We start from the raw sequence: 57287 nt of genomic DNA, 5'->3' as shown, positions 1-57287 counted from the left end.
AGGCGATCGCGGCGGGCAGGATGTTGACCTCCGCACCCAGGGACCATCGGTCGCCAACCTTCTCGGAGGTCGTGACGAGGACGACGTCCGGCACGAAGTGGGTGGTGAACATGTGCGGGACGTGCGACAGGCGTGCCGGAAGGTACGACAGTCCCGGCGTGGCTCGCATCCCCGGTCCGACGAACGGCGTCACGTGCGCCACTCCGGGACGGAAGGGTATGCCGTGTGGAGCGTTGAGGATGAACAGCTCGTAGCGGGACACGGAGGCGTCGAGGAGCTCGAGCAGGGCCCAGGGGACCGCGGCGTTGCCGCTCGCCACGACGCGCAGCGGTCGGTCGCGCCGTGCAGCCAGACCCCGCAGGGCGCGGGAGAGCGAGTCGGAGGTCGTCACGGACGACGCGCGCCTCCGCGGACGCGGAACCGCCGCGCGGTGAGCGTGCCGGGGGTGATCCGCAGGAAGTGCGGCTTGGCCCCGCCCTGCCAGGGGTCGAGCGGCAGGGCCATCACCTCGATGACCTCGTCGACGCCCCGGATCTCGGTCACCCGGCCCTTGAGCACGGCGCTCCAGGCCTCGCCGGCGTCGACGTCGTAGCCGTCCACCTCGAAGGCCACGACCTGGTTGCGAGCCGCCTGGTGCTTGGTGCCGCCGTTGGTGCGGATGACGACCGTCCCGTGGTCGACGACGTAGTTGACGGGGAAGATGTCCGGCGCTCCCTCGAGGATCACGGCCAGACGGCCGATGATCCCCCCGCGCAACAGCTCCCACGCCTCCTGGTGCGAGCACTCCCGTGTCCCCTCCTGCGTGGCTGCGGCCGGGGACGGGTGCGATGTTGTCGTTTCCATGTCCCCATGCTGCTTCTTGGGCCGGCGACCGGGGAGGGCCAAAGGTCCTGACTCGAGGACACGACGAAGCGGCCCGCTCCTCCCGAGGAAGGTGCAGGCCGCTCTGGTGTGAGGACTACTTGAGGATGGGGTGCTGCTGGACGATGGTGAGACGCTCCCACCATCCGCCGAGACCGAGGAACCGGCCGGCGCCCACTGCGGCCAGCATGACCAGGACCAGGGCGTAGACGATGTGGTCGTCCATGAAGGGGTTGTTCTCGGGGGCCAGGACCGCGCTCCACATCATGACGAGCATGAGGACGCCGGCTCCGGTCGCGAGGCGGGTGGCCACGCCGAGCATGAGGGCGGTGCCGATGGCCGCGAGGCCGAGCATGAAGAGCCAGTTGGCCCACGACGCCCCGGCGAAGCCTTGGTAGAACTCCGCGAGGGGGCCCTTGGTCCCGAACTTGAGGAAGCCCAGGGTGGGGGAGCCGTCGTGGATCCAGGCCTGGGGGCCGAAGGTGTCGACGACACCGGTCTTGGGGTCGCGGCCGGTGGAGAAGCCCAGGGCGAACAGCTTGTCGAGGAACGCCCAGAGGAAGATCCAGCCCAGCGCGAGGCGCGTTGCGCCGGCCGCGTAGCGGAAGACCTTGTTGCCGGTCGTGTCCGTGGCCACGGGGGTGGCCGGGGTGGCTCCGGCGGTGGGTCGGGGGTGGGTGATGGTGCTCATCGAAGTGCCTCCTTGGTGTGGCCAGCGGATTGGCTGACAACACCACTGTGGCGCTGCGGATGCCTCGCTCACAGGGACCAAGGGCCTGACTTCGTGGGCTATCTCGGCGGTGCTGCCTCGCGACCCAGGTGCGCCCGGACGACGAGCGGGACCACCAGCCAGTTCGCCGTGAAGATGACCACCGCGACGACCGCAGCGGTCACTGCGGCTCCGCGTCCCAGGACGACGTCGAAGATCAGGAACGTCGCCGACGCGACGCTGACCGCAAGGGTGGCCAGGCCCGCTCGGGCGGAGAGGTCCGCCAGCCCCACCAGCTGCGCCTTGGCGTGCCGGCGGAAGAGCAACCGGTGGGCACTCACCGGCGCGACCAGCAGGGTTGTCGCGACGATCGCCGACCCGAGGGCGATGAGGTAGGCGACCCGCTGCTGCTGGGTGATCTCGCCGAAGCGCTGCTGGAAGGGCAGGGTCAACAGGAAGCCGGCGAGGAGCTGGACGCCGGTCTGGGTCACCCGCAGCTCCTGCAGGAGCTCGTCCCAGTTGCGGTCGAGGCGCTCGGTGGCGGTCTCGTGTCGGTCGTTGCCGGGCTGGTCGTGCTCCATCACCTGACATTACCCAGTGGCCGGCAGCGGGGTCGGGATGCCTGTGCTGTCGAGTTCGGAACCGCCCTGGCGCACGTGGCTTCCAGGCCGGTGGTTTAGGGGGAAGGAGCGGGGGTACCGATCCAGCAACGCGGCATGGGCAGAGCGATGATTCCCTCAAGGAGACGGTCACGTGCGTGTAGTAGTCACCGGCGGCGCCGGCTTCCTCGGCAGTCACCTGTGCGAGGCCATGCTGGCAGAGGGCGCCGAGGTGCTCTGCCTGGACAACTTCCTCACCGGGTCGCCGGCCAACGTGGCCCACCTGCGCACAGACCGTTCCTTCCGCCTGGTGCACTGCGACATCACCGAGTTCGTCCACGTGCCCGGAAGTGTCGACCTCGTCCTGCACTTCGCTTCACCGGCATCGCCCTCGGACTACCTGCGCTTCCCCATCGACACCCTCAAGGTGGGTGCCATCGGCACCTGGCACGCCCTCGGTCTGGCGAAGGAGAAGGGGGCACGGTTGGTGCTCGCCTCGACGTCCGAGGTCTATGGCGACCCCCAGGTCCACCCGCAGCCCGAGAGCTACTGGGGTCACGTCAACCCCGTGGGTCCACGGGGGGTCTACGACGAGGGCAAGCGCTACGGCGAAGCGATGGTGACGGCATACCGCAACAGCGAGGGCGTCGACGCCGCGATCGTGCGGATCTTCAACACCTATGGGCCACGGATGCGACCGCACGACGGCCGCGCCATCCCGACGTTCATCCGCCAAGCGCTGCTCGGGGAGCCGCTCACGGTGGCCGGCAACGGCACGCAGACCCGCTCCGTCTGCCACGTCGACGACCTCGTCGCCGGGATCGTGGCCTTTGCCGGCTCGAATCACCCTGGCCCGATGAACCTCGGCAACCCGGATGAGATGTCCGTGCGGTCCATCGCCGAGGACGTCATCACCGCCACCGGCTCGAGCTCGCAGCTCACGTTCGTCGATCTCCCCGTGGACGACCCGCAGGTGCGACGGCCGGACACGACGCTGGCCCGTGAGGTCCTGGGCTGGCAGCCCCGGATGTCCTGGCATGAGGGGCTGGACCGGACGGTCGCCTGGTTCAGGCAGGTTGAGCTCGAGGCCGGCTGAGCAGCAGGCTCGCGGCATCCACGACCTCATCCACCTGCACGCGGGCCAGGCGCAGGTCGAGGTCCGTGCCGTGCGGGTCGCCCCTCGGATCACCATTGCTGGGGTGCCAGATCACGATGTGGCGTTCGTGGTCGATGGCCGGCCCCCACAACGCGGGTGGCGTGGGACCGAAGAGCACGACCGACGGCGTGCCGTGGGCGGTGGCGAGGTGGGCCACTCCGGTGTCGCCGCTGACGACGAGAGCGGCGGTGGCGACCAGCTGTGAGAGCTCGGGCAGTTCAAGGCGTCCGCAGGCGTCGATGACCTGGGGTTGCGCCGCCGCCACGGTGGAGCACAGGCCCGACTCACCGGACGTGCCGGTGACCACCACACGGTGCCCGGCCGATGACAACGAGGCGGCGACCGCACGCCACCGTGCGACCGGCCAGCGACGCGCGCCCGAGGCCGCCCCGGGGTGCAGGACCACGTGCGACCGGCGCGGCCCGGCCGTGGGAAGTCTGAGGTCCTCGGCGTCACAGGGGCCACCGTCTCGCCGCACGAGCGAGCACCAGCGCTCCACCTCGTGGACGTCCGCCGGCCACGGCGGAGCCTGCCGGCCCTCCTCGGGTCGGGCGTGGGGTTCGGCAAAGGCGAGAAGGCGACCGGGCTCCACGTCCCGGAGCACGGCATGGCTCTGGGGGCCGGAACCGTGCAGGTTCACCGCGACGTCCGGTGCGTCGCCCGGCCATGAGAGGGGGGCCAACCCCCGGGTCGCCAGCACCTCGTCCACGATCCCCAGACCCTGGAGCCATGAGGCCAGCGGCGCAGGTGCAGCGAGGACGAGCTTCGCTCCGGGATGGCCGCGACGCAGCCCCCGGAGCGCCGGCACCCCGGTGAGGAGGTCCCCCAGCCCGAGGGCGCGCAGCACGAGGATGGTGGGTGCGCTCACGGCCAGGAGGGCTCCGTCGAGGTGGCCACGACGAGCTCGCGCAGCTCGACGCCGCGAGGGCTGCACAGGGCAGTGATGACGGCGTTGGCGACGTCGGCCGGATCGCTGAGGTCGGCGTCGGGACCCGGCCGGTACTGCTCGGTGCGTCCGTCGAAGAACCGCGTGCGCATGCCTCCCGGCACGAGCAGCGTGACACCCACCCGGCCCGCCAGCTCCATGGCGAGAGCCCTCGTGAACCCGACGACGCCGAACTTCGAGGCGCAGTATGCCGTGGCGTCACCGGCCGGACGCAGGCCGAGGGTCGAGGCGACGGTCACCACGGTGCCGTGGACCGCCACGAGGTGCGGCAGGCACGCCCGGACCACCGAGACCGTGCCCAGCAGGTTGACGCGTACCACGTTCTCCCAGTCGGCCACCGACACCTGGTCCAGCGGACCACAGGCGTCGGTTCCGGCCGCCGTGACGAGCGCCTGGGGAGGCCCCACCGTGGAGACGAGCTCGGACACGGCCGCCGCGGCAGCCTGGCTGTCGGCCAGGTCGACGACGGTGTGGGGCGTGCTCGGGTCCGGTGGCGGCACGCGATCGATCACGGCGGGCACGCCACCGGCCTTGGCGACGGCGTCGACGAGGGCCGCACCGAGACCACTGGAGCCTCCCGTGACATAGGTGACGCCAAGCTCGCGGGGACGGTTGTCGTAGGTCATGACTCTCCTTCGGTGATGCGTTCTCGGGACGGCAGCGGGCAGGGGTGACGGCGGCTCACGGCTCGGCGCCCACGCCGACCCGGTTGGACGTGCCGTCCGTGTCCGCCGTGTCGGCCAGGATCGCCGTGGTCGAGTAGCCCGGCTGGTAGGGAATGAGGACGACCCGTCCACCCCAGCTGCGCACGAGTGCCGCCTCGGGCAGCTCCGTGCCCTCGTAGTCGCCCCCCTTGACCCACACGTCCGGACGCAGCACCTCGAGGGCCGCGTCCGGACCCTGCTCGCCGAAGGTCATGACCGCGTCGACGCACGACAGACCCAGGAGCACCCGGGCCCGGTCGGCTGCGTTCTGCGCGGGGCGCCCGGCTCCCTTGAGCCTGCGCACGGACTCGTCAGAGTTGAGGAGCACCACGAGGGCGTCCCCGAGCCCGCGAGCGGCCTCGAGCGAGGCGATGTGGCCAGCGTGGAGGATGTCGAAGCACCCGCCGGTCGCCACGAGGGTGCCGGACTGAGCCGCCACCCGTCGGGCCACGTCCAGTGCAGAAGGCTTCTCCGGGCCGGCAGCCACCATGCGGCCAGCCGCGGCCGCGCCCGCGGCCGCGCCCGTGGCCGCTCCTGCACCGGCCGCGCGATCCCGGTAGCCGGAGGTGCCACCGCCGACGACCCACTCGCGCGCCGCCGACACGGCATGGGCAACGGACTCGCTCGTGGTGCACCCTCGTGCCATGGCCGTCGCCGCGGCGGCGACGAACGCGTCCCCGGCGCCACAGCTGTCACCCGGGACTGCGGTGGTCGGGAAGTGCACCGGCTCACCGGTGCTCGTCGCCAACCACGCGCCGGATCGACCCGCCGTCACACAGACTCCGCGCGCGGACCAGGCCGAGACGAGATGGCGGGCCAGGTCGTCGCCGTGAGCACCCGGCATACCGGAAGCAGCGTGCGCCTCGGCGAGGTTCGGTGTCACCAGGGTGCATCCGGGGACGGGGTCGGCGCCGCGCGGGTGGGGGTCCCAGACCACCGGGCCACGGGTTGCCCGCTGCGCCAGCAGTTCTCGCAGCTCGGGGAGACTGCTCGTGCCTGCCCCGTAGCAGGAGACGACGACCACGTCGGCCTCCTCGAGGGCACGTGCAGCCTCACGGGGGAGGGGCCCGTCCGGAGCGCTCGGGCCCCCGTCGTCGATCCTCAGCAGTGACTGCCCCTGGCTGCGCACCCTGGTCTTGCGACGTGTCGGCCCGGACTGCTGCAGCGCCACGAGGCGGACGGCACCACGCTCCAGCGACTCTCGAACCAGTGCGCCAGCGGAGTCCCGTCCCACCGGGGCCACCAGGGTCACCTCGACGCCCGGTCCCGCGCACAGCAACGCCGTGAGTGCCGCTGCGCCCGGACCGTAGGACTCGGCGACGACGTCCACCACCGGCACGGGGGCGTCGGGGCACACCCTCTCGACCCGGCCCACGAGGTCACGGTCGAGGACGACGTCACCGACCACGACGACCGTGCGGCGCCGCGCCCTCATGCGCTGACCGCCGCGTGTGACCGCACGAGCAGCTCGCCGCGCCGACGCAGGGTGTGGTCGAGTGCCGCGCACATCGCGTGGACGGCCGTGAGGTGCAGCTCCTGCACCGCCGCCGTCGACCCCGCCGAGATGGTGAGAGCGTGGTCCGAGAGCGCCGCCAGGGGGTTCGGCCCGGGCCCCGTCAGCGCCCACACCTGCAGGCCCAGCTCGCGTCCGCGCTTGGCGGCGTGCACGATGTTGCTGCTCGTGCCGCTCGTGGACAGCAGGACCAGGATGTCGCCCGCCCGGCCGTGCGCCTCCACCTGTCGGGCGAAGACCTCGTCGGGACCGTAGTCGTTGAGGATCGCCGTCACGCTCGAGCTCTCGGCACACAGCGAGATCGCCGACAGCGGCCGGCGCTCCCCACGGAAGCGGCCGACGAGCTCGGCCGTCAGGTGCTGGGCCTCGGCCGCGCTCCCGCCGTTCCCGGCCGCGAGCAGCCGGGCGCCACCGACGAGCGACGTGGCCAGCTGCTCACCCCACTGGCGGATGAGGGCGTACTGCTCCATGAGCGAGGCGGCCCCCTCCTCGACCTCGGCCGCGTGGTCCTGCAGCCAGCTCAGCGTTGCGTCTTCGTCCGCGGCGCTCCTTGCGAGAGCGGCTCCCACCGTCGACGCGTGTCGGCTCACCGCCTCGACCAGCGCCTGCTCGGTCCTCTCCGTCACGATGCTCCAGTCATAGAGCGTGACCGCGCGCGCGCGAGCGGCCGTGCCCCAGCGTTCAGAGGTCGCAGGGTCGGCCAGCAGGTCCTCCACGGCACGGGCCAGGGCCAGCGGGTCGCGCGGCGGCACGAGCCGGCCGGTCTCCCCGTCGACAACGCTGTCGAGCAGACCTCCCACAGCACTGCCGACGACCGGTCGACCGCAGGCGGCTGCCTCGAGCGGGGTGATGCCGAAGGGTTCGTACCATGGCGTGGCCAGGACGACGTCGGCCGAGCGGTAGAGCGACGGCATCTCGGAGTGGGTGAGCTGGCCCAGCATCCTCACCCTGTCGAAGACCCCCACCTCACGGGCCACCCGTCGCAGGCGCATGACCTCCGGCTCCGCGTCGAGCTGGTCGGCGGCCGGACCGCCGGCGATGACCAGCTCGACGGACTCGGGGAGATCCGCCAGAGCCCGGATCGCCACGTCGAAGCCCTTGCGCTCCACCATGCGGCCGACGAGGAGCAGTCGCTGGCGACCGGGAGCCCGCTGCGCCGGGCCGGCCCCCGCCTCGTCCGCCGCCGGCACCGGGGTGAAGTGGGTGGTGTCGACGCCGCACGGCACCACTCGCACGTGCGCCGTGTCGACGCCGGTGCGCGCGAGCTCGGCCACCTCGTCGGCACACGTCGCCACCACCACGTCCACCTCGGCGGCGAGCTCGTGCTCGCGGGCGAGCCGCTCCGGGGGACTGGTGTCGGCGGCACCCTGGAAGCGCCGCTTGACGCTGCCGAGGGCATGGAAGGTCTGCACCACGGGCACGCCTCGAGCCCGTCCTGCGCGGACGGCAGCGAGTCCGGACATCCAGAAGTGCGCGTGCACCACGTCGGGGTCACCATGCCGGCTCCAGTGGTCCTGGACCCAGTCAGCGAACTGGTCCATCAGGGGGTACAGGTCGTCCTTGGGCACGGCTCTCGCCGGGCCGACCGGCACGTGGACGACCGTGACGCCCGGCGCGAGCGGCACGCACTCCGGCTGGTGGAGGTCGTCCCGTCTCGTGAACACCTCGACGACGTGGCCCCGACGGGCGAGCCCGCGGGCCAGGGCGTCGACGTGGACGTTCTGCCCGCCGGCATCCACACCGCCCAGGACGGCCAGTGGACTGGCGTGCTCCGAGATCATCGCGATCTTCACCGTGCTACCTCCTTGAGGATGCTGTCCCAGTCGGTCAGGAACCGGGGGAGCCCGTAGTGGGCAAGAGCGTGCTCTCTCGCGGCGACGCCGCACTCGCGCGCACCGGCTGGGTCTGCCAGCCACCGCATCGCGGCCTGCCGCAGCTCGCCGAGGTCGTTGCTCACCAGGCCCGCGGATGCCGGCACGGCATAGGGCGCCTCGGTCGTGGACAACGCCAGCACCGGCATCCCGAGAGTCATCGCCTCGAGCAGTGACAGCCCCAGGCTGGTCCACCGGTAGGGGTGGAAGTACAGGCGGTGATGGCCGAGGGCACGGTGCAGCTCCGACTGCGGCAGGTCGTGCAGGCGCCCGGTCAGGTCGGGCCCGCCGACCTCCCTGCTCGCGGCCTGGAGAAGCGCCGTGTCGATGCCGTAGACGTGCACCGGCACACGCCGGGCCAGGTCGATCACCAGGTCGGTGCCGGCCACCCGCCAGCGTCGGACCGGCTCGTTGACCACCACGGCGGCGCTCGGGTCCTCTCCGGTGTAGTGCGCACCCGGGTCCGGTATGCCGTGTTCCACGACCGTGGTGCGCGCGGCTCCGCAGTCCCACGCCATCGCGTTGAACCGGGTGACGTGGACGACGCTCAGGCCGACGAGCTCCTCGCAGTCGGCCACGGGGTGCCGGGTCGACACGGCGTGGCCGGTGGGCGCGTTGTGCTCGACGTAGACCGCTGCGACGTCGACCCCGACCCGGAGGCCGGTGAGCTCACGGAGGAGCCGCGACTCGTGGGGCCGTTGGAGGACCACGACGTCGATGTCCTCGTCACCGAGTCGCGACAGGGCCACCTCGCGCGCCGACGCAGGCCAGTCCCAGGACTGCGCCCGTCCGCGCCCGTCCGCGTCGCGCTCGTCGTTGACGGGCAGCACGTACTGGTGCTCGCCCGCGACGAAGCTCGTCGTCCAGGAGCCGTGGACGTGCCACAGGAGCACCTTCATCCCACACCTCCCCTTGCCGTCCCGTCAGCAGCAACCGCCCTGGGTATGCCGGCCAGCTGGCCGACCGCGCCCGTCACCACTGTCGGGTCGACACCGTTGAGGCACGGGTGGCCCGGGACGGGGCATGCAGTCGCCCGGGTGCCACGGCATGCCGCAGCCCGGTCCCCCAGCACGACGTGGGGGACGCCCCACGGTCGCCACCGCTCGACGGGGACCACCGGCGAGAAGAGGCTCACCACAGGTGTGCCCACGGCGGCGGCCAGGTGCGCCGGGCCGGTGTTGCCGACGACCACGCAGGAGGCGCCGGCGAGCACTCCGGCGAGCCGGGCGAACGTGGTGGTCCCCATGAGGTCGTGTGCCCCGGCTGCGGACAGGGCACGGCCGGCGTGCGCCTGTGCACGTGTGCCCGTCACGACGACCTCCCAGCCGACCTCTCGCAGTGCCATCGTGATCTCGGCTGCGTGCGCGAGGTCGATGGACCGGCTCGCCACACTCGCGAGGGGATGGATGACGACATAGGGATGTGCTGATGGCAGCCGGTAGGCAGCGACCGGTCGGATTCGCAGCCGTCGGTCGTCGTCGGCCGGCAGGTGGAAGCCCGCAGCGGCGGCCAACCGGAGGGCAGCCTCCACCTCGTGCCCGCCCGCGGGACCACCGTCGTCGTCACGACCGGGGACCCGGCGGGCCCGCACGTCGAGCAGCGAACCGGGGTGCTCCTCGCTGAACGCGCAGACCTGTCGCACACCGGCAAGACGCGCCAGGAGAGCGGCGGGCAGGGAGCTCTGGTGGTACGACGTGAAGATCACGGCGTCGTCGTACTCCCGATCGGTGAGGCTCTGGAGGACTTCGGCGAGGGCCAGCGCGTCGACCGGCGGTGCCGGGTTGCCGCTCCATGGGGCAGCCAGGACGTGCAGGTCAGCGATCCCGGGCAGCAACCGTGCCGCGGCCGCACCGGAGGGCGAGACGAGGAGGTCCACGGCGCTGCTGCCCGCAGCCAGCGCTCGAAGCGCAGGTCCCGTCAGCAGGACGTCGCCGTCGGAGTCCAGGCGGACGGCGAGAACCCGTCGCCTCGTCGTGCTGCTCATGGCCGCACCGCCTGTCGCTCACCCAGGACCAGGTCGATGGCTGACGGCAGGTCCGGCGCGACCTGTGGTGCAGCGTGAACCTCCTCCGCCCGGGTCGCCGGTGTGGGGACGAGGACGGAGCGCGCGCCCGCTGACCGAGCGGCCACCAGGTCTGCGCCGATGTCCCCGATGACGAGACAGTCCTCGGGACGCACACGCAGCGCACGGGCCGCTGCCCGGACGAGACCAGGCTGCGGCTTCCGGCAGCTGCACCCGTCCTCGGGCCCGTGCGGGCAGACGTGCCAGGAGTCGACGGCACCGATCCGCTGCTCGACCTCTCTGTTGACCGCTGCGACCTGTGCCGGCGTCACGAGGCCCCGGGCGATCCCGGACTGGTTGCTGATGACCGCCACGCGAATGCCGTGGGAACGCAGTCGTTGCAGCGACTCACGTGCCCCCGTCATCGGAGCGACCCTTCCCGGGTCGCCGTTGTAGGGGACGTCGTGGACCAGGGTGCCGTCACGGTCGAAGAGGACGGCCTTGGGTCGTGGCGGCCACGGCTCTGCCCGGCGGTGGAGCCACCAACCCCGAGCACGGTGGGCGACAGCTGCAGGAGGGATCGCGACGCTGGTCCACAACATCCGGGCGATCTCCCGCGGGTCGGCCGGTCCGGGCCTGATGCGGCGACCAGCGAAGTCCGCCGTCAGCCCCAACCAGCCGACCAGTCCGGTCACCGCGACCACCCGGGCCCTGCCCGCCAGCGCCGCCCCGCCGCGTGCTGGGACGAGTCGGGCGATGGAGTCACCGACGGAGGCGGCGCCCCCGAGTAGACCGACCACGCCGAGCGCGAGGGTGCCGACGTGCCATGGCAGACGGCCCCGCCCCGTGCCGGCACGCTCCCTCCAGCGGGAGCCGTGGAGCCGTCGCATGAGGGCGTCGTCGGTATTGCCCCGCTGGACCCGCAGGCTCACGTCGCCCGGGGCCGGTCGCACGGGGTGCACGGTCGAGCGAGCACCGCGCACGAGCTCCCATCCCGCCTCTCGCACCCTCAGTGCCAGGTCGGCGTCCTCCCGGTACGCCCTGGGGAAGCGCTCGTCGAACCCGTGGACCGCGAGCAGTGCCTCACGGCGGTAGGCCATGTCGGCGGTCGCCCACAGGGCCTGTTCCAGGCCGGCTGTCGACCGCTCCCAGTCGGTCGGGCGCCGGGTCGTCGGCAGCGGAACCTGCAGGCGCCCCTGGCTGCCGCCCACGCCCGGGCCGACGGCGAGGTCGCCCTCCAGAGCGGTGGCCCACGTCTCCGGCAGCACGACGTCGTCGTCGAGGAGGACCACCCACGGTGCGGTCGTCAGCTGCCATCCGAGGTTGCGCGCCGCTGCTGGACCCCGACCACAGCTGGCCACCACCCGCACAGGAAGACGCGACACGAGCTCCTCGGGCAGCGTCAGCTCGTCGTTCGGCGCCCGGCGGTCGTCCACGACGACGACCTGCTCGGGGAGCGGCCCGCTCTGCTCGGCCAGTGAACGCAGGAGCACGGCGAGACTCGGCCGCCCCACGGTCGGCACGACCACGGCATACCCGGCTTCGGGTGCACGAGGGCTCATCGGTCACCGCCGAACAGGGCCGAGCGCCGCACGAGGTGCGGTCCCATGACCATCGCATCCACGGGAGCCGACCCGCACAGCTCCAGCGCATCGCGCGGGTCGTCGACCATCGGCCGCCCGGCTGTGTTGAGGCTGGTGTTCACGACGACGGGCAGGCCGGTGCGGGCCTCGAAGGCTCGCAGGAGCGCGGCGACCCGGGGATGGGTCTGGGCGTCGACGGTCTGGATGCGGGCCGTGCCGTCGACGTGGACGACGGCGGGGATGCGGTCGCGCCACTCCTGCGCGACGTCGTGGACGAAGAGCATGTAGGGACTGGGAATCGGACCGTTTCCGAAGATCTCGCTGGCGCGCTCGGCCAGCACCATCGGCGCCACCGGGCGGAACTGCTCGCGACCCTTGACGTCGTTGAGGCGCTCGAGGTTCGCGGCCCGGCCCGGGTGGGCCATGAGTGAGCGCTGGCCCAGGGCGCGCGGGCCGAACTCACTGCGCCCGTCCAACCACGCGAGGATCCCGTCGCGGGCCAGCACCTCGGCGGCGGCGTCGGCGATGTCGTGCGGGGTGGTGAAGGGCACGGCGGCCGCCCTCAGCCAGGCGGCGAGCTCGTCATCCGACCACCCTCGGCCCAGAGCTGCTGTCCTCATCGGCGCGGCCGGCTCACCGCCGTCGGCGCACAGCTGGAGCGCTGCTCCCAAGGAGGTGCCCGCGTCACCGGCCGCAGGCTGCACCCAGACCTCCTCGAACGGCGTCTCGCGCCAGATGCGGCTGTTGGCAACACAGTTGAGCGCGGTGCCACCAGCCATGGACAGGACGCGGTCTCCTGTCTCTGCGTGCAGCCAGCGCGCGAGGTCCACCAGGACGTCCTCCAGCACCAGCTGCACCGAAGCCGCGAGATCCGCGTACTGGGACGGCCAGTCGGTCTCCCCACCGTGGCGTCGAGGAGCGAACTGTGACCAGTCGGGGATGGGTGCCGCGAAGCCGCCGTCTCCGGTGGGGTGGATCGTGGCCCGGAGCTCGTCCGCGTGGACCGGCCGGCCGTAGGACGCCAGAGCCATGACCTTGAACTCGTCGCTGGACCGCAGGAAGCCGAGATGCTCGGTGAGCGACTCGTACAACAGACCGAGGGAGTCCGGAAGGGCCTGGGCCGCCAACGTGGTGAGCCGCCCGCCGCGGTAGGCCCCGGCAAGGTGGGACGCCTGCTCTCCTCGTCCGTCGAGCACGAGCACGCTGCAGTCCCGTGAACCGGCGACCGGAGCGGCGAGGCCCGCAGACGCGGCGTGGGCGACGTGGTGGGGGACGAACCGAACCTGCTCCGGGTCCAGGCCCGGAAGGGCGGTGGCGAGGAACTTTGGAGCCGACTGGGCGTACGTGAGCCGGACGTGGTCCCACGGGTCGTCGAGACCCATGTCGAGGGCGGGTTTGGCCAGGGCGGGGTCGAAGGAGTAGCCCACGGCGTCCAGGTCCTGTGGTGCCAGACCCGCCTCGGCGAGGCACCAGTGCATCGCCTGCTCGGGCAGCTCCCACGCCGAGAAGGGGACAGGACGCTTGCCGTGCTTGCGCCGGCTGAACCGCTCCTCCTCGGCAGCGGCCACGACCTGCCCGTCGACGACCAGTGCAGCCGATGGGTCGTGGAACAGCGCGTTGACACCAAGAACTCGCATGGCTGGGCACTACCCCCGAGAAGCGCTTCTATTCAGAACCGCGTGCAGGGCGGGCCTGCCGGCCGCCTCCTGCAGCGTCGTCGACGGTTTGTCAGGGCTTGCTCGGGGCAGGGTTCGAGGGTGAGCATCCGCAACCAGACCCCGACCCAGACCCAGGCCCCGAGTGAGGCCACCGAGGCGGCGGACATCGCGTTCGCCCGGTGGCGGCGCACCGCGCCGTCCGAAAGGGCGGACGCTCTGCGGTCGGCTGCGGCGTCTGTGCGCGACCGCGCGGACGAGCTCGCTGACCTGCTCTGTGACACCACCGGTCGTCTCCTGCAGGAGGCGCGCGCCTCCGCAGTGGTGGCGGCCGATCTGCTCGAGGAAGCAGCGGTTGCGGGGCTCGCCGTCCCGGGCAGGGTGCTCGCGGGGGGTCCCGGAGCGGCTGACTGGGTCCGCGCCGAGCCGCACGGCGTCGTCGCCGTCCTCACCCCGTGGAACGACCCCTATCCGGCAGCGGCCGGGCTGGTGGCTGCGGCACTGGTGACGGGAAACACCGTGGTGCACAAGCCTTCGGAGCGAAGTCTCGCACCGGGGCTGATGCTGGCGAGCCTGATCGCCGAGGCGATGCCCGAGGGGGTGATGACGGTGGTGGCCGGGGACGGTGAGGTGGGCGCTGGCATCGTCGGTGACGACCGAGTGCGGCTCGTCGCCCACATCGGCAGCACGACCACGGGTCAGGAGATCCTGCGGCGTTGCGCCCACAGGGGCGCGCGAGCGGTCGTCGAGAACGGTGGCAAGGACGCGCTCGTCGTCGACGACGGCGTCGACGCCCGATGGGCCGCCGAGCAGATCGCGGTCGGCGCCTTCACGAACGCCGGTCAGCTGTGCACCTCGGTGGAGCGGGTGTACCTGCACGCCTCCGTGGCTGACGACGTCCTGCACGAGCTGGGAAGGACGGCCAAGCGGTGGCACGCCGGGGATCCTCGATCGCCGGACACCACGCTGTGCCGACTCGTGGACGAGGCCCAGCTCGACGTCGTCGAGGCCCACGTGAGCGAGGCGCTGGACCAGGGAGCTCGCGCCCTGGTCGGCGGTCGACGGCTCGACCTGCAGGGACCGTGGTACTCGCCGACGGTCCTCACCGGGTGCACGTCCGAGATGCAGGTGATGAGGGAGGAGACGTTCGGACCGGTCGCACCGGTGCAGGTGGTCGCCTCGTGGGAGGACGGTCTGCGTGAGGCGGACTCCGGCAGCTTCGGCCTCGCAGCCACGGTCCTGACGTCCGACCCGGCCCACGCGATGCAGGCGATCGAGGAGCTGGACGTCGGCACGGTCAAGGTCAACGCGGTGTTCGGTGGGGCGCCACGAGGCTCCGCCGACCCTCGACGTGGCAGTGGCCGAGGACGAGGGTACGGTCCCGACCTGCTGGGGGAGATGACCCTGCTCAAGGCGGTCCACTGGACCACCGGAGCGGGCTGAGGAGCCGCGCTCATGGCAGCTGTCACGACCGTGGTCGCCACCCGCAACCGGTGGCCCGACCTGGAGCGGTCCCTGCCGCGACACCGGGCTCCGGTCATCCTGGTGGACAACGGCTCCCAGGACGGCACGCCGGAGCGGGTTCGCCGTGAGTTCCCGCACGTCGAGGTGGTGGCCCTGGGTCGCAACCTGGGGGCCGTCGCCAGGAACGTCGGAGTGGAGCGGGCCCGCACGCCGCTGGTGGCCTTCGCCGACGACGACTCCTGGTGGGAGCCAGGGGCCCTCGACCGTGCGGCACGGCTCTTCGCGGAGCATCCGCGCATGGCGCTCCTGGCAGCCCGGCTCCTCGTGGGGGACGAGGAGTCACTCGACCCGACCTGCGCCGCGATGGCGCGCTCACCACTGCGGCGCGCGCCGGACCTACCCGGACCGTCGATCCTGGGCTTCCTCGCGTGCGGGGCGGTCGTGCGCACGTCGGCGTTCCTGGAAGCGGGCGGCTTCGACCCTGCGGTGTTCTTCTTCGGTGAGGAGCAGCGGCTGGCTGCTGACCTCGCCGCCCTCGGTGGCGGCCTGTGCTATGTGGAGTCCGTTGTGGCACACCACCATCCATCGGCCGACCGGGACGAGGGGAGCCGCCGGCGGCGCCAGGTGCTGAGTTCGCGCAACGCTGTCCTGACCGCCGTCATGAGGCGTCCATGGCGACAGGTCGCCCGGACCGTGGTGCACGAGGGCCGTCGGGGTGCCGCGGGACGCAAGGGTGTGGCGAACGCAGTCCTGCGCAGTGGGATGGCCCTCAGGCGGCGTCGCCTCCTGCCGCCCGAGGTCGAGTCCGACCTGAGGCAGCTCGAGCTGTCGACCGGCCCCTGACCCAAACTGCCCGGCCCATGACCTCGTCATGCCGCGGGCATGGCGTGGGGACCACGATCACGTGCGTCGGGCGTAGGCGATGCGGGGGAGACGGTGGGCGAGGTCGATGGCTGTCTCCACCGCCTCGTCCTCGGGGAGCCGGTGCTCGGCGACCAGCCGGGCGAGGTAGCCGGCGTCGATCCGCCGGGACAGGTCGTGACGTGCCGGGATCGACGCGAAGGCGCGGGTGTCATCGACGAATCCCGAGGTGTTGTGGAAGCCCGCCGTCTCCGTGGCCAGCTCCCGGAAGCGGCGCATGCCGTCGGGGCTGTCGAGGAACCACCAGGGAGCACCGAGTCGCACGGAGGGGTAGGCGCCCGCTATTGGTGCGAGCTCGCGGCTGTAGGTGGTCTCGTCGACGGTGAACAGGATCATCCGGAAGCCCGGGTCCCGGCCGAAGTCGTCGAGGAGCGGCCTCAGTCCGCGGGTGAACTCGGTGGAGACCGGGATGTCGAAGCCGCGATCAGGACCCGACGCCCCGAACGTCGCGGAGTGGTGGTTGCGGAAGACCCCCGGGTGCAGCTGCATCACGAGCCCGTCGTCCCGGGCCATGCCGGCCAGGGTGTGCAGCATGTGTCCGGCAAACGCAGCGGTGGACTCCGGGCTCACCTCGCCGGCTCGCGCCCGACGGTAGAGCTCGCGTGCCTCGTCAGCGTCGAGCGGGGTGCTGTCGGTGGTGAGGTGACCGTGGTCCGTGGCGAGTCCGCCAGCGGCGATGAAGGCCTCCCGACGCTTTCGCAGCGCTGCGAGGTAGCCGTCGTAGTCCGTGGTGTCGACCCCGGCCAGCACGCCCATCCGGTCAACGTCTGCCAACCAGCTGGGGCTGTCGAGGTGCACGACCGCGTCGGGGCGCAGGGTGGGGATGATGCGCTTCCCCAAGCCGTCGTCGGTGAGTCGCTGGTGGTCGGCGAGGTCGGCGGTGGCCGGGTCGGTCGTCGAGATCAGCTCGATGTTGAAGCGGTCGAGCAGCTGCTGGGGCCGGAAGTCGTCCTCGGCGATCCGGGCGCTGACGAGGTCATAGAGCCGGTCCGCGCTCTCGGCGCTGGGCTGCTCCTCGACCCCGAAGAGGTCGACGAGCTCGTGCTCGAGCCAGTAGCGGGATGGCGTGCCCCTGAAGAGGTGCCACCCTTCGCAGAACCGTCGCCAGATGGCGCGAGGGTCCCTCTCCACTGGTCCACCGTCGGCGCGCGGAACGCCGAGCTCCTCGAGCTGGACGCCCTGTGACACAAGCATTCTGGTGACGTAGTGGTCGGGGGTGATGAGCAGCTGGGCGGGATCGCCGAACGCCGCGTTGTCGGCGAACGTCTGCGCCTCGACGTGCCCGTGCATGCACACCAGCGGAAGGTCACGCACCTCCGCGAAGATGGTCCGGGCGATGGCGCGCACCGTGGGGTCGACCGGCAGCGCGCGGTCGTCATGGAGGGACAGAGGTGTGGTCATCGAGCTCCTTTGGGCGCAGGCCGTTCGACGTGGCGATGGACCGTCGAGGTTCTGCAAAGGGTTGCATGCGCGGGTCGACGTCGCAAGAGATTGCGAAACCCCACTGTCGCGAATCAAGGACTGAACGCGCCTGTACTGCACTCAGATCGAAGGGTCATGAGCGCCGAGATGTCGACTCAAGATCACCGCGAGATGACTATTGACATTTGCTGCAACCGTTTGCAAACTCTTCCCCAATCACTGGATCTCGACGATGAGGAGTGCCCGTGGCTGTCACCATCCGTGACGTCGCCAAGGCTGCAGGCGTGTCCGCCTCCACGGTCTCCCGGGCGCTGTCGATCCCCGACATGGTGGATCCCGAGACCCGTCGACGTGTCACACGCGTGGCCGAGCACTTGGGCTACCGACCCAACCGTGCCGCCCGTGGCCTGTCGACAGGGCGAACGGGCAACCTCGGGCTCATCCTCCCGGACCTGGCCAACCCCTTCTTCCCGTCGGTCGTCAAGGGGATCCAGCTGGCGGCGCACCAAGCCGACTACCAGGTCTTCGTCGCGGACTCGGACGAGGACGCCTCCACCGAGCTGGGGCTCGTGCGCGTGCTGGCCAAGCAGGTCGACGGCATCATCCTGTGCTCGCCCCGCATGAAGCCGGCGGAGCTGAGGGAGGCGGCCACCCTGGCCCCCGTCGTGCTCGTCAACCGCAAGGAGAGGTCGATCCCCTCCGTGTCGGTGGACAACGTCGGCGGAATGCGGCAGATCATCGAGCACCTGAGTGCGCAAGGACACCGTTCGGTCGGGTACGTGGGCGGTCCACGAAGCAGCTGGTCCAACCGCGAGCGAGTGCGCGGGCTGCGCGTGGCGGCGAACCAGAACGGCGTCGAGCTTGTCGAGCTCGGCCACTTCGCGCCCACCTTCGACGGCGGCACCGACGCGGCGGAGGGCGCGGTGATCTCGGGGGTCAGCGCCGTGGTCGCCTACAACGACCTCGTGGCCCTCGGCCTGCTCAACGGGCTGCGCGACAGGGGGGTCGACGTCCCGGGCGAGATGAGCGTCGTCGGCATCGACAACATCCCGATGTCCGCCATGGTCCAACCCTCGCTCACCACGCTCGACATCCCCAAAGACCTGGCCGGCCGCACCTCGGTCGACCTGCTCCTCCGACTGCTCACGGAGGAGTCAGCTCACGTCGCTCGTGCCCGGGAGCTGGCCACCGAGCTGCTTGCGCGGCACACCACCGCACCCGCACCCACCACGTCGACCCGGCCCACCGGTCGCAGCCGCACCCCGCGGCTCTGAAGAAGGGAAACATGCCCATGCGCATCACTCGGCGCACCACCGTCCTCGCCACAGGGGCTCTCCTCGCCGGAGTCCTCGGCGCCTGCGGAGCACCCGCGTCCCCCAACAGCGGTGGCGACACAGCGAAGGCGGGTGCAGACGCTCCCGACAAGCCCTCGAAGGCGGTGGTGCTCAACGTCCTCGACGTCGCGGGCAACCTCCAGCTCACCCAGGGCATGATCGACGACTTCGTCAAGCAGCACCCGGACGTCATCTCCAAGGTGACCTACTCCAAGGCGCCCGCGCCGGACCTCGTCGGCAAGATCAAGGCCCAGCAGGGTGCTGGTCGCGTCGACATCGGCCTCGTGCTCACCGGCACGGACGGCCTCTCGGCCGGCTCGGAGCAGGGGCTGTGGCAGGACCTGCTCCCGAAGTACAAGGACCGCCTCAGCAACATGGACACCTACCAGGAGCCCGCCGCCAAGATGCAGGAGCTCGCGGGCAACGTCGGGGTCACCGTCACCTACTACCCCTCCGGCCCCCTCCTCGAGTACATGCCGGACAAGGTGGCGAACCCGCCGACCTCTGCCGAGGAGCTGCTTGCCTACGCCAAGGCCAACCCGGGCAAGTTCGAGTACGCGCGTCCGGCGAACTCGGGACCGGGCCGCACCTTCATGATGGGTCTGCCCTACATCCTGGGCGACACCGACCCCATGGACCCGATCAAGGGCTGGGACAAGACCTGGGCCTACCTCAAGGACCTCGGCCAGTACATCGACACCTACCAGAGCGGCACGACCGCAACGATGAAGGACCTGGGCAACGGGACGGTCAACATGGTGGCCTCCACCACCGGGTGGGACATCAACCCGCGCGTGCTCGGCACGGTGCCGGAGAGCGCCAAGGTGACGACGATGAAGGGCTTCCACTGGGTCACCGACGCGCACTATGCCGTCGTGCCCAAGGGTGCGTCGGCCGACCAGCAGTCGGCGGTCCTCCAGCTCATCCAGTTCATGCTCACCAAGGAGCAGCAGGCCAAGGCCTACGACGACGGCTACTTCTACCCGGGCCCGGCCGTGAAGGACGTCGACATCTCCATGGCACCGCAGAAGAGCCAGGACGCCATCAAGAAGTTCGGGCGCCCCGAGTACGACGCTCTCATCGAGAGCAACCCGAAGGAGGTTCCTCTGGACAACAAGGCCATGGTGGCGGCGTTCGACAAGTGGGACCGTGAGATCGGCGGCTCGAAGGTCAAGAAGTGACCCAGACCAGCACGTTCTCCGAGCTCCGTCTCGACGGGGTGAGCCGGCAGTTCGCCGGCACCGACGCCCTCAAGGACCTCGACCTGACGATCCGAGCAGGGGAGTTCATCGCCCTGCTCGGCCCGTCGGGCTGCGGCAAGTCGACCGCGCTGAACTGCCTTGCCGGACTGCTGCCGCTCACGGGCGGCAGCATCTGGCAGGACGAGAAGCGGATCGACACCCTCCCGCCGGAGCGCCGCGGCTTCGGCATGGTCTTCCAGAACTACGCGCTGTTCCCGCACATGACCGTGCGCAGCAACATCGCCTTCGGACTGCAGATGCGACGTCTGCCCAAGCAGGAGGTCGCGCAGCGCACCGACGAGGCGATCCGGCTGGTGCAGCTGGAGGAGCATGCCGGCAAGCTGCCGGGCCAGCTCTCCGGTGGGCAGCAGCAGCGTGTCGCCATCGCTCGAGCGGTCGTCCTGGAGCCCTCTCTCGTGCTCATGGACGAGCCCCTGAGCAACCTCGACGCCAAGCTCCGGCTGGAGATGCGGACCGAGATCCGCCGTCTCCACCAGAGCCTGGGCCTCACGACGGTCTACGTCACCCACGACCAGGAGGAGGCCCTGTCCATGGCCGACCGTCTCGTCGTGCTGCGCAAGGGCAAGGTGCAACAGATCGGCACGCCCGAGGACCTGCACACCCGTCCCGCGAACTGGCACGTGGCGGACTTCATGGGCTTCCGCAACCTGGTCGAGCTCACGGTGTCGGGCGCCGACGGTGACCTGGTGGTCGTCGAGGACAAGGGCCTCAAGCTCGCTGCCACACCCGTGGAGCCCCTCAGCACCGGCGACGCAGTCGTCGTGGCCGTGCGCCCCGAGGATCTCGTGGTACGCACAGGCGCCGGCGGTCACAGCTCACCCTCGTCGTCGGTCGACGCGGTCGTCGAGGTGGTCGAGTACCAGGGCCGCGAGCTCGCCGTGGAGGTGCGCACCCGTGAGGGCCAACGCCTGCACGTGAGGACCGGCGAGCGACTGGCTCCCGGGGACGCGGTCACGCTCGACGTGGACCCGGTCCGCCTGCTGGCCTTCCCGCGGGGCGACGAGCCCTTGGCCGGGCGAGCCACCCTCGGCGCCGACGCGGAGCCGCGGGACAAGGACGTCGCCCCCGCACTGTCGGGGAGCGGTCCCTCATGACGGTCCGCACCGAGACGCCCCCGCAGGCGCCCCGACAGGCTCCACGCAACGCGCCGAGCCTGCGGCACCGTCTCGCCGAACGAGGCATCGACAGCCAGCTGTTGCTCCTCGTGCCTGCCATGGTCTTCGTCATCGGGCTGTTCATCTACCCGTTCCTCTACGGGTTGGGACTGTCGTTCCAGCCGACGAACGGCGGAGGCCCCCTCACCGAGTACAAGCGGTTCTTCGAGGACACCTTCCAGCGCGACACCATCTGGAAGACGCTGCGGCTCGCGATTCCCGCCGCCTTGTTCAACGTGCTCGCGGCCGTGCCGATCGCCTACCGGATGCGGGGTCGGTTTCGTGGCAAGCGACTCATCACCACGCTGCTCGTCATCCCGATCACCTTGGGGACCGTGCTCACGGCCGAGGGTCTGCTCAACTTCCTGGGCCCAGCCGGGTGGTTCAACCGCGTCCTGATCTCGGCCGGGATCCTCGACGAGCCGCTCCGTCTGGTCAACAACTACTGGGGCGTCTTCTTCAGCCTCGTCATCACCGGGTTCCCGTTCGCGTTCCTGCTCATCCTGTCCTACCTCTCGGGCATCGACCCGAGCCTGGAACGAGCAGCCGCGACGCTCGGCGCTGACTGGCGTGCACGCTTCCGGCGCATCACCCTGCCGTTGCTGGCGCCGGGGCTCGCCACGACGTTCTGCCTCACCTTCGTGCTGGCGTTCAGCGTGTTCCCGTCCGCCATCCTCGTCGGCAACCCGACGGGGGAGACCCGGGTCATCTCGATCGCGGCCTACCAGGCGGCGTACGAGCAGTACGACTACCCGTTCGCGTCGGCGATCGCCATGATCATGGGCGCCATCGAGATCGTCATCATCGGGGTCGTCCTGCTGTGGCGCAGCCAGTTCTATGTCGGTTCGACCGGAGGCAAGGGCTGATGAGCATCCTGCAGGCACCCGCACCCACGACGTCCGAGACCGGCACCCCGCGCAGGATCGTCGCCAGTCCCGCCGCCTGGGCGGTCTGGGGCAGCGTCGTCCTGTTCATGATCTTCCTGGTCGGCATCGTGGGCTCGGTTCTCGTGAACTCGTTCGGCACCCGATGGTTCGGCACCTGGCTGCCGCAGGGTTGGACCACGCAGTGGTACAGCCAGGCGTGGACCGAGTTCGACCTCCTGCACGTCATCATCGTGACCCTGCAGGTCGCGGTCGCGGTGGTCGTCCTGTCCGTGCTCGTGGGCGTGCCCGCGTCGTACGTCCTCGCACGACGGGACTTCCCGGGCAAGAAGATCGCCTACCTGGCCTTCCTCCTGCCCATCATGATGCCGCCGATCACCTACGGCATCCCGCTGGCGACGGTGCTCTACAAGTTCAACCTGGCCGGCAACCTCTCAGGCGTGATCCTCGCGAACCTCGTGCCGTGCGTGCCGTTCGTCATCCTCACCATGACGCCCTTCATCGAGCAGATCGACCCCGCGATCGAGCGGGCTGCCCGCATGTCGGGCGCGCGCACGATGGCGGTCTTCACGCGCATCCTCGCGCCGCTTCTCGTGCCGGGAATCCTCGCGTCGTGCATCCTCGTGCTGGTGCGCACCGTGGGCATGTTCGAGCTGACCTTCCTCACGGCGGGCCCGGACTCGAACACCCTGGTCGTCGCGCTGTTCAACTCGATGAACGCCGCCGGCATCCGGGCGCAGCAGTCGGTCGACTCGATGGCCGTCATCTATGTGAGCGTGATGATGGTCCTGCTCGTGGTGGCGCTGCGGTTCGTCAACCCGACGCAGCTGGTGGCCCAGGTCAAGGAGGATCAGGACTCGTGAGCGGACCCGACAAGCCTGCGGGTATGCCGCGTGGTCCCGGTGGCGTGGTCGTCCTCGGCGAGGTGTTGGTCGAGCTGTCAGCCCTCTCTCCGTGGAAGGACGGTGGCAGCCTGCGGCTGGCCTTCTCGGGCGACGCGCTCAACGCGGCAGCGGCCTCCGCGGCGGCCGGTGCGCACACCGTCCTCGTCGCGCGGGTCCCGGACGACGAGCTCGGCGACGCCCTGGTGCAACGCGTGGCCGAGCTCGGCATCGACACCAGGCACCTCATCCGGACGGGCGGACAGCACGGCGTATACCTCTCCCACGCGGACCCCGAGGGCTTGCGTCAGTTCGCCTATGCCCGCAAGGGCAGCGCAGGCTCGGAGCTCTCGCCCGAGGATCTCGACGAGGACCTGCTCCGGGGCGCCGGGGTCGTGCTGGGCAGCGGCGTGGCGTGCGCGATCTCGCCGTCGGCCGCCGCGGCGGTGCACCGTGCTGCCGAGATCGCGCCACGGTTCGTCTACGACCCGAACTTCCGCCCGCGGCTCACGTCGGCCCGAGATGCGGCCGAGCACCTGCGGCGCCTGGCGCCTCTGGCCGAGGTCGTGACGCCCTCGTGGCCGGGCGAGGTGGGCGACCTGCTCGGGCTCCCCGCACAGAGCGCAGCAGAAGCCGTGCAGGGCATCCTCGCGCTGGGTGCTCGCGACGTCGTCCTCACCTGCGGCAGTGCCGGCGTGCTGCTGTGGCACGCGGGCACCCTCGAGCACATCCCCGGCGTGCACGCACCACTCGTGGTCGACCAGACGGGTGCCGGGGACTGCCTCACCGGCACCCTCGTGGCGCGGCTGGCCGTGGGCGACGACCTCGCCGAGGCCGCCCGGCTGGCCGTCGCGGCCGCTGCCCTCTCGGTGCAGGGCCAGGGCGGCACAGGGCACATTCCCACTCTCGACGAGACCCGCAGCGCCCGCGCGGCGGCCTCACTGCAAGGAGCTGACCAACCGTGACCGACCAGCTGCTCCGACTCTCGGAGGGCGACGACGTCGCCATCAGCCGCAGTGCCATCGCCCCGGGAGCCGCCCTCACGCTTCCCGACTACGTGACGATCACGGCACCACACGGCATACCGGCCGGTCACAAGGTCGCCCTGAGAGACCTGTCGGCGGGCACCCTGGTGCGCAAGTACGGTCACGTCATCGGCGCTGCGACGCAGGACATCCGGCTCGGGGAGCACGTGCACGTGCACAACCTCGAGATGCCCGCGGGCGCGAGCACCCTCGCCTCCGGAGGTGCTGTCGCAGCGAGCCGCATGGACCTCGCTGGTGTGCGGCGGTCGTTCAACGGCTACCGGCGACGTGACGGATCCGTGGGGACCCGCAACTTCGTCGGTGTCCTCACCACCGTCAACTGCTCGGCCACCGTGGCGCGCCAGGTGGCGCGGCGCACCGAGGACGAGGTCGCCGCCCTGCACGGGGAGGGTGTCGACGGTGTCGTCGCGCTCACCCACGGCACCGGGTGTGGCATGGCCAACCGCGGTGAGGGGTGGGACATCCTGCGGCGCACCCTCCAAGGCTACGCGCGGCACCCCAACATCGGCGCGCTCGTCGTGCTCGGGCTCGGCTGCGAGGTCAACGCGGTCAGCGGGCTCATGGACGACCTCGGGCTCTCGGAGGAGATCCCCGTCGAGGCGTTCACCATCCAGGAGGCTGGCGGGACCGCGGCGGCCATTGCCAGGGGCGAGCAGCTGGTGCGTGGCATGGCCTCGGACCTGCGCGGGAGCAAGCGCGAGGAGGTCGGCGTCGAGCACCTCGTGCTCGGACTGCAGTGTGGCGGGAGTGATGCCTGGTCCGGTCTCACGGCCAACCCCTCCCTCGGCGTCGCCAGCGACCTGCTCGTGGCGGTCGGCGGGACGAGCGTGCTGGGGGAGACGCCCGAGGTCTACGGCGCCGAGCAGATGCTGGCCGAGCGCGCCGTCGACCGCGAGGTGGGTGAGGCCCTGCTCGAACGCATCGCCTGGTGGGAGCGCTACACCGAGTCGCAGGGGACCACCCTCGACGGCAACCCCTCGCCGGGCAACAAGGAGGGTGGCATCACCACCATCCTCGAGAAGTCGCTCGGCGCCGTCGCCAAGGGTGGCCACGCCCCGCTCTCGGCCGTCGTGGGCTACGCCGAGCGCATCCCGCACGACGGCTTCGTCTTCATGGACACCCCGGGCTACGACCCCGTGTCCGTCACCGGCATGGTTGCCGGAGGCGCCAACCTCATCTGCTTCACCACCGGGCGGGGCTCGGTGTTCGGCAGTCGACCGGTGCCCACCGTCAAGCTCGCGACGAACTCGAGCATGGCCCTGCGGATGGCCGGCGACATGGACCTCGACTGCTCCGGCGTCGTCGAGTCCGGCGTCACCCTCGACGAGATGGGTCGCCGGGTCTACGACCTGCTCCTCGACACCGCCTCGGGTCGGCGCACCTTCAGCGAGGAGCTCGGGCTCGGTGGCGAAGAGATGGTGCCGTGGCAGATGGGGGCGGTGCTGTGACCCGGTTGTCGATGGACAGCCTGGCCACCCACTCGCCCTCGGGGGTGCAGCTGCCACCAGCCCGGGAGCTCGCCGCCGAGACCGGCATCCTGCACCTGGGGATCGGTGCGTTCCACCGCGCCCACCAGGCCGTCTTCACCGAGGACGCCGCGGTCCTCGCGCAGGAGCCCGGCTGGGGCATCTGCGGTGTCACCCAGCGGTCCTCGACGGTCGCCGACCACCTGCGACCGCAGGACGGCCTCTACGGCGTCCTCGAGCGTGGGCTGGACGACCCCGCCCTGCGGGTCGTGGGCCAGGTGCGGGAGGCGATCGTCGCCGCGGAGGAGACGCACCGGCTCATGGAGCGCTTCGCCGAGCCTGCTGTGCGCGTCGTGACCTTGACCGTCACCGAGAAGGGCTACCGCCGCGGGCTCGGTGGCGGCCTCAACCTCACGGATCCCGTGGTGCAGGCCGACCTCGCCGGCTCGACCGGCGCAGGTGGGGCGGCGCGCAGCACGGTGGGGCAGCTGGTCCGTGGCATCCAGGCCCGCTCCCACCTCTCGGGCGCGCCGCTGAGCATCCTGTGCTGCGACAACCTCACCGACAACGGTGAGGTGCTGCGCGCGCTGGTGACGGACTTCTGCGCGGCGCTGCCGTCCGCGGAGGGCGACCCGCTCGGCCAGTGGATCGAGGCGAACGTCTCGTTCCCGTCCTCCATGGTCGACCGGATCGTGCCGGCCACGACGGACGCCGACCGCGCGGATGCCCGGCGCCTGCTCGGACTGACCGATGAGGCCCTCGTCGTCGCCGAGCCGTTCCGTCAGTGGGTCATCGAGGACGACTTCCGCGCAGGCCGGCCAAGCTGGGAACGTGCGGGTGCCGACCTGGTGGACTCCGTGCGTCCGTTCGAGCAGGCCAAGCTGCGGGTCCTCAACTGCACCCACTCGTTGCTCGCCTACCTCGGAGCCCTGCGTGGGCACGAGTCGATTGCAGACGCGGTCGCCGACCCAGACCTCGAGCACGCGGCCCGGCAGCTCATCGCCGTCGACGTGCTGCCCACCCTGACGCAGCCCCCGGGGCTCGACCTCACGGCATACGGGCAGGAGGTCATGCAGCGGTTCGCCAACCCTGCGCTTCGCCACCGCACCCTGCAGGTGGCCATGGACGGCTCGCAGAAGCTGCCGATGCGACTCCTGGGGACGATCCGCGACCGGCTCGCGGCGGGGGAGACGCCCCATTGGGCAGGGTTGACGCTCGCTGGCTGGATGGTTTTCGTCGCGACCGGACGTGACCGTTCCGGTCGCACGCTGCCGCTGGAGGACCCACTGGCCGACCGGCTCCGGGCGGCCGTCGCCGGGGCGGAGTCGGCCGACGGCATCGTCGACGGCCTGCTCGGCGTCGAGGAGGTGTTCGGTCCGGACCTGCGGGACTCGGCTGAGCTCAGGGCCGCTCTCGTCGACAGCGTCTCGCGACTCCTGACCGAGCAGCGTTCAGCCGAGGGGGGATCCGCGTGAGGATCACGGCGGCGGACGTCATCGTCTCCAGCCCGGACCGCAACTTCGTCACCCTGCAGATCACGACGGACGAGGGGATCACGGGCCTCGGGGACGGCACGCTCAACGGGCGCGAGCTCGCCGTCGCGTCCTATCTCCAGGACCACGTGGTCCCCCTGCTCATCGGTCGCGATGCGCATCGGATCGAGGATGCGTGGCAGTTCCTGTACCGGTCCGCGTACTGGCGTCGTGGTCCTGTGACCATGACGGCCATCGCCGCGGTGGACGTCGCGCTCTGGGACATCAAGGCCAAGGCGGCCGGTATGCCGCTCTACCAGCTGCTCGGAGGAGCGTCCCGGGACGGGATCATGGCCTACGGGCATGCCTCCGGGCGTGACCTCGAGGAGCTCTTCGACTCCATCCGCCACCACCAGGAGGCCGGGTTCCGCTCGATCCGGGTGCAGACCTCCGTGCCGGGGATAGACGCGGTCTACGGGGTGCCGAGCCAGCCCGGTGCCGGTGAGAAGCGCTATGACTACGAGCCGGCGCAGCGCACAGCCCTCCCGGTGGAGGAGGACTGGGACACGGCGGCCTACCTGCGACACATCCCCTCGGTGTTCGAGGCAGTGCGCTCAGAGTTCGGCGCCGAGGTGCCGTTGCTGCACGACGGCCACCACCGCATGACGCCCATCCAGGCGGCCAGGCTGGGCAAGTCGCTGGAGCCCTACGACCTCTTCTGGCTGGAGGACTGCACTCCTGCCGAGAACCAGGAGGCGCTGCGGCTGGTGCGACAGCACACCACCACCCCGTTGGCGATCGGAGAGGTCTTCAACAGCGTGTGGGACTACCAGACGTTGATCCGGGAGCAGCTCATCGACTACGTGAGGTCGTCGGTGACCCACACGGGCGGGATCTCGGGGCTGAGGAAGATCCTGGACTTCGCCGCGCAGTACCAGGTGAAGTCCGGTCTCCACGGCCCCACGGACATCTCTCCCGTCGGCATGGCGGCCTCCTTGCACCTCGACCTCGCCATCCACAACTTCGGGATCCAGGAGTACATGCACCACGGCTCGCTGACCAACGAGGTGTTCCGGCAGTCGCTGACCTTCGAGGACGGACTTCTCCACCCGGGGGAGCAGCCGGGCCTGGGCGTGGAGATCGACCTCGCAGCAGCGGCCGCGCACCCGTACCAGCCGGCCTACCTGCCGTTCAACCGGCTCCGGGACGGGACCGTCCATGACTGGTGAGCTGCGGGGGACCGGCGTTGCCGGCAGCCGGGAGGTCGTTCGGATCAGCCCGGTCATCCCGGTTGTCGTCATCGACGACGTGGCCGCCGCCGTCCCGCTCGCGCGCGCGCTGGTGCGTGGCGGGGTGCGGGTCGTGGAGATCACCCTGCGCACTCCCGCAGGGCTGCCTGCGCTCGAACGCGTGGCCGCTGAGGTGCCGGAGATCTGCGTTGGTGCAGGCACGGTCACGACGCCCTCGATGGTCGACGCAGTGGTCGCAGCCGGCGCGTCCTTCATCGTCCTGCCCGGGTCACCTGAAGGATTGCTGTCCGCGGCCGTGGACTCCGGGTTGCCGGTGCTGCCGGGAGCGAGCACCATCACCGAGGCCATGCGCCTGGTGGAGCTCGGACAGGACGTGCTCAAGTTCTTCCCCGCGGAGGCGAGCGGTGGTCCGGGCTTCCTCGCTGCCCTGCGCGGTCCGTTGCCCGACATCGAGTTCTGCCCCACCGGCGGAATCAGCAGGGGCAACGTGCGCGACTACCTGGCGCTGCCCAATGTCGTCTGCGTCGGTGGCTCCTGGCTGACCCCCGCAGATGCCCTTGCCGCGAAGGACTGGGACAGGGTCGAGTCCCTCGCGCGAGAGGTGTCGTTGCTCGTGCCCTAGGCCCCGCGTGCGCGCGGGCCGGTCAGCCCACGCGCTCGACCAGGAGCGCGACACCCTGACCGCCACCCACGGCGATCGCGGCCAAGCCGAGGCGCGGCCCGTCGGACCTGACCATCTGGCTGAACAGGCGCACTGCAAGGACCGCGCCGGAGGCACCCCACGGATGCCCGAGGGCCAACGCGCCGCCCTCGACACACACCCGCTCGTCGTCGAGCCCGAGCTCATCGCAGCACGCCAGGACCTGCGCGGCGAACGCCTCGTTGATCTCGATGACGCCGACGTCGTCGAGGTTGATGTCGTTGCGCTGCAACAGGTGTCGGATGGCGGGGACGGGCCCCACGCCGGGCAGGTTGGGGTCGACACCAACCGTCTCCCAGTCGAGACAGGCAAGACCCGGTATGCCGTCCGCCCGCCTGCGCTCCTCACTCACGATCGCGACGGCAGCAGCCCCGTCGTTGATCCCGCAGGCATTGCCTGCGGTGACGGAGCCCCCGGGTGAGAAGGCAGCCGGGAGCCGGGCCAGCGTGCCGACCGAGAGGTGGGCGCGCACCCGCTCGTCGCGGGACAGCTGCTCGAGGGTGACGAGCTCGGCGTCGAACCGGCCGTCATGCTGGGCCGCGGCGGCACGGGAATGGGAGCGGACGGCATACGCGTCCTGTCGTTCACGACTGATGCCCCAGCGGCGTGCCACGTGGTCGGCGGCGTCACCCATCTCCGGGTCACCGAGGTCGGCGGGGGAGAACGGTGCTCGTGAGTAACGCTGTGGTGCAGCACCATCGACCGGTGGCCACATCCGCCAGGGTGCAGTGCTGGCGCTCTCGGCTCCTCCTGCGAAGACGGTCTGCGAGGTGCCGGAGCGGATGAGGGCACAGGCGGTCGTGATGGCTGCCAGACCGCTGCCGCACTGCAGGTCGACGGTGAGTGCCGGAGTCGTGACGTCGAAGCCGGCGGCCAGGGTCGCGACACGAGCGACGTTGCCACCGGGGCCCATGCAGTTGCCAAGCACGACCTGTGACGGCTGCTCCACACCAGAGTCATGGGACACGCTGCGCAGGACGGGTGCCGCAAGGCGTTCGACCCCGACGTCGCGGAGCGCGTGTCCCGACGAGCCGATCGGGGTTCGTCGAGCGGCGACGATGACCGGTGTCGAGGGGTCGGTCATGTGACTGCCTCACGGGCTCGTGCCGTGGCGAGGCGTCGTCGGACCTCGGACCGGTCGACCTTGCCAGCCGCGGTGAGGGGGAGCTCGTCCCAGCGGTGCCAACGCCGGGGGAGGTGCGCCGGGGCCACCAGTGCGGCTGTGGCAGAACGCAGCTCGCCGAGGTCGAGGGATGACGGTGCCACCACGACCGCCTCCACCACCTCCCCGAGGTCGGGATGGGGCGTGCCGACGACCACGACCTCGCCGACGGCTGCGAGGGAGCGGATGGCCTCCTCGAGGTCAGCGCACAGGATGGTGGCGCCACCGGACGTGACGGCGTCGTCGCCCCGTCCGGTGACGACGAGCCCGGTGTCCCGGTCCCAGTGGCCGCGGTCACCGACGGTCGCCCAACCGTCACGACACCGTTGCAGAGGACCGGTCTGGCCCGGGGCGTAGCCGTCGCACAGCCAGGGACTGCGAGCCCAGACGACGCCTTCTCGCAGCTCGAGCTCGACCTCGGGGAAGGCCTCGACACGACCACCAGTCCGCATCGCGACGAAGCTCAGCTCAGCGGCGCCGTAGTAGTCGACCACCTCGACGCCGGCCGAGGCGACGCGCCGTCGGGTGACCTCGGGCAGCGCCGCGCCGGCGCACACGATCGTGCGCAGGCTGCCGAGATCGCGGTCGAGGAGCGCGGCGAGCATGCTCGGGGTGAGGTGCGCGATGGTGCAGGTGGTGAGCGCCTCCTCTGCCTGCGCCACGCTCCAGCGGGGCAGGTGCACGACATCGGCACCCGCGTGGGCGGCGTGGGCGTTGGCGAAGGCGAACATCGAGCCGCTGGGCGGAGCGGGGACCAGCACACGGTCGTCCGAGGTCGTGCCGGTGAGGCGGCTCACGTGGTCGAAGCTGTCCTCCCACGACGCGAGCGACCGGACCACCGTCCGCGGTGTGGAGACGGTCCCCGAGGTCCGCAGCTCCAGCCAGGTGGCGCCACCCTCCTCGCGCAGGACTCCCATGGTCCGCAGTGCACGCCGCGCGGGGGAGTCGGTCACGAGCACACGGTCTCACACAGGCCCACGAGTCCTGCGCCTACGATCAGGCCCGTGGCGTGGGCGAGGTTCAGCTCCCTGGACGGGGGAGTCATCGAGGCGAGCGGCATCGACGCCGTCACGCACGACGTCGACGAGATCGCGTCGGGGTTCTGGGCCGTGGTCCTGACGTTCGAGGGGAACCTCACCGCGGTGCGGATGTCGAGTGTGGCCCGGGACGCGGACCTGGCTGTGGACCTCGCACGCCCGACCTGGGCCGGCGTGGACGGGAGGTGGGAACGCAGCCTTGACGACACGGCATACCTCAAGGGGGTGAGCGAGATCCGCGAGCGGATCGCGCGAGGCACGGTCTACCAGGTCAACCTCTGCCGAGTCCTGAGCTGCGAGGTCGGTGAGGTGAGCGTGCGAGCGCTGGGTGCCGTTCTCGCACAGGGCAACCCGGCTCCCTATGCGGCGACCATCGACATCCCCGAGGCGGGGCTCGAGATCGCTTGCGCGTCACCGGAGGCCTACCTCACGCGTCGCGGCACCACGGTGACGTCGAGCCCCATCAAGGGAACGGCCGCCACTGCCGCAGAGATGCTGCCCAAGGACTTCGCGGAGAACGTCATGATCGTGGACCTCGTCCGCAACGACCTCCAGCACGTATGCCGTCCGGGCACCGTCCGTGTCGACGACCTGTGCCGCGTCGAGGAGCACCCCGGCCTCGTGCACCTGGTCTCGGACCTCTCCGGCGAGCTGCGGGAGGGGGTGACGTGGCAGGGGGTGCTCGATGCGTCGTTCCCTCCCGGGTCGGTCTCCGGAGCGCCGAAGCACACCGCGCTGCAGGCCATCGCCGACCTCGAGCCGGTCGCGCGGGGGCCGTACTGCGGCGCCATCGGGTGGATCGACGCGGACCGCGACGAGGCGCTGCTGGCTGTGGGCATCCGCACATTCTGGGTCGACCGGACGGACTCCGGAGTGGGTCTGCTGCGCTTCGGCACCGGCGCGGGCATCACGTGGGGCTCCGATCCGGCCGGGGAGCTGTGCGAGACCGAGCTCAAGGCATCGCGACTCGTGTCTCTCGCGCGTGGGGGATCTGGGATGGTTGCACCATGAGTTCGATCACGGTGTGGGTGGATGGTCAGGTCGTCGATGCAGCAGCGCCGTCGGTGCGCGCGCTCGACCATGGTGTGACCGTCGGGGACGGGGCGTTCGAGACGTGCAAGATCGTGCGCGGTGAGGCGTTCGCGCTGACGCGACACCTGCGTCGGCTGGGACGGACCTTGTCGGGGCTCGGACTGCCGGCGGTCGACGAGGAACGCGTGCGTGAGGGAGTCGCCGCGGTGCTGGCGGCGGGCGAGCCGGTCGACTTCGGCCGGGTGCGCATCACCGTCACCGGTGGTGCGGGCCCTCTGGGCTCGGACCGGCACGAGTCCCCGGCCACGATCATCGTTGCAGCGACTCCCTCCGCCCCCCATGCGCCATCCGCGTCGGTCGTCACGGTCCCGTGGGTGCGCAACGAGCGAGCTGCCACAGCGGGACTGAAGACGACCTCATACGCCGAGAACGTCATCGCCGTCACCCATGCCCGCTCGCGGGGAGCCGAGGAGGCTCTGCTCGCCAACACGCGTGGGGAGCTGTGCGAGGGGACGGCGTCCAACGTCTTCGTCGTCACCGACGGTGTGCTGCGGACCCCGCCGCTGGACAGCGGCTGCCTCGCCGGCATCACACGCGAGCTGACGATCGAGTGGTGCCGCAAGGCTGGGCTGGAGGTGGTCGAGGAGGCCATGCCGTTCGAGGTGCTGGAGAGCGCCGACGAGGTCATCATCACCAACTCCTCACGCGACGTGCAGGGCGTCCACCTCGTCGACGACCGCCAGCTGCCCGCCCCCGGCCCCGTGACCGCCCGCGCCATCGAGGTGTGGCGCACCGCAGAGGCCGACCTGGGGATCGACCCGTGAGCCCTGCCCCGCCCTCGGGACGGGCCAGTGAGGACGTCGCCGACGCCGACGTCGAGGACTCCGAGAAGGACGACTGGGCCTGGCGGCGACGCATCAAGGCCAACCGGACGACGGCCAAGATCTACCGGGTCGGTGTCTTCGTCCTCGGGCTGCTGATCGTCGCGCTGGGACTGGTGCTCATCCCGTTCCCCGGTCCGGGGTGGCTCATCGTCATCGCGGGGCTTGCGATCTGGGCCACGGAGTTCGAGCGGGCGCAACGGGTCCTGGAGTTCGTCAAGAAGAACCTGCGCCAGTGGGAGGAGTGGGTCAAGCGACAGAACCTCATCGTCAAGGCGCTGGTCGGTGTCGTAGGCATCGCCTTCATTGCTGCGGTGCTGTGGCTGACCTTCCACTTCTCCGGCATCCCGGGGTTCTTCCCCGACGGCGTCACGAACTGGATGCAGACGACCGCGCGGGTCTGAGCTGATCGTTGTGCTGCGACCCTGATTTCGCCGGGGGAGAGGTGGCAGGTATTCTCAGTCCGCCCGCTTCCCAGCGGGTGCCGGACGTGTAGCTCAGCTGGTTAGAGCGCTCGCCTCACACGCGAGAGGTCAGGGGTTCGAGTCCCTTCACGTCCACCGGAAGGCCGCGGCGTCGTATGTGTGCGCGCGCACGGGCAGCTTGATTGATGCATCACCTTGTGGTGACCCCTGAGCCACCCACGGTGTCCCCAGTACCGGGGAACCAATGTTGAGCTTTGCTTCTACAGCAGGCTGCCCCTCCGGCGGCGGGCCGGAGGGGCAGGAGTTGGTGGTTCTTGGGGAGCGGTGGATCCCTTACTGGGTTGCCAGAGCGGGACAACTGGTCTGGTCGACCCTTGCTACTTGAGGGCGTAAGTCGACTTGCCGATCTCAGACATTCCGAGATCGTTTGACGCCACCAGAACTACCGGAGTCGTCTGGTCGTCAAGTTCGTAAGCCACGGCGTTTTCGACAGTGCCTCCCTTCTTGATGTTCTCCGTCTGAGAATCTAAGAACCTGTCATCCGGCAGACCCGCGACCTGCAGTTCATTCTCCGCGTTCGGGTCGTTGTCCTGGAACGCCGTGAACACCAAAATGAAGTCCGTCGGATTCACTTTCTCTTCAGTGAGATTCGTCGTCTTGTACCAGAGCGCGAGGACGGGCTTTGATCCGTATTCGTTGCCCTTCTTGCCGACACCGATCACCGTGTGTTTCGTGATCTCGATCTTCATTTTGGGCGTGGTCAGAACGCCATCCACGAAGGACGAATCGTCCTCCGGAGTGTCACTAGGAGCGGCAACCGATTTTGACGGTGTGGATTGACTACCCCCTGACGAGGGCGACGTGGCCACTTCGTCGCTCTTTGTCGACGCGCCGCCGCACGCGCTGAGAGCCAGAACTAGGGCAGTCGCCGCGCACGTGTTGAGTACTGACTTCGCCATTCGATGCTTCCCCCTTTTGCCCGCCGTCTCTATTGCAGCGGTTACATGATGTCTACTACTCGGTGCGCCGCATCTTTGCATGTGACCACTTGCATGACGTACCCGGCCCAGATTCGGGGTCGGCGCGTTGATCACTCCAAGGCAGAAGGGCATCGTTGCCCGCGCAAGGGCTGTGGACCAAGCACTTGCGAGAAGAGAGCCGGCAGTCGTGTGCCACGCACACGACGGGTTCTTCGAGACCATGGGGACAGGCGTACTTCCCGAGGGCGGTTCACCTCGCTGGGTCTTGATGTCGTGAGCGTCTTTCGCAGACCGTCCCCTAGGGCACGGGTCATTGCGCGTGAGATGCGCACCCCCGGCACTTGGTAGGCGACCATGATCTTGGGCCCGCCTTCACCTCCACCCTCACAAGCTCGGTGCCGCCACCGAACTCGGACACGGTGCACTGGGTGCGACGGGTCTGTCACCACAGGCGTAACGTGCGCAACATGGAGCAAACCCTCCCGGTGTCGACGCGCACCGACGGGGAGCGACGGCTGCTCGACAGCTTCGCCGCCATCCCGCCGACCGAGCGCGTCCGTCTGGCCAAGCGCACGTCCAACCTGTTCCGTGAACGCACTCGCAGCTCCACACCGGGGCTCGACACGAGCCGCCTGACGGGCGTGCGCGTGGTGGATGCAGGCACGCGGACGGCAGACGTCGACGGGATGTGCACCTACGAGGACCTCGTCGCGGCGACGCTGCCACTCGGGCTCGCGCCACTGGTCGTGCCGCAGCTGCGCACCATCACCCTCGGCGGTGCAGTCACGGGACTGGGGATCGAGTCGTCGTCGTTCCGCAGCGGACTGCCCCACGAGTCCGTTCTCGAGATGGACATCCTCACCGGCACGGGCGAGATCGTCACCGCGCGACACGACAACGAGCACTCCGACCTGTTCCACGGCTTCCCCAACTCCTACGGGTCGCTCGGCTACGCGACGAGGCTGCGCATCGAGCTCGAACCCGTGAAGAAGTTCGTCGCCCTGAGGCACCTGCGCTTCCATGACCTCGCGACGCTGTGCTCCGCCATCGATGCCGTCGTCGACTCCGGCAGCCACGAGGGTGAGCAGGTCGACTACATCGACGGGGTCGTCTTCACCCGAGACGAGGCCTACCTGACCCTGGGGCGCCAGGTGGACGAGCCGCCCGCAGCGGGCCCGAAAGCACCCAGCGACTACACCGGCCAGGCGATCTTCTACCGCTCCCTCCAGCACGACGACAAGGCGGCGAAGCGCGACCTGCTCACCATCCACGACTACCTGTGGCGGTGGGACACCGACTGGTTCTGGTGCTCGCGCGCCTTCGGCGCCCAGAACCCTCGGCTGCGCCGCCTCTGGCCGAGCCGTTGGCGCCGCTCCAGCGTCTACTGGAAGCTCGTCGCCCTCGACCAGCGGCACGGCATCTCCGACCGCATGGAGGCCCGCAAGGGCAACCAGCCCCGCGAGCGCGTCGTCCAGGACGTCGAGCTCCCTCTCGAGCACACCGCCGAGTTCCTCGACTGGTTCCTCGACGAGGTGCCGATCGAGCCGATCTGGTTGTGCCCGTTGCGCCTTCGCGGCGACACCACGTGGGGGCTCTACCCGCTGACGCCTCACCGCACCTACGTCAACGTCGGCTTCTGGTCCACCGTCCCCGGCGGCACGGGGGACGGGCAGCCCGGTGCGACCAACCGTGCCATCGAGCGACGCGTCGCCGAGCTCGACGGCCACAAGTCCCTCTACTCGGACTCCTTCTACTCCCGGGAGGACTTCGATGCCCTCTACGGCGGCGACGGGTATGCCGCCCTCAAGGACACCTACGACCCCCGCGGACGGTTCCCTCACCTCTACGACAAGGCGGTGCGACACGCATGAGCAGCACGACCCGTGAGACCCCCACGATTGCCGAGCTCGTCGACTCGGCGGTGGAGGGGCCCCTCCCACTGCGCATCACGGCATACGACGGTTCGAAGACCGGACCGGACAGCGCTTCGCGCACGGTCCACATCGCCAACCACCGGGCCGTCTCCTACCTCGCGACTGCGCCGGGCGACCTCGGCATGGCGCGCGCCTACACGACCGGGGACCTCGTCCTCGAGGGCGTGCACCCGGGCGACCCCTACGACGTGATCGTCGACCTGGAGCGCCTGCACTTCCGTCGGCCCGACCCCCGCCTCATCCTCGACCTCGCGCGCGTGCTCGGCCCTCGGGGCCTCACCCCACCACCACCGCCGCCCCAGGAGTCGTTGCCGCGGTGGCGACGCGTCACCGAGGGGCTGCGCCACTCGTTCACCCGCGACAGGGAGGCGATCCACCACCACTACGACGTCTCGAACCGGTTCTACGAGCTGGTGCTCGGGCCGAGCATGGCCTACACCTGCGCGGTCTTCCCCGACCGGGAGAGCGGGCTGGATGCCGCTCAGGAGAACAAGTACCGCCTCGTCTTCGACAAGCTGGCGCTCAAGCCGGGGGACCACCTCCTCGACATCGGCTGCGGCTGGGGCGGCATGGTCCGGTATGCCGCGCGGCGGGGTGTGCGGGCCACCGGGGTCACGCTGTCCCGGGAGCAGGCGACGTGGGCGCAGGAAGCCATCGAGCGCGAGGGGCTGGGCGACTTGGCCTCGGTGTCGTTCGACGACTACCGCAACGTCACCCAGACCGGCTTCGACGCCATCTCCTCCATCGGCATCACCGAGCACATCGGCGTGCAGAACTACCCGGACTACTTCAGGTGGATGCTGGCCCACGTCAAGGAGGGCGGCCTCGTGCTCAACCACTGCATCACCCGCCCCGACAACCGGCCCAAGAGCACCGGAGCCTTCATCGACCGCTACATCTTCCCCGACGGCGAGCTCACCGGGTCGGGCCGGATCATCACGACCATGCAGGACGTCGGCTTCGAGGTGCTCCACGAGGAGAACCTGCGCGAGCACTACGCGATGACCCTCGCAGGGTGGTGCGACAACCTCGTCAAGAACTGGGACCAGTGCGTGGAGCAGGTGGGCGAGGGCACGGCCCGGGTCTGGGGTCTCTACCTCGCCGGCTCACGCCGCGGCTTCGAGCGGAACGTCGTCCAGCTGCACCAGGTCCTGGCGGCCCGGCTCGACCAGTCACGGCTCCCACAGGTGCCGCTGCGTCCGTGGTGGTCGGCATGACCGTCGTCATCGTCGGCGGAGGCCTGGCCGGCGCGACCGTCGCTCAGACCCTGCGCGAGCGGGGTGACGACGGGGAGATCGTCATTCTCGCTGCCGAGCCGCACCTGCCCTACGAGCGGCCGCCGCTGAGCAAGGCGGTCCTGCTCGGCGACAAGGGGGTCGACAGCGCCTATGTCCATGACGAGGCCTGGTGGCGCGAGCACGACGTCGAGGTCCGCACCGGCACCGAGGTCCAGTCCATCGACCTCGCTGCCCGCACCCTCGTCACCAATGCGAGTGAGCAGCCCTACGAATGGCTCGTGCTCGCGACGGGCTCGGAGCCGCGCCGGCTCCGCCTCGCCGACGAGTCGGGTCGACCCGTGCACTACCTGCGGACCATGGAGGACTCGCTGGCGATCAAGGAGGCGCTGACCGACGGCGCGCGCATCTCCATCATCGGTGGCGGGTGGATCGGCCTCGAGGTCGCTGCGGCAGCACGCAACGCCGGCTCTGCGGTGACGGTCCACGAGGGTGCCGAGCTTCCGCTGCTCGCGGTGCTCGGCCCGGAGGTGGCCCAGTCCTTCGCTGACCTGCACCGCGCCCACGGCGTCGACCTGCGTCTCGGGGCGCCCGTGACGGCCGACGACCTGTCGGAGGCGGATGCCGTCGTCGTCGGCATCGGTGTGACGCCACGCACCGCGCTGGCGGAAGCGGCCGGGCTCGAGGTCGACAACGGTGTCCTCGTCGACGAGCTCCTGCGCACCTCGGACCCCCACGTGCTCGCCATCGGCGACATCGCCAACCAGCAGCACCCCGTCCTCGGCAGGCGGATACGGGTGGAGCACTGGGACAACGCCATCGGCCAGGGCAAGGCTGCGGCCGCCACGATTCTCGGCTCGGCCGAGCCCTACACCAAGCTGCCCTACTTCTTCACCGACCAGTACGACCTGGGCATGGAGTACTTCGGCAACGTCGGGCCCGACGGCTACGACCGCGTGCAGACGAGCGGAGACTTCGGTGGAGCCTTCCGCGCGTGGTGGATCCGCGACGACACGGTGGTCGCCGCCATGCAGGCCAACGACTGGGATGCCTCCGACGTGATGCGCAACAGCGTCGGTCAGGCGCCGCCGCCGGCCTCCTGAGCCGGGTCGGCAGCGCTGAGCAGCCACACGGCATACTCCGCGTTCGCCGGGTGGAGCTCGTAGCTGCCAGCGCGCAGGTCGACCTGCAGGCCTGCGGTCGCGACGTCCCGGACGAACTCCTCCGGTGGGTAGGTGCGACTGCCCCCTGGTCCGGCGGTCAGGTGGAAACCGATGAGCATCCGACCCCCCGGGCTGAGCAGGGCGCGCAACGTGGTGAGGGCGCGCACCTCGGTCTCCTCGGCGAGCAGGATGAAGACGTTGCCGACGGCAACGACGAGGTCGTATGCCGTGGGCGCACCATGCGCTTCCAGCGTCTCCGACGAGAGCTCGAGGACGTCGAGCGGCAGGAGTCCGATGCCCGGGTAGGTCGACTCGGCCTGGAGCACGAGCGTCGCATCCGGTTCGATGCCGATGACGTCGTGGCCACGGGCGCGCAGGCCGGCCGTGACCCGGCCCATGCCGGCGCCGACGTCGAGGATGCGAGCAGCCCTGGGGGACAGGGCATCCGCGAGCCGGGCTTCGCCGTCGACGTCCTCGCCGCTGGCGACGAGGGCTGCGAAGCGGGGCCCGTAGCCGTGAGCTGCCCCGCCGCTCAGGGCCCAGCGGCTGGGAGGAATGTCGTTCATGCCGAGGGTGCAGCCGTGCTCGGCAGTGGTTCGAGGAGTCCGGGGGCGCCCAACCACGCGTCGGGGATCGCGAACGCGTCGACGAGGGTGCGGGCGTGCGGTGCGAGGTCCTTGCACAGGACTCCGACGCTGCGGATGACGGCCTTGGACCCCGACGGCGTGAGCCGGCCGTGCTCGAGGTACCAGCCGCGGTGGCGCTCGATCGTCGAGAGCGCGAAGAGGTCGGTGACCTGGTCGAGGAGCGCTTTGGCGGGCCCGTCCTCGCACTCCTCGCACGCCGAGCCGAGCGCCTCGAGCAGTACGCGGTCGACGTGGGCCTCTGCGGCGGCCAGCAGGTGGTCCTGGGCGTTGTTGAAGATCCGGAACGTGTCAGCGGGTTCTGCCTTGGCCGCCTTGGCGAGCCGCAGGGCGACCCCCTCGAGCAGGTGCTTCTCGCGATCGACGAAGAGGGAGAGCTGGCGACCACGGTGCAGCTCGCCCTCGTCCGTGTCCTCGCTCGGCGCCCGGGACTTCAGCCGCGCGATGAGTCCCGCTGCCGGGGTCTTCTCCAGGATGGACGAGGCGGTGAAGCGTGAGGCGAACGCGATCATCGCCAAGGGGGAGTTGTCCTCGAACGTCTCCTGGAACTCGGTCAGCAGGCCCTTGGCGACCAGCTGCAGCAAGACGGTGTTGTCCCCCTCGAAGGTGGTGAAGACGTCGGTGTCCTCCTTGAGGGTCGTGAGCCTGTTCTCGGCCATGTAGCCGGCACCACCACACGCCTCACGGCACATCTGGATTGTGTCCGTGGCGTGCCGGGTGGCCACGGCCTTGATGCCGGCGGCCCTGGCCTCCAGCTCGCGCTGCGACTCCTCCGGTGCGTCGCCCTCGTGGCCGGCGACCTCGTGCATCATCTCGACGAGCTCGTTCTGGGCGAGCATGAGGGCATAGCTCTTGGCGATCGCCGGCAGCAGCTTGCGCTGGTGCGCTCGATAGCTCATCAGCGTCAGCTCCTCGTCACCGACGGGAGCCGCGAACTGCCTTCTGTGCAGGGCATATCGAGTCGCCAGTGTGAGCGCGGACCGGGTGGCGGCACCTGCCCCACCGGCGACCGAGACGCGTCCGCGCACCAGCGTGCCGAGCATCGTGAAGAAGCGCCGCGACGAGCTGTCGATGGGGGAGGTGTAGCTGCCCCGGGCGTCGATGTCGCCGTAGCGGCCGAGCAGGTTCCACCGTGGGACGCGCACCTGGTCGAACTCGAGCGTGCCGTTGTCGACACCGGGCAGCCCACCCTTGGCGCCGCAGTCACCGATCGTGACACCGTCGACGGGGCGGCCGCTCGAGTCCCGGATCGGCACGAGGACGCAGTGGACGCCGTGTCCCTCGCCGTCGGCGGTGACCAGCTGCGCGAAGACCGCGGCCATCCGTCCGTCCCGCGCGGCGTTGCCGATGTAGTTCTTCTGTGCGCCGGGAGTGGGGGAGTTGATGACCAGCTCGTCGGTCGAGGGGTCGTGGGTGGCGGTGGTCTCGAGGTGCTGCACGTTGGAGCCGTGACCCGTCTCGGTCATCGCGAAGCAGCCGAGGATGGTGCCGTCGAGCATTCCGGGCAGGTATGCCGTGTGGTGGCGTTGCGTGCCCAGGTTGGCGATCGCTCCACCGAAGAGCCCGAACTGGACGCCGGCCTTGACCAGGAGAGAGAGGTCGGTGTGGCCGAGCATCTCGAACGCCGTGACCGAGGCGCCGAAGTTGCCGGTCCCGCCCATGCCCTTGGTCAGGCCGTCCGGAGCGAACTTCTCCCTCGTGAGGGTCATGAGCTGGGCGGTGGTGTGGGCCCGGTACTCCTCCTGGGTCAGCGGCTCGCTGGGCGGGGCGAAGCGCTCGAGGTCCTCGTGGGTGCGCAGGGCGGCGCGCACGTCGCCCCACCGTCCGTCGAGGATCTCGGTCAGGGCACGGGCAAGGTCGTCCACAGTCACTCCTTGTCGGGTGTGGCGTCCGCGATCGGCCACGCCGACGACAGTCCGCCCCAGATGAACTCCGTGAGGTGCTCCTTGAGCGTCTCACGCGACGTGCCGGAGTCAGCCGCCCCGGCACGAAGCCAGGCGTCGCCGGCGGCACGGGCCATGCCGACGACCGCGTGTCCCCAGGTGAGCGCGGGGTCGGTGCTGCGTCCGGCGCTGGTGAGGGCCGCCGCGATGAGCGCACCGATCTGGACGGCCACCGACTGGCTCACCGCGGAGGCGAGGTCGATCGTCTCCGTGCGTTCGGAGGGCGGGACCAGCGGGGCGGCCACGATGAAGCGGTAGACCTCGGGGTCGTGCTCGACGAGGGCGAGGTAGGCGTCGACGGCGGCTGCGAGCAGGTCCCGGGGCGGGGGGGCCGAGGGCTCGGCGACGGGACCCGTGAAGGTGGAGACGTCGCCCACCGCTCGGGTGATGTCCCGCAGGATGTTGGTGTTGACGCGCTCGGCCACAGCACCATAGAGACCGGCGCGGTCGGTGAAGTGGCGGTAGAAGACCGTCTTCGAGGTGCCTGCCGAGCTGGCGATGTCGTCCATCCCGACTCCGGCGCCCCGGCTGCGGATCGCGCGCAGCGTGGCCTCGACGAGCTCCCGGCGACGCTGCGTCCGGTGCTCGTCCCAGCGGCTGCTGCGCCCGTCGACGGCGTCGTCGCCCTGCGGGCTCGTGGTGCTGCTCACAGATCGGACCGTAGCAGGTGAACACGGGTACCTGCTACCGTCAGTACCGGATATGTGTCGCGTCCCACGTGACCGCCTCGTCCACCTCTCGACAGACCTCAGGAGCACACGGTGACACCAGCCAGTCCCCGCCGCGCCGCCATCCTCGGCGGCAACCGCATCCCCTTCGCTCGCCAGTTCGGGCCCTACGCGAACGCCTCGAACCAGGACATGTTCACGGCAGCCCTCGAGGGCCTGGTCGCGCGCACCGGCATCGCCGGCGAGCGCCTCGGAGAGGTCGTCGGCGGCGCCGTGATCAAGCACAGCCGCGACTTCAACCTCACGCGCGAAGCGGTGCTCGGGTCGAGCCTCGACCCGCACACCTCCGCCTACGACGTCCAGCAGGCCTGTGGGACAGGTCTCGAGAACGCGATCCTCGTCTCCAACAAGATCAAGCTCGGCCAGATCGAGTCCGGCATCGCCGGTGGTGTCGACACGGCCTCCGACGCCCCGATCATGGTGTCGGAGAAGCTCCGTCGCAAGCTCCTCAAGATCAACCGCGGCAAGACCACGCTCGACATGGCCAAGGCGGCCCTCGCCATTCGCCCCGGCGACATCGGCATCGCCACCCCCGCCAACACCGAGCCGCGCACGGGCCTGTCGATGGGTGAGCACATGGCCATCACCGCCAAGAAGTGGGGGATCACCCGCGAGGCCCAGGACGAGCTCGCCGCAGCGAGCCACCAGAACCTTGCCGCGGCATACGACCGCGGTTTCTTCGACGACCTCATGACGTCCTACCTCGGCCTCGCCCGAGACCAGAACCTGCGGGCGGACTCGACCGTCGAGAAGCTCGGCAGGCTCAAGCCGGTCTTCGGCAAGGGCGAGGGCGCGACGATGACGGCCGGCAACTCGACGCCGCTGTCCGACGGCGCCTCCGCCGTCCTCCTGTCGAGCGAGGAGTGGGCCGCCGAGCACAACCTGCCGGTGCAGGCCTTCTTCGTCGACGGTGAGGCTGCGGCCGTGGACTACGTGCACGGCGACGAGGGGCTGCTCATGGCTCCCGCGTATGCCGTGCCGCGCCTGCTCGCTCGCCAGGGCCTCTCGCTGCAGGACTTCGACTACTACGAGATCCACGAGGCGTTCGCGTCGACCGTGCTCTCGACGCTGAAGGCGTGGGAGGACGAAGACTTCTGCCGGGACCGCCTCGGGCTCGAGAAGCCGCTGGGATCCATCGACCGTTCCAAGCTCAACGTCAACGGTTCCTCGCTCGCCGCGGGCCACCCCTTCGCCGCCACCGGTGGGCGCATCGTCGCCTCGTTGGCCAAGATGCTGCACGAGAAGGGTGCGGGCAGCCGCGGCCTGATCTCCATCTGCGCTGCCGGTGGGCAGGGCGTCGTCGCGATCCTCGAAGGAGCCTGAGCCATGGCCTTCAACTACGGGCAGTTCGTCAGCGGAGGCGTCGGCAAGCAGCTCGCCACCACCCTTGGCCTGCCACGCCCGGCGCGGCTGCGCCGGCACAGGCTGGGCGCCTCGCTCGTCCCCGGAGAGGTGCTCGTCGCGGGTCACGGCGACGCTCCGGTGGCCGACCGCGTGCGTCACCTGCTGGCCGAGGCCGGCGTGCAGGTCGCATCGCAGCCCTCGACCTCCGTGGCTGCGGTCGTGCTCGACCTCACCGCCATCGACACGCCGGCCGACCTCGAGACCCTGCGCGGTGTCGTGGGCCCGGCACTCAAGACGCTCGCGCCCACCGGCCGCATCATCGTCGTCGGTCGTCCGCCCGAGTCGGCCACGTCGGTTCCCCAGGCCGCCGCGCGCCGCGCGGTCGAGGGCATCGTGCGCTCCATCGGCAAGGAGATGCGGGGCGGCGGCACCGCCAACACCATCCTCGTCGCCGAGGGCGCCGACGCCGGTGTGGACGCCACGGTGCGCTTCCTGCTCTCAGGACGCTCGGCCTACGTCTCGGCGCAGGTGTTCCACGTCGCGCAGCCGGTGGCCGACATCGTCGCGCCGGCGGACTGGGACCAGCCGCTCGCCGGCAAGGTCGCGGTCGTCTCCGGTGCCGCCCGCGGCATCGGAGCGGCGATCGCCGAGACCCTGGCGCGTGACGGAGCCACGATCGTCGCCGTCGACGTACCCGCGGCCGGTGGCCCGCTCGCCGAGGTGGCCAACCGTCTGGGCGGGTCGGCCCTGCAGGTCGACGTCACCGCGCCTGACGCGGGCGCCAAGATCGTCGAGCACGCCACGGCGCGTCACGGTGGCTTCGACATCGTCGTGCACAACGCGGGGATCACCCGCGACAAGCTGCTGGCCAACACCGAGGCCGACCGCTGGGACTCCGTCCTCCAGGTCAACCTCCTGTCGATCCTGCGCATGAACGAGGCGCTCATCCCGGCCATCAAGGACGGCGGCCACATCGTCAACGTGTCCTCCATCGCGGGCATCGCGGGCAACCGGGGCCAGACCAACTACGCCGCCTCCAAGGCCGGTGTCATCGGGATGACGCAGTCGCTCGCCGCTGAGCAGGCAGTGCGCGACAAGGGGATCACCGTCAACGCCGTCGCCCCCGGGTTCATCGAGACGGAGATGACGGCCAAGGTGCCCTTCGCCACCCGCGAGATCGGTCGCCTGACCAACTCCCTGCAGCAGGGTGGCCTGCCCGTCGACGTCGCCGAGACCATCGGCTACTTCGCCTGGGACGCCAACCGGGCGGTCACCGGCAACGTCGTGCGTGTGTGCGGCCAGATGCTCCTGGGGGCCTGATGCCCCAGCAGGAGACGTTCAGCACGGCACCGTCCTTGGCCAAGGTCTTCGTGCGCGCAGCCGTCGCCGGCAAGAAGTCCGGGTCCACCCTGCCCACGAGTGAGCTGGTCCTGGCAGGGCACAAAGTCGACCGCCAGCACCTCATGGACTACCAGCGCCTGTGTGGGTTCGGGGTCGATGACGTCCTGCCGCACACCTATCCACACATCCTGGGCTTCCCGCTGCAGGCCGAGCTCATGGCGCGCAAGGCGTTCCCGTTGCCGCTCATGGGGCTCGTCCACGTCGAGAACACCATCACGGTGCGGCGCTCCCTCACGAGCGACGACGTCCTCGACATCGCCGTCCACGCCGAGAACCTGCGTGAGCACCCCAAGGGCCGCCAGGTCGACCTCGTCACCGAGGCCATCGTCGACGGCGAGCCCGTGTGGAGCGGCCGCTCGACCTACCTCGCACGGGGCAGGGGCAACCCCGATGCGGAGCGTGGCGCGCAGGCTCCGTCCATGCCCCAGGGTGTGGCCGCGGCCCAGTGGTCGTTGCCGGGCGACCTGGGCCGGCAGTACGCCGCGGTCTCCGGCGACGTGAACCCGATCCACCGGCACGCCCTCACGGCGAGGGCGATGGGCTTCCCCAAGGCCATCGCCCACGGCATGTGGACCTACGCCCGTACCCTCGGGGCGCTCGGGCGCAGCGTCAACGGTCCCAGCACGTCCCACGTGTGGTTCAAGAAACCGGTCCTGCTGCCGGGCAAGGTGGACTTCGTCGTGGACCGCACGCAGTCGCCCGTCGTGGCGGGACTGCGCGCAACCCGCAAGCCCGAGACTGAGCACCTCGTCCTGACCCTGGACGCAGCGCGCTGAGGTGAGGTTCGGCAACGGCGCGTCGCGGACTTTTCGAGGGAATTGGTGAGAAAAGTCCGCGACACGCCGTTGGCGGGGGCGGGGGCGGGTCAGTTGTCCGTGGGGGTGTCGGGGCAGGGGGTGAAGCCGAGGACCCGCCCGTAGAAGGCGAGCTCGCGTGACAGGGCGTCCTGGATGGTCGCTGCAGCCCGGAAGCCATGACCCTCGTCGGGATAGATCACGAGCTCGACCTCCTCGCCGGCGGCACGCATCCCCGCAGCCATCACCTCGGCCTGCGCGGGAGGCACGACCTCGTCGATCCCACCCTGCAGGAGCAGCACGGCACCGCCCAACGAGTCGAGGTGGTGGATGGGGGAGCGCTCGACATAGACGTCCTTGGCCTCCGGGTAGGGACCGACCATCCGGTCGAGGTAGCGCGACTCGAACTTGTGCGTGTCCGTCGTCATCGCCTCGAGGTCCGCGATCCCGAACAGGCTCGTGCCCGCGGCGAAGGCGTCACTGCTGGTGAGCGCCCGCAGGACGGTGTAGCCGCCGGCGCTCCCACCGCGAATGGCGAGCCGGTTGCCATCGACGAAGCCGGCATCGGCCAGCGAGCGGGCGCCCGTCACGACGTCGTCGATGTCGATGACGCCCCACTGCCCGAGGAGCCGGTCGCGGTAGGCCCGACCGTGCCCGGTGCTGCCCGAGTAGTTGACGTCGAGGACCGCGAAGCCACGCGTCGTCCAGAACGCGCGAGCGAGCTGCAGCCCCGCCTCCGTGCGGCTCGTCGGACCGCCGTGCACGAACACCAGCAGCGGCGGCAGCTCACCCTCGGGCCCGGTCACCTCCGGGTGTGTGGGTGCCAGGAAGATCCCGTGAACGTCGTCGCCACCCGTGTTGGTCCAGGTCCACGGCTGCGCCGTGCTGGCGTATGCCGGGTCGAGACCCTCGTCGCGGCTGCGCCGGAGCGTCGTGAACGGACCCTCCGCCGGCCCGCGCACGACCGACGGGAGCTGCGAGAGGGTGCCCACCCGCACGACGACCTCGTCGCCGACGGACTGGAGCTGGTCGAACTGCACTCCCTCGAGCGGCACGTCCACCAGCTCGCCCGACCCACGGTCGAGCATGCCGAGACGGCCCACCCCGTCGGCCCACCAGTGCACGAGCACGCGGCCGTCCTCCAGGAGGGCGAAGTCACTCATGCCCAGGACCCACTGGGGCTGCATGACGTCGGCCTCCATCGGGTGCACGGGTGCAGGCCCGGCACCGCTGTCGCACGTGAGGTTCCACCAGCCCGACTCGTCGGAGACGAACCAGAGGGAACCGTCGGGGCCGAACGTGGGCTGACCCACGGACACGTCGGCTCGCCCCTCGACGACCGACCACTCGAGAGGTCCGTGGTCCACCAGTGCTGCTCGGCGCAGAGTCGTGGTGTCCCAAGGCATGTTGGGGTGGTCCCAGGTCACCACCGCCACCTCGGTGCCATCGGCAGACAGGGCGGGTCGACCGACGAAGTCCGTGCCCTCCCACAGCACGGCGCCCCCGTCCGCGTTGTCGCCGTCGAGCGAGAGCCGCACCAAGGTGTTTCCCGCCTCTGCAGCACCCGAGTGCTCCTCTCGCACGGCGAGGACGAAGCCGTCGCCGAGCACGAGCCCTCCGTAGCGGAAGCCTCCTTCGGGCGTGATTGCGCGCAGCGAGCCGTCCGCCGAGACGACGTGCACCCGCAGGTCGGGCATCGTGGTGATGACGACGGTCCCGGACCGGACGGCATACGCGCCGCCGCCGTACTCGTGGACTCGCGACCGGACGTTGACCTCGTCGCCGACCACGTCCTCGACGGCCCCGGTGCCACCGACGTGACGGACCAGGACGACGCGGCCGCCCTCCCAGGGCCGGGACTCCAGCCAGTAGGTGTCGGGTCCGTCGACCCGGACCTCGTCCAGCATCCGGGTCGCGGCAGTCATGGCGTCGGGGGACAGGGGAGAGGGCCAGCTGCCGAAGGGGAGTGAGGTCATGGCGCCACGCTAACGCGCCCGTCCGCGGCACGCGCGGGTCACATCCGGTGGTGCACCCACACCCCGGGCTCGACGTAGACGGCATGGTCGTGCTCCACGCTGACGTGCACGGGGTTGAGGGCGAAAGGCACCTCGACGTCGCCGGACCGGTCGAACGGCAGCCCCGTCCAGCCGCGCCACTCCTCGAGGGTGCCGGAGATCGTCATGGCCCGGGGGCAGACCTTGACCACCTCGGCACCGATGCGCACGTGCAGCCGGAGCCAGGGGTCCTCGGGCAGCCCGTCCTCCCTCAGCCTCGCTACGTAGTCGGGCATCGGCAGGTGTGGGTGGAGGTGCTTGCGACTGGGACGCACGGGCGCGACGAGGTCGGTGAAGCCGTGGCGAGCAGCGTTCTGCCGCTTGGCCTCCAGCATGACCGACGCCAGACCGGTGCCCTGCAGGTCCGGCCGGATCGCGACCTCGAGCGCGGACACGTGGGTCGGCTCGCGACCGGCAACCTCGTCGTACCAGGCCCACGTGATGACACCGTCCCAACCGTCGTTCGGGAGCTCCGTCCGCCCCAGGTCCTCTCCCATGGCGAACGGGATCGAGTGCGACTTGGCGACGAGGCGACCGGGGTCACCGGCGTCCCAGGCGACGAGCGTCCACGCGGCGAAGGTCGTGGCAGCCCGTGAGTAGTACTGGTCGCTCACGGGGTCCCACTTCATGAACTCGGGCCACGGGTCGTCGAACTCCCGGAGCAGCGGTTCGAGGTCCGGGCGGTCGGCGAGGCTGGCGATGCGGAGGTCCACGCCCCGACCGTACGACCGGACCCTGCCCCGGCGCCTCCCCATTTCCAGGTGACGGCCGGTTCTCCACGCAGGCGGGTCTACAGTCACCATCATGCGCCGTCCCTCGCTCGACGAGGCGCTCCTCGTCGTCAAGGCCGCTGTGGCCACCGTCATCGCCTGGGTCATCACCACCCGCTTCATGGACAGCCCGACGCCCTTCTACGCACCGCTCGCGGCGCTGCTCGTCGTCGACCGCACCATCGTGCGCTCCCTGGGCCAGAGCGTCCGACGGGTCATCGGCATCGGGCTGGGGATGGCCCTCGCGTGGCTCGTCGGCACGACCCTGGGCGTGAGCTGGTGGAGCATGCTGCTGGTCCTCGTGTGCGCCCTGGTCATCGGTCGATGGCCACACCTGGGGGACAGCGGCATCCAGGTGCCCTCCATGGCGCTGCTGTCCCTGCTCACCGCCGGTGGCACCGACACCGACTTCACCGCCCTCACCATGCTCGAGACGCTCATCGGTGCCGTCGTCGGCATCGCCGTCAACGTGCTCGTCATGGCACCGCTGCACGTGCAGGGGCCCCGCGAGCAGGTCCGCGACTACACCCGCCGCGTGCGTGGACTTGTGGACCAGATCGCCGACGGGCTGCGTGGCGACTGGAACGTGGACTCGGTCCGGCAGTGGTACCGCTATGCGGACGCCCTCCACGACGACGCCCCGGGGGTCTTCGACCAGATCGAGCTCGGCCGCGAGAGCCAACGCCTCAACCCCAGGGGCCGGATCCGTCGCCTCGACCCGGCCTGGGACGGCTACCGCGAGACCGTCGAGGGGCTGCGACGCGTCACGTGGCACGTGGGCGGCCTCACCCGCACACTGAGGGACAACCTCGACGACCCCGACCACGGCACCCGCCCGAGCCGTGAGTTCCTCGGAGGCGTGGCCAACGTGCTGCGCGAGGTCTCGGGAGCCTTCGACGACTTCGGCTGGCCGGACGAGGGCGCCCACCGCTCCGTCGGGTCCCGCCTGGAGGGGGCCCTGCAGCAGCTCGACGACCTTGCGACGGTGCTGCACGAGTCACCGCTGGACGACCCACGGGCCTGGCCGGTGCACGGCGCGCTCCTGCACGACTGCCGACGCCTGGTCGACGAGCTCCGCCTGCGCGCCGACGACGCGGTGATGCCTCCGACGGACGCGACCGCGGACTGAGGGAGGGCCGCACCTCAAAAGGCGCGCGCGAGGCGGGAAACAGGACAGATAGCATCGGTATGCCGCGTCGGGACGTCCGCACCCGGCATACCTTGCGCTCGTCACCCCAGGAGAAGCCGCTGTGTCTTCGCAGATCACCGTCCACGTCGCCGGAGACGAGCGATCGGTGGACGGGGACACGACAGCGGCCGACCTGTTCGGCGACGACCGCGCCGTCCTCGTGGCGCGCGTCAACGGCGAGCTGCGCGACCTCGCGCATGTGCTGAGCGACGGCGACGTCGTCGAGCCGGTGACGGCCCAGGAGCAGGACGGCCTGGATGTCCTGCGGCACAGCGCTGCTCACGTTCTTGCGCAAGCCGTGCAACAGATGCACCCCGACGCCAAGCTCGGCATCGGCCCGCCGATCCGCGACGGCTTCTACTACGACTTCGACGTGGCCGAGCCCTTCCAGCCCGACGACCTCAAGGCCCTCGAGAAGGCCATGCAGAAGATCGTCAACGAGGGCCAGGCCTTCGTGCGGCGGGAGGTCAGCGACGCCGACGCGCTCGTCGAGCTCGCCGACGAGCCGTACAAGTGCGAGCTCATCGGCCTCAAGGGCGGCTCGGCCGGTGAGGCCGCCGAGGGAGCCGATGTCGAGGTCGGCGGAGCGCAGCTCACGATCTATGACAACGTGCGACGCGACGGCGAGCGGGCTTGGGGCGACCTCTGTCGCGGTCCACACGTGCCCACCACCAAGGTGCTCGGCAACGCCTTCAAGGTCATGCGCAGCGCCGCCGCCTACTGGCGCGGCTCCGAGAAGAACCCGCAGCTGCAGCGCATCTACGGCACCGCGTGGCCGACCAAGGACGACCTCAAGGCGTACCTCGACCGCCTCGCCGAGGCCGAGAAGCGCGACCACCGCAAGCTCGGTCGCGAGCTCGACCTCTACTCCTTCCCGGACGAGATCGGCTCGGGGCTGCCCGTGTTCCACCCCAAGGGCGGGGTCATCAAGCGGGAGATGGAGGACTACGTCCGCCATCGGCACATCGAGGAGGGCTTCGAGTACGTCGGGACCCCGCACATCGCCAAGGAGGGGCTGTTCCACACCTCCGGGCACCTGCCCTACTACGGCGAGGGCATGTTCCCGCCGCTGGACGTCGACGGCATGGACTACCGCCTCAAGGCGATGAACTGCCCGATGCACAACCTCATCTACCGCTCGAGGCAGCGTTCCTACCGAGAGCTGCCGCTGCGGCTCTTCGAGTTCGGTCACGTCTACCGGCACGAGAAGTCCGGTGTCATCCACGGGTTGACCCGAGTGCGCGGCTTCGCCCAGGACGACAGCCACTCCTACGTCACCAAGGAGCAGGCGCCCGACGAGATCCGGCACCTGCTCGCGTTCGTCCTCGGCCTGCTGCGTGACTTCGGGCTCGACGACTTCTACCTCGAGCTGTCCACCCGTGACGAGGAGGGTGAGAAGAGCGAGAAGTTCATCGGTTCCGACGAGGACTGGGCCGAGGCGACCCGCGTGCTCGAGGAGGTGTGCTCTGAGACCGGGCTCGAGCTCGTGCCCGACCCCGGTGGAGCGGCCTACTACGGACCCAAGGTCTCGGTGCAGGCTCGCGACGCGATCGGCCGCACCTGGCAGATGAGCACGATCCAGTACGACTTCAACCAGCCCTCACCCGAGCGTTTTGCCCTCGAGTACCAGGCTGCTGACGGGTCCCGCCAGCAGCCGGTGATGATCCACTCGGCGAAGTTCGGCTCGATCGAGCGGTTCATCGGTGTCCTCGTGGAGCACTACGCCGGAGCGTTCCCGGTGTGGCTCAGCCCCGTCCAGGTTCTCGGACTGCCCGTCGCCGACGAGTACAACGACTACCTCTGGGGCGTCCTGTCGCAGATGAAGGCCAAGGGCATCCGGGTCGAGCTCGACGACAGCGACGACCGCTTCCCCAAGAAGATCCGCAACGCGAGCAAGTCCAAGGTGCCGTTCGCCCTCATTGCCGGTGAGGAGGACCGCAGCAACAACGCCGTCTCCTTCCGCTACCGCGACGGGTCGCAGAAGAACGGCGTGCCGATCGAGGACGCCATCGCCGAGGTCCTCACCGCCATCGAGACGCGCGCACAGGTCTGAGAGGCACCTCGATGCCGGCCGGTGGCACCGTCATCCGTCTCGCGGAGCCGCGGGACGCGCTGGCCTGCGCCGCACTCACGATCCAGGACGACCGTGAGTGCGGCGCCAGCATCGAGCCGGGCTTCCTCGACCGCTACGCGCAGGCGTGGTTGGCCGACCAGGACCGCGTGACCTTCGTCGCCGTGGCGGCCGACGGCCGCCCCCTCGGGCTGGTCACGGCTGCGGTCGTCACCAAGCTGCCCAGCTCTCGACGCCCCCGGTCCCGGTGGCTGCACGTGTCGCTGCTCTTCGTCACCCCCGATGCTCGGGGAGCGGGCCTCGGCACGCAGCTGATTGAGGCACTGCGGCAGTGGGCTGCCGCCCACGACGTCTCGAGGATCCAGCTCCACGCAGCCCCGCAGGCGCGCGGTCTCTACGAGCGTGCCGGGTTCACTGCTCCGTCGGCCGGCCTCATGGAGTGGCGGACCGACACGACGTGAGGCCAGCGCGTGCTGTCTAGGATCGTGGGCATGAGTGACGTTCCGACGACCGCCGCCGAGGACTTCGCGGGGGTGCCGGACGGGTTCGACCGACTCTGGACCCCGCACCGGATGGCCTACATCACCGGGGAGCGGCCCTCGCAGGACGCCGGCGACGGGTGCCCGTTCTGTGCAGCGCCCGGCCGCGACGACGAGGAGGGGCTCATCGTCCACCGGGGCGAGCACTGCTACGTCGTGATGAACCTGTTCCCCTACAACCCGGGGCACGTCCTTGTGTGTCCCTACCGGCACGTGTCGCTCTACGTCGACCTCACCGACGAGGAGACCGCGGAGTTCACGGCCCTCACCAAGGACGCGATCGGCGCGCTGCAGAAGTCCTCGGGCCCCCAGGGCTACAACATCGGGATGAACCAGGGAGAGGTCGCAGGTGCCGGTGTGGCCGCCCACCTGCACCAGCACATCGTGCCCCGGTGGGCCGGAGACATGAACTTCCTGCCCGTCATCGGCCAGACCAAAGCCCTTCCCGTGCTGCTGGAGGACGCGCGCCGCCGCCTGGCCGCCGCCTGGCGGGAAGCGTGAGGTCGGCCCACTAGGCTGACCGAACCATGCTCAACAAGTACGCGCGCCCGTTCTTCACCAAGCTCTTCACCCCGCTGGCATCCCTCTTGCTGCGCCTCGGGGTGAGCCCTGACGTCGTGACGATCGTGGGCACCCTCGGCGTCAGCCTGGGGGCGCTGCTGTTCTACCCGCGGGGGGAGTTCCTGGTGGGCACCCTGGTCATCACGGCCTTCGTCTTCTCGGACACCGTCGACGGCATCATGGCGCGCCGCTCGGGCCGCTCGAGCCTGTGGGGTGCCTACCTCGACTCGACACTCGACCGCGTGGCCGACGCCTCCGTCTTCGGTGGCCTCGTCCTCTTCTTCGCCGGGGGTGAGAGCCTTCGTCCGGGCAGCAGCCTCCAGGTCCGCCCCGGCATCATGGCCGCCCTCGCGCTGGCCTGCCTCATCCTCGGGATGGTGGTCTCGTACGCCAAGGCGCGCGCCGAGGGCCTGGGCATGACGGCGAACGTCGGGATCGCCGAGCGTGCGGAGCGCCTCGTCGCCGTCCTGGTGACCACCGGGCTGGTCGGCTGGTTCCTCCCCGAGGTCTTCCTCACCGTCGTCCTCGCACTGTTGGCCCTGGCAAGCTTCGTCACCGTGGTGCAGCGGATGCTCGAGGTGCGCCGACAGGCCCTCGACGTCGCGTGAGCCCCGTGCCGTCAGGACTCGTCTCCCGCGCCACCGACGCGGTCACGGTGGCCGGCTTCCGGTTGGGGTGGTCGTTCATCCGGCGCATGCCCGAGCGGGCCGCCTACGTCCTGTTCGACCGCATCGCGGACCTCACCGTCGCCCGGGGCGGCGGTGCGCGGATGCGGTCCAACTACGCGACCGTGCGTCCCGAGCTCGACGACGCCGGGCTCGACGCCCTGGTGCACGAGGGCATGCGGGCCTACATGCGCTACTACTGCGAGGCCTTCCGCCTGCCCGTCCTGACTCCTGACGAGCTCGCCCTGCGGGTGCGCGCCGAGGGAGACGCACCGGTGCGCGAGATTCTCGCCGAGGGCGGGTCGCTCGTCTGCTTCCTGGGGCATCTCGGCAACTGGGACCTCGCCGGTGCGTGGGGCGCCGTGCACCTCGGGCCCGTCACCACGGTGGCTGAGCGGCTCAAGCCCGAGGAGGTGTTCACTGAGTTCCTCGAGTTCCGCACCGGTCTCGGCATGACGATCCACCCCCTCACCGGGGGCCCGCCGCCCTTCCCGCTGCTGCGCCAGGCCGCGCGCCGGCCCGGGCTCATCCCGCTGCTCTCGGACCGGGACCTGTCCCGTGACGGTGTCGAGGTCGACTTCTGCGGTGAGCCGGCCCGGATGGCGGCCGGCCCGGCGGCCCTCGCCCTGACCGAGCGCCGTCCCCTGTTCCCGGTGTCGATCCGGCACGAACCCCGCGACGGCGGGAGCTGGGGAATCGTCATCACCTTCCACGACCCCGTGCCCGTGCCGGCGTCGGGCACGACGCGCGCCAAGGTGTCGGCGATGACGCAGTCCTGCGCCGACGCCCTCTCGGGCGCGGTGCGTGAGCACACGGCCGACTGGCACATGCTCCAGCCCGTCTTCACCAAGGACCTCGACGCCGACCGCCTTGCCCGGGCGGGCGCGTCATGAGGATCGGGCTCGTCTGTCCCTACGCGTTCGATGTCCCCGGTGGCGTGCAGTTCCACGTCAGGGACCTCGCGGAGTTCTTCCTCGCCCAGGGGCACGAGGTGGGCGTCCTCGCACCGGTCGACGAGCTCACTGCCGAGCTGCCGGCATACGTCACGTCGTGCGGGCGCGCCGTCCCGGTGCGCTACAACGGGTCCGTCGCCAGACTGACCTTCGGTCCGGTGACCTCCTCACGGGTGAGCCGCTGGCTCGAGGAGGGGGAGTTCGACGTGCTGCACCTCCACGAGCCCGTGACGCCCAGCGCCTCGCTCATGGCCCTGTGGGCCTCGTCCGAGCCCGTCGTCGCGACCTTTCACACGTCCAACCTGCGCTCGCGCGCCATGCACGCCGCCAACCCGTTGCTGCGGTCGTCCACCGAGAAGATCCGGGCGCGGATCGCGGTCTCTGAAGAGGCCCGGCGGACGGTGGTGCGACACCTGGGCGGCGACGCCTACATCATCCCCAACGGCGTGGACACCAGGCGGTTTGCCCCTGACGGCGCGCTGACCCGCTGGAGCGGGACCCCGGAGCGACCCACCCTTGCCTTCCTCGGCCGCATCGACGAGCCGCGCAAGGGCCTGGCGGTGATGGTCGCGGCGATGCCCGCGATCCTCGACGCGGTGCCCGGAGCGCGGCTCGTCGTGGCCGGGCCGGGTGAGGTCGAGGAGATCTCGTCCGCGCTGGACCCGCGCGTGCGCGCGGCCACCGAGTTCCTGGGGTCGGTCTCCGAGGACGACAAGGTCGCGCTCCTGCGGTCCGCCGACCTCTATGTCGCGCCGCACACCGGTGGTGAGAGCTTCGGGATCGTCCTCGTCGAGGCCATGGCCTCCGGTGCACCCGTGCTCTCCAGCGACCTGGAGGCATTCACAGCCGTCCTCGGTCCGAGCCCGGCGGGGCGCACGTTCCCGGTCGGGGACGGTGCGGCCCTTGCCGCCGCCGCACTCGACCTCCTCGGCTCACCACAGGAGCGCGCCCGGCTGCGTGACCTGGGACTGAAGCGGGCGCGCTCCTTCGACTGGGGCGTCGTGGCCGAGCGGGTCATGGCGGTCTACGAGACCGTGATCGAGGGTGCCGACCACTCGCCGGTCGAGCCGGCGCTGCGGGCGGGACTGCTCGGCCGGCTGCGCTGGCCCTCGAGAGGTGAGGTCTGATGGATGTCCTGCAGGTCGCCACGATCATCGCGCTCGTCCTCCTGGCTCTCTCCTGGTACCTCTCCTACTCGGCCTCACGCCTCGACCGGCTCCATGCCAAGGTCGAGGGTGCGGTCTCCGCGCTCGATGCCCAGCTCGTGCGCCGCGCAGAGGCAACGCTGGAGCTCGCCACGAGCGGTGGGGTCGACCCCGCAACCGCACTGCTCCTCGCCGATGCCGCGAGCGAGGCGCTGGACCGGCACACGCACCACCCGCTGAGCCACGACCCGCTCGACGGGCAGACGTTCGCCGGTCGTGAGGGCACGGAGACCGACCTCACCGAGACGCTGCGCGCCGTGCTCTCGGACGAGACCGTCCAGGGTCTGCGGCTCGAGGTCGGGAGCGCAGGGGCAGAGAGCCTGTCGCGGGTCGAGGCGAGCGCGCTGAGGGTGCAGCTCGCCCGTCGCTTCCACAACGATGCCGTCCGCGAGGTCCGGCGGGTGCGCGCGAAGAAGGTGGTTCGGCTGTTCCGTCTCGCCGGTCACGCGGCCCTGCCGCAGCGGGTGGACTTCGACGACGACCTTCCCCCTGCAGTGGTGGACTGAGGCGGCCCTAGACTTGCGTGTATGAGTGACACCACCGCCCCCGCCACGCCCGAGTCCACCACCAACACCGGAACGACCCGGGTGAAGCGCGGCATGGCCGAGATGCTCAAGGGCGGGGTCATCATGGACGTCGTCAACGCCGAGCAGGCCAAGATCGCCGAGGACGCCGGCGCCGTGGCCGTCATGGCGCTCGAGCGGGTTCCCGCCGACATCCGCGCCCAGGGCGGCGTCTCGCGCATGTCCGACCCCGACATGATCGACGGCATCATCGAGGCCGTCTCGATCCCGGTCATGGCCAAGGCACGCATCGGCCACTTCGTCGAGGCCCAGGTGCTCCAGTCGCTCGGCGTCGACTACATCGACGAGTCCGAGGTCCTCACCCCCGCCGACTACGCCAACCACATCGACAAGTGGAACTTCACCGTGCCCTTCGTCTGCGGCGCGACCAACCTCGGCGAGGCGCTGCGCCGCATCACCGAGGGCGCCGCGATGATCCGCTCCAAGGGTGAGGCCGGCACGGGTGACGTCTCCAACGCCACCACGCACATGCGCCAGATCCGCCAGCAGCTCCGCAGGCTCCAGGGCCTGCCCGAGGACGAGCTCTATGTCGCCGCCAAGGAGCTGCAGGCCCCGTTCGAGCTCGTCAAGGAGGTCGCGCAGGCAGGCAAGCTGCCCGTCGTGCTCTTCACCGCCGGTGGCATCGCCACCCCGGCCGACGCCGCGATGATGATGCAGCTCGGCGCCGAGGGTGTCTTCGTGGGCTCCGGCATCTTCAAGTCGGGCAACCCGGAGCAGCGCGCCGAGGCCATCGTCAAGGCGACCACCTTCTTCGACGACCCCGACGTCATCGCCAAGGTCTCGCGCGGCCTGGGTGAGGCCATGGTCGGCATCAACGTGGACGAGATCCCCGAGCCCCACCGCCTCTCCGAGCGCGGTTGGTGACCGACCGAACCACCTGAGGAGGCGGACCCACGTTCGCACCTCGGCGTCGGCGCCGCGACCGGCGGTCATCGTGGTGACCGGCGTCCGCATGCGACCGGCGGTCACCACGTTCTGCGCCGATGACGCGACCGGCGCAGAACGTGGCCACCGGCGTAGAGCCATAAGGGCGCCCGGCGACTGGCGCAGGTCAGTGGGGGATGCGGTGGCTGTGCGTGTAGGCGTTCATCCGGCGGCCGCGGGCAAAGGCCACCAGCGTCACCCCGAGCCGGTCCGC

The 57287-nt window shown here is 70.4% G+C and carries 53 protein-coding genes and 1 tRNA gene (2 of these 54 running past the window's edge); 32 read left to right on the top strand and 22 right to left on the bottom strand.

Annotated elements, in window-relative coordinates:
• The 4 genes from ASG74_RS13650 to ASG74_RS13635 form a co-directional block, all read right to left on the bottom strand.
• A protein-coding gene (locus ASG74_RS13650) for an acetyl-CoA hydrolase/transferase C-terminal domain-containing protein (RefSeq protein ID WP_082569744.1) crosses the window boundary here: on the bottom strand, positions 1-391 show its 5' end (the start). Its footprint begins 848 nt before the window's first position; the window shows 391 of its 1239 coding nt (coding positions 1-391); it begins with the start codon at positions 389-391; its stop codon lies beyond the left edge, outside the window.
• A complete protein-coding gene (locus ASG74_RS13645; protein ID WP_082569768.1) occupies positions 388-843 on the bottom strand; it encodes a pyridoxamine 5'-phosphate oxidase family protein in 456 nt (151 codons plus the stop codon). Before ASG74_RS13645 ends, ASG74_RS13650 begins: the two co-directional genes overlap by 4 nt.
• Positions 844-958: 115 nt before the next feature.
• Positions 959-1552 (bottom strand): DoxX family protein, encoded by a 594-nt coding sequence (locus tag ASG74_RS13640; RefSeq protein WP_056144541.1) that lies wholly within the window; start codon positions 1550-1552, stop codon positions 959-961.
• Between the two features lie 98 nt (positions 1553-1650).
• Positions 1651-2151 (bottom strand): DUF6328 family protein, encoded by a 501-nt coding sequence (locus ASG74_RS13635; protein WP_056144538.1) that lies wholly within the window; start codon positions 2149-2151, stop codon positions 1651-1653.
• Positions 2152-2323: 172 nt separating this feature from the next.
• On the opposite strand from ASG74_RS13635, the gene ASG74_RS13630 reads away from it, so the two are divergent.
• A complete protein-coding gene (locus ASG74_RS13630; protein WP_056144535.1) occupies positions 2324-3265 on the top strand; it encodes a UDP-glucuronic acid decarboxylase family protein in 942 nt (313 codons plus the stop codon).
• On the opposite strand, the gene ASG74_RS13625 is transcribed toward ASG74_RS13630, so the two are convergent.
• From ASG74_RS13625 to ASG74_RS13590, 8 genes are read right to left on the bottom strand one after another with little or no spacing between them, the layout of a single operon-like run.
• Positions 3237-4193 (bottom strand): glycosyltransferase family 9 protein, encoded by a 957-nt coding sequence (locus ASG74_RS13625; RefSeq protein ID WP_056144532.1) that lies wholly within the window; start codon positions 4191-4193, stop codon positions 3237-3239. The two genes, ASG74_RS13630 and ASG74_RS13625, sit on opposite strands and share 29 nt — an antisense overlap.
• Complete coding sequence (locus ASG74_RS13620) at positions 4190-4897, bottom strand: SDR family oxidoreductase (RefSeq protein WP_056144530.1); 708 nt, start codon at positions 4895-4897, stop codon at positions 4190-4192. The genes ASG74_RS13625 and ASG74_RS13620 overlap by 4 nt, the downstream gene beginning before the upstream one ends.
• A gap of 55 nt (positions 4898-4952) precedes the next feature.
• Positions 4953-6410, bottom strand: a complete 1458-nt coding sequence (locus ASG74_RS13615; RefSeq protein ID WP_056144527.1) for a PfkB family carbohydrate kinase — start codon at positions 6408-6410, stop codon at positions 4953-4955.
• Entirely contained in the window at positions 6407-8281 is a 1875-nt protein-coding gene (locus ASG74_RS17905) for a glycosyltransferase (RefSeq protein ID WP_156465398.1), read from the bottom strand. The genes ASG74_RS13615 and ASG74_RS17905 overlap by 4 nt, the downstream gene beginning before the upstream one ends.
• Positions 8278-9258 (bottom strand): glycosyltransferase, encoded by a 981-nt coding sequence (locus ASG74_RS13605; protein ID WP_056144523.1) that lies wholly within the window; start codon positions 9256-9258, stop codon positions 8278-8280. Before ASG74_RS13605 ends, ASG74_RS17905 begins: the two co-directional genes overlap by 4 nt.
• Complete coding sequence (locus ASG74_RS13600; protein WP_056144520.1) at positions 9255-10343, bottom strand: glycosyltransferase family 9 protein; 1089 nt, start codon at positions 10341-10343, stop codon at positions 9255-9257. Before ASG74_RS13600 ends, ASG74_RS13605 begins: the two co-directional genes overlap by 4 nt.
• Entirely contained in the window at positions 10340-11923 is a 1584-nt protein-coding gene (locus ASG74_RS17900; protein WP_056144517.1) for an HAD-IIIA family hydrolase, read from the bottom strand. Before ASG74_RS17900 ends, ASG74_RS13600 begins: the two co-directional genes overlap by 4 nt.
• Positions 11920-13581, bottom strand: a complete 1662-nt coding sequence (locus tag ASG74_RS13590; protein WP_056144516.1) for a carbamoyltransferase family protein — start codon at positions 13579-13581, stop codon at positions 11920-11922. Before ASG74_RS13590 ends, ASG74_RS17900 begins: the two co-directional genes overlap by 4 nt.
• A 120-nt stretch (positions 13582-13701) precedes the next feature.
• Between ASG74_RS13590 and ASG74_RS13585 the strand changes: the two genes are divergently transcribed.
• Both ASG74_RS13585 and ASG74_RS13580 read left to right on the top strand, forming a co-directional pair.
• On the top strand, positions 13702-15042 hold the full coding sequence (locus ASG74_RS13585) for an aldehyde dehydrogenase family protein (protein ID WP_200942613.1): 1341 nt from the start codon (positions 13702-13704) through the stop codon (positions 15040-15042).
• Positions 15043-15054: 12 nt separating this feature from the next.
• Positions 15055-15906: a glycosyltransferase family 2 protein gene (locus ASG74_RS13580; protein WP_056144513.1), complete on the top strand. Its 852-nt coding sequence runs from the start codon at positions 15055-15057 to the stop codon at positions 15904-15906.
• A gap of 57 nt (positions 15907-15963) precedes the next feature.
• Here ASG74_RS13580 and uxaC read toward each other — a convergent pair whose 3' ends face one another.
• A complete protein-coding gene (gene uxaC, locus ASG74_RS13575) occupies positions 15964-17385 on the bottom strand; it encodes a glucuronate isomerase (protein ID WP_056144509.1) in 1422 nt (473 codons plus the stop codon).
• Positions 17386-17651: 266 nt separating this feature from the next.
• Between uxaC and ASG74_RS13570 the strand changes: the two genes are divergently transcribed.
• From ASG74_RS13570 to eda, 10 genes are read left to right on the top strand one after another with little or no spacing between them, the layout of a single operon-like run.
• Positions 17652-18680 carry a LacI family DNA-binding transcriptional regulator gene (locus ASG74_RS13570; protein WP_056144506.1) on the top strand — a complete coding sequence of 343 codons (1029 nt, stop codon included), beginning with the start codon at positions 17652-17654 and terminating at the stop codon, positions 18678-18680.
• Positions 18681-18691: 11 nt separating this feature from the next.
• Positions 18692-19921 (top strand): ABC transporter substrate-binding protein, encoded by a 1230-nt coding sequence (locus tag ASG74_RS13565; RefSeq protein ID WP_235498969.1) that lies wholly within the window; start codon positions 18692-18694, stop codon positions 19919-19921.
• Positions 19918-21096, top strand: a complete 1179-nt coding sequence (locus ASG74_RS13560; protein ID WP_082569743.1) for an ABC transporter ATP-binding protein — start codon at positions 19918-19920, stop codon at positions 21094-21096. The genes ASG74_RS13565 and ASG74_RS13560 overlap by 4 nt, the downstream gene beginning before the upstream one ends.
• On the top strand, positions 21093-22022 hold the full coding sequence (locus ASG74_RS13555) for an ABC transporter permease (RefSeq protein ID WP_056144493.1): 930 nt from the start codon (positions 21093-21095) through the stop codon (positions 22020-22022). Before ASG74_RS13560 ends, ASG74_RS13555 begins: the two co-directional genes overlap by 4 nt.
• Positions 22022-22903, top strand: a complete 882-nt coding sequence (locus ASG74_RS13550) for an ABC transporter permease (RefSeq protein ID WP_056144490.1) — start codon at positions 22022-22024, stop codon at positions 22901-22903. The genes ASG74_RS13555 and ASG74_RS13550 overlap by 1 nt, the downstream gene beginning before the upstream one ends.
• Positions 22900-23886 carry a PfkB family carbohydrate kinase gene (locus tag ASG74_RS13545; RefSeq protein WP_235498967.1) on the top strand — a complete coding sequence of 329 codons (987 nt, stop codon included), beginning with the start codon at positions 22900-22902 and terminating at the stop codon, positions 23884-23886. Before ASG74_RS13550 ends, ASG74_RS13545 begins: the two co-directional genes overlap by 4 nt.
• A complete protein-coding gene (locus ASG74_RS13540) occupies positions 23883-25415 on the top strand; it encodes a UxaA family hydrolase (protein WP_056144484.1) in 1533 nt (510 codons plus the stop codon). Before ASG74_RS13545 ends, ASG74_RS13540 begins: the two co-directional genes overlap by 4 nt.
• Complete coding sequence (locus ASG74_RS13535; protein ID WP_200942612.1) at positions 25391-26908, top strand: mannitol dehydrogenase family protein; 1518 nt, start codon at positions 25391-25393, stop codon at positions 26906-26908. Before ASG74_RS13540 ends, ASG74_RS13535 begins: the two co-directional genes overlap by 25 nt.
• Positions 26905-28134: a D-mannonate dehydratase ManD gene (manD, locus tag ASG74_RS13530; RefSeq protein WP_056144479.1), complete on the top strand. Its 1230-nt coding sequence runs from the start codon at positions 26905-26907 to the stop codon at positions 28132-28134. The genes ASG74_RS13535 and manD overlap by 4 nt, the downstream gene beginning before the upstream one ends.
• Positions 28124-28777 carry a bifunctional 4-hydroxy-2-oxoglutarate aldolase/2-dehydro-3-deoxy-phosphogluconate aldolase gene (eda, locus tag ASG74_RS13525; protein WP_056144475.1) on the top strand — a complete coding sequence of 218 codons (654 nt, stop codon included), beginning with the start codon at positions 28124-28126 and terminating at the stop codon, positions 28775-28777. Before manD ends, eda begins: the two co-directional genes overlap by 11 nt.
• Before the next feature lie 22 nt (positions 28778-28799).
• Here eda and ASG74_RS13520 read toward each other — a convergent pair whose 3' ends face one another.
• Together ASG74_RS13520 and ASG74_RS13515 are read right to left on the bottom strand one after the other, a co-directional pair.
• Positions 28800-29939 carry a thiolase family protein gene (locus tag ASG74_RS13520; protein WP_056144473.1) on the bottom strand — a complete coding sequence of 380 codons (1140 nt, stop codon included), beginning with the start codon at positions 29937-29939 and terminating at the stop codon, positions 28800-28802.
• Positions 29936-30970 carry an AMP-binding protein gene (locus tag ASG74_RS13515; RefSeq protein ID WP_156465397.1) on the bottom strand — a complete coding sequence of 345 codons (1035 nt, stop codon included), beginning with the start codon at positions 30968-30970 and terminating at the stop codon, positions 29936-29938. The genes ASG74_RS13520 and ASG74_RS13515 overlap by 4 nt, the downstream gene beginning before the upstream one ends.
• Positions 30971-31021: 51 nt before the next feature.
• Between ASG74_RS13515 and ASG74_RS13510 the strand changes: the two genes are divergently transcribed.
• From ASG74_RS13510 to ASG74_RS13495, 4 genes are all read left to right on the top strand, one after another.
• Positions 31022-32065 (top strand): chorismate-binding protein, encoded by a 1044-nt coding sequence (locus ASG74_RS13510; RefSeq protein WP_082569741.1) that lies wholly within the window; start codon positions 31022-31024, stop codon positions 32063-32065.
• The gene (locus ASG74_RS13505) at positions 32062-32910 is read left to right on the top strand and encodes an aminotransferase class IV (RefSeq protein WP_200942611.1); all 849 of its coding nucleotides are present in this window, start codon (positions 32062-32064) and stop codon (positions 32908-32910) included. Before ASG74_RS13510 ends, ASG74_RS13505 begins: the two co-directional genes overlap by 4 nt.
• Positions 32907-33371: a TIGR02611 family protein gene (locus tag ASG74_RS13500; protein ID WP_056144468.1), complete on the top strand. Its 465-nt coding sequence runs from the start codon at positions 32907-32909 to the stop codon at positions 33369-33371. Before ASG74_RS13505 ends, ASG74_RS13500 begins: the two co-directional genes overlap by 4 nt.
• Before the next feature lie 82 nt (positions 33372-33453).
• A tRNA-Val gene (locus ASG74_RS13495) sits at positions 33454-33527 on the top strand.
• Between the two features lie 242 nt (positions 33528-33769).
• Here the strand turns inward: ASG74_RS13495 and ASG74_RS13490 are convergent.
• Positions 33770-34351: a DUF5067 domain-containing protein gene (locus ASG74_RS13490; protein WP_082569740.1), complete on the bottom strand. Its 582-nt coding sequence runs from the start codon at positions 34349-34351 to the stop codon at positions 33770-33772.
• Positions 34352-34839: 488 nt separating this feature from the next.
• On the opposite strand from ASG74_RS13490, the gene ASG74_RS13485 reads away from it, so the two are divergent.
• The 3 genes from ASG74_RS13485 to ASG74_RS13475 are packed head-to-tail and all read left to right on the top strand — an operon-like array spanning position 34840 to position 38644.
• Complete coding sequence (locus ASG74_RS13485; RefSeq protein WP_056144466.1) at positions 34840-36243, top strand: FAD-binding oxidoreductase; 1404 nt, start codon at positions 34840-34842, stop codon at positions 36241-36243.
• On the top strand, positions 36240-37523 hold the full coding sequence (locus ASG74_RS13480) for an SAM-dependent methyltransferase (protein ID WP_056144463.1): 1284 nt from the start codon (positions 36240-36242) through the stop codon (positions 37521-37523). The genes ASG74_RS13485 and ASG74_RS13480 overlap by 4 nt, the downstream gene beginning before the upstream one ends.
• Positions 37520-38644 carry an NAD(P)/FAD-dependent oxidoreductase gene (locus tag ASG74_RS13475; protein ID WP_056144811.1) on the top strand — a complete coding sequence of 375 codons (1125 nt, stop codon included), beginning with the start codon at positions 37520-37522 and terminating at the stop codon, positions 38642-38644. The genes ASG74_RS13480 and ASG74_RS13475 overlap by 4 nt, the downstream gene beginning before the upstream one ends.
• Here the strand turns inward: ASG74_RS13475 and ASG74_RS13470 are convergent.
• The 3 genes from ASG74_RS13470 to ASG74_RS13460 are packed head-to-tail and all read right to left on the bottom strand — an operon-like array spanning position 38620 to position 41941.
• Positions 38620-39270, bottom strand: coding sequence for a class I SAM-dependent methyltransferase (locus tag ASG74_RS13470; protein WP_056144460.1), 651 nt, complete (start codon positions 39268-39270; stop codon positions 38620-38622). The two genes, ASG74_RS13475 and ASG74_RS13470, sit on opposite strands and share 25 nt — an antisense overlap.
• Positions 39267-41213 carry an acyl-CoA dehydrogenase family protein gene (locus tag ASG74_RS13465; protein ID WP_056144457.1) on the bottom strand — a complete coding sequence of 649 codons (1947 nt, stop codon included), beginning with the start codon at positions 41211-41213 and terminating at the stop codon, positions 39267-39269. Before ASG74_RS13465 ends, ASG74_RS13470 begins: the two co-directional genes overlap by 4 nt.
• Before the next feature lie 2 nt (positions 41214-41215).
• A complete protein-coding gene (locus ASG74_RS13460) occupies positions 41216-41941 on the bottom strand; it encodes a TetR/AcrR family transcriptional regulator (RefSeq protein ID WP_056144454.1) in 726 nt (241 codons plus the stop codon).
• A 111-nt stretch (positions 41942-42052) separates the two neighbouring features.
• On the opposite strand from ASG74_RS13460, the gene ASG74_RS13455 reads away from it, so the two are divergent.
• From ASG74_RS13455 to ASG74_RS13445, 3 genes are read left to right on the top strand one after another with little or no spacing between them, the layout of a single operon-like run.
• Entirely contained in the window at positions 42053-43342 is a 1290-nt protein-coding gene (locus ASG74_RS13455; protein ID WP_056144451.1) for an acetyl-CoA C-acetyltransferase, read from the top strand.
• A gap of 3 nt (positions 43343-43345) precedes the next feature.
• A complete protein-coding gene (locus ASG74_RS13450) occupies positions 43346-44683 on the top strand; it encodes a 3-oxoacyl-ACP reductase (protein WP_056144448.1) in 1338 nt (445 codons plus the stop codon).
• Positions 44683-45540, top strand: a complete 858-nt coding sequence (locus ASG74_RS13445; protein WP_056144445.1) for a MaoC/PaaZ C-terminal domain-containing protein — start codon at positions 44683-44685, stop codon at positions 45538-45540. The genes ASG74_RS13450 and ASG74_RS13445 overlap by 1 nt, the downstream gene beginning before the upstream one ends.
• A gap of 89 nt (positions 45541-45629) precedes the next feature.
• On the opposite strand, the gene ASG74_RS13440 is transcribed toward ASG74_RS13445, so the two are convergent.
• Together ASG74_RS13440 and ASG74_RS13435 are read right to left on the bottom strand one after the other, a co-directional pair.
• Positions 45630-47534 (bottom strand): alpha/beta hydrolase family protein, encoded by a 1905-nt coding sequence (locus ASG74_RS13440; RefSeq protein WP_056144442.1) that lies wholly within the window; start codon positions 47532-47534, stop codon positions 45630-45632.
• A 38-nt stretch (positions 47535-47572) separates the two neighbouring features.
• Positions 47573-48325, bottom strand: a complete 753-nt coding sequence (locus tag ASG74_RS13435) for an N-acetyltransferase (RefSeq protein ID WP_235498965.1) — start codon at positions 48323-48325, stop codon at positions 47573-47575.
• 91 nt (positions 48326-48416) lie between these two features.
• On the opposite strand from ASG74_RS13435, the gene ASG74_RS13430 reads away from it, so the two are divergent.
• The 9 genes from ASG74_RS13430 to pdxS all read left to right on the top strand — a co-directional run bounded on the left by ASG74_RS13430 (position 48417) and on the right by pdxS (position 57013).
• Positions 48417-49511, top strand: coding sequence for an FUSC family protein (locus ASG74_RS13430; RefSeq protein WP_056144438.1), 1095 nt, complete (start codon positions 48417-48419; stop codon positions 49509-49511).
• Between the two features lie 121 nt (positions 49512-49632).
• Positions 49633-51624, top strand: a complete 1992-nt coding sequence (thrS, locus tag ASG74_RS13425) for a threonine--tRNA ligase (protein WP_056144435.1) — start codon at positions 49633-49635, stop codon at positions 51622-51624.
• Positions 51625-51635: 11 nt separating this feature from the next.
• The gene (locus ASG74_RS13420; protein ID WP_056144432.1) at positions 51636-52103 is read left to right on the top strand and encodes a GNAT family N-acetyltransferase; all 468 of its coding nucleotides are present in this window, start codon (positions 51636-51638) and stop codon (positions 52101-52103) included.
• A gap of 30 nt (positions 52104-52133) precedes the next feature.
• A complete protein-coding gene (locus ASG74_RS13415; protein WP_056144430.1) occupies positions 52134-52682 on the top strand; it encodes an HIT family protein in 549 nt (182 codons plus the stop codon).
• A 26-nt stretch (positions 52683-52708) separates the two neighbouring features.
• Positions 52709-53350, top strand: coding sequence for a phosphatidylinositol phosphate synthase (gene pgsA / locus ASG74_RS13410; RefSeq protein ID WP_056144427.1), 642 nt, complete (start codon positions 52709-52711; stop codon positions 53348-53350).
• Between the two features lie 5 nt (positions 53351-53355).
• Positions 53356-54300, top strand: a complete 945-nt coding sequence (locus ASG74_RS13405) for a phosphatidylinositol mannoside acyltransferase (RefSeq protein ID WP_056144810.1) — start codon at positions 53356-53358, stop codon at positions 54298-54300.
• Positions 54297-55487: a glycosyltransferase family 4 protein gene (locus ASG74_RS13400; protein ID WP_056144425.1), complete on the top strand. Its 1191-nt coding sequence runs from the start codon at positions 54297-54299 to the stop codon at positions 55485-55487. The genes ASG74_RS13405 and ASG74_RS13400 overlap by 4 nt, the downstream gene beginning before the upstream one ends.
• The gene (locus ASG74_RS13395; RefSeq protein ID WP_056144421.1) at positions 55487-56071 is read left to right on the top strand and encodes a hypothetical protein; all 585 of its coding nucleotides are present in this window, start codon (positions 55487-55489) and stop codon (positions 56069-56071) included. Before ASG74_RS13400 ends, ASG74_RS13395 begins: the two co-directional genes overlap by 1 nt.
• A 21-nt stretch (positions 56072-56092) precedes the next feature.
• Positions 56093-57013: a pyridoxal 5'-phosphate synthase lyase subunit PdxS gene (pdxS, locus tag ASG74_RS13390; protein ID WP_056144418.1), complete on the top strand. Its 921-nt coding sequence runs from the start codon at positions 56093-56095 to the stop codon at positions 57011-57013.
• Between the two features lie 187 nt (positions 57014-57200).
• Here the strand turns inward: pdxS and fdhD are convergent, their stop codons facing one another.
• Positions 57201-57287, bottom strand: partial view of a formate dehydrogenase accessory sulfurtransferase FdhD gene (gene fdhD / locus ASG74_RS13385; protein ID WP_056144415.1) — the 3' portion only. It continues 720 nt past the right edge of the window; only the last 87 of its 807 coding nucleotides appear in the window; its start codon lies beyond the right edge, outside the window; it ends in the stop codon at positions 57201-57203.

This window comes from Knoellia sp. Soil729 (assembly GCF_001427985.1).
GTDB lineage: Bacteria > Actinomycetota > Actinomycetes > Actinomycetales > Dermatophilaceae > Knoellia.
The sequence above is the reverse complement of the archived record's forward strand: the minus strand, read 5'-3'. Positions and strand labels throughout refer to the sequence as shown.

Coding starts and splice junctions, on each gene's coding strand:
- uxaC (WP_056144509.1), bottom strand. CDS start 17,385: ATGACCACACCTCTGTCCCTCCATGACGACCGCGCGCTGCCGGTCGAC.
- ASG74_RS13615 (WP_056144527.1), bottom strand. CDS start 6,410: ATGAGGGCGCGGCGCCGCACGGTCGTCGTGGTCGGTGACGTCGTCCTC.
- ASG74_RS13555 (WP_056144493.1), top strand. CDS start 21,093: ATGACGGTCCGCACCGAGACGCCCCCGCAGGCGCCCCGACAGGCTCCA.
- ASG74_RS13620 (WP_056144530.1), bottom strand. CDS start 4,897: ATGACCTACGACAACCGTCCCCGCGAGCTTGGCGTCACCTATGTCACG.
- ASG74_RS13415 (WP_056144430.1), top strand. CDS start 52,134: ATGAGTGACGTTCCGACGACCGCCGCCGAGGACTTCGCGGGGGTGCCG.
- ASG74_RS13400 (WP_056144425.1), top strand. CDS start 54,297: ATGAGGATCGGGCTCGTCTGTCCCTACGCGTTCGATGTCCCCGGTGGC.
- ASG74_RS13475 (WP_056144811.1), top strand. CDS start 37,520: ATGACCGTCGTCATCGTCGGCGGAGGCCTGGCCGGCGCGACCGTCGCT.
- ASG74_RS17900 (WP_056144517.1), bottom strand. CDS start 11,923: ATGAGCCCTCGTGCACCCGAAGCCGGGTATGCCGTGGTCGTGCCGACC.
- eda (WP_056144475.1), top strand. CDS start 28,124: ATGACTGGTGAGCTGCGGGGGACCGGCGTTGCCGGCAGCCGGGAGGTC.
- ASG74_RS13520 (WP_056144473.1), bottom strand. CDS start 29,939: ATGACCGACCCCTCGACACCGGTCATCGTCGCCGCTCGACGAACCCCG.
- ASG74_RS13600 (WP_056144520.1), bottom strand. CDS start 10,343: ATGAGCAGCACGACGAGGCGACGGGTTCTCGCCGTCCGCCTGGACTCC.
- ASG74_RS13640 (WP_056144541.1), bottom strand. CDS start 1,552: ATGAGCACCATCACCCACCCCCGACCCACCGCCGGAGCCACCCCGGCC.
- ASG74_RS13490 (WP_082569740.1), bottom strand. CDS start 34,351: ATGGCGAAGTCAGTACTCAACACGTGCGCGGCGACTGCCCTAGTTCTG.
- pgsA (WP_056144427.1), top strand. CDS start 52,709: ATGCTCAACAAGTACGCGCGCCCGTTCTTCACCAAGCTCTTCACCCCG.
- ASG74_RS13440 (WP_056144442.1), bottom strand. CDS start 47,534: ATGACCTCACTCCCCTTCGGCAGCTGGCCCTCTCCCCTGTCCCCCGAC.
- ASG74_RS13480 (WP_056144463.1), top strand. CDS start 36,240: ATGAGCAGCACGACCCGTGAGACCCCCACGATTGCCGAGCTCGTCGAC.
- ASG74_RS13605 (WP_056144523.1), bottom strand. CDS start 9,258: ATGAAGGTGCTCCTGTGGCACGTCCACGGCTCCTGGACGACGAGCTTC.
- ASG74_RS13470 (WP_056144460.1), bottom strand. CDS start 39,270: ATGAACGACATTCCTCCCAGCCGCTGGGCCCTGAGCGGCGGGGCAGCT.
- ASG74_RS13635 (WP_056144538.1), bottom strand. CDS start 2,151: ATGGAGCACGACCAGCCCGGCAACGACCGACACGAGACCGCCACCGAG.
- ASG74_RS13450 (WP_056144448.1), top strand. CDS start 43,346: ATGGCCTTCAACTACGGGCAGTTCGTCAGCGGAGGCGTCGGCAAGCAG.
- ASG74_RS13505 (WP_200942611.1), top strand. CDS start 32,062: ATGAGTTCGATCACGGTGTGGGTGGATGGTCAGGTCGTCGATGCAGCA.
- ASG74_RS13445 (WP_056144445.1), top strand. CDS start 44,683: ATGCCCCAGCAGGAGACGTTCAGCACGGCACCGTCCTTGGCCAAGGTC.
- ASG74_RS13485 (WP_056144466.1), top strand. CDS start 34,840: ATGGAGCAAACCCTCCCGGTGTCGACGCGCACCGACGGGGAGCGACGG.
- ASG74_RS13550 (WP_056144490.1), top strand. CDS start 22,022: ATGAGCATCCTGCAGGCACCCGCACCCACGACGTCCGAGACCGGCACC.
- pdxS (WP_056144418.1), top strand. CDS start 56,093: ATGAGTGACACCACCGCCCCCGCCACGCCCGAGTCCACCACCAACACC.
- ASG74_RS13420 (WP_056144432.1), top strand. CDS start 51,636: ATGCCGGCCGGTGGCACCGTCATCCGTCTCGCGGAGCCGCGGGACGCG.
- ASG74_RS13395 (WP_056144421.1), top strand. CDS start 55,487: ATGGATGTCCTGCAGGTCGCCACGATCATCGCGCTCGTCCTCCTGGCT.
- ASG74_RS13565 (WP_235498969.1), top strand. CDS start 18,692: ATGCCCATGCGCATCACTCGGCGCACCACCGTCCTCGCCACAGGGGCT.
- ASG74_RS13590 (WP_056144516.1), bottom strand. CDS start 13,581: ATGCGAGTTCTTGGTGTCAACGCGCTGTTCCACGACCCATCGGCTGCA.
- ASG74_RS13580 (WP_056144513.1), top strand. CDS start 15,055: ATGGCAGCTGTCACGACCGTGGTCGCCACCCGCAACCGGTGGCCCGAC.
- ASG74_RS13430 (WP_056144438.1), top strand. CDS start 48,417: ATGCGCCGTCCCTCGCTCGACGAGGCGCTCCTCGTCGTCAAGGCCGCT.
- ASG74_RS13645 (WP_082569768.1), bottom strand. CDS start 843: ATGGAAACGACAACATCGCACCCGTCCCCGGCCGCAGCCACGCAGGAG.